This window comes from Laedolimicola ammoniilytica (assembly GCF_025567165.1).
Lineage (GTDB): Bacteria > Bacillota > Clostridia > Lachnospirales > Lachnospiraceae > Laedolimicola > Laedolimicola ammoniilytica.
The window spans coordinates 149,923-207,593 of record NZ_JAOQKC010000004.1; the positions used below are offsets into that span (position 1 = coordinate 149,923).

58 protein-coding genes and 3 pseudogenes (2 of these 61 only partly in view) are annotated in these 57,671 nt (G+C 49.3%); 57 read left to right on the forward strand and 4 right to left on the reverse strand.

The features are described from left to right. The 5 genes from mobQ to OCV63_RS04475 all read left to right on the forward strand — a co-directional run. Positions 1-33, forward strand: partial view of a MobQ family relaxase gene (mobQ, locus tag OCV63_RS04455; RefSeq protein ID WP_077727571.1) — the 3' portion only. It extends 1,440 nt beyond the left edge of the window; 33 of the gene's 1,473 nt are visible here — the last part of the coding sequence; the start codon falls outside the window, past its left edge; its stop codon occupies positions 31-33. A gap of 47 nt (positions 34-80) precedes the next feature. Then, positions 81-821: a CHC2 zinc finger domain-containing protein gene (locus tag OCV63_RS04460; protein ID WP_024730557.1), complete on the forward strand. Its 741-nt coding sequence runs from the start codon at positions 81-83 to the stop codon at positions 819-821. Then, on the forward strand, positions 706-2,046 hold the full coding sequence (locus tag OCV63_RS04465) for a virulence-associated E family protein (RefSeq protein WP_055270962.1): 1,341 nt from the start codon (positions 706-708) through the stop codon (positions 2,044-2,046). Before OCV63_RS04460 ends, OCV63_RS04465 begins: the two co-directional genes overlap by 116 nt. 270 nt (positions 2,047-2,316) lie before the next feature. Beyond that, positions 2,317-2,502: a hypothetical protein gene (locus OCV63_RS04470; RefSeq protein ID WP_004849804.1), complete on the forward strand. Its 186-nt coding sequence runs from the start codon at positions 2,317-2,319 to the stop codon at positions 2,500-2,502. A gap of 107 nt (positions 2,503-2,609) precedes the next feature. Continuing rightward, entirely contained in the window at positions 2,610-4,232 is a 1,623-nt protein-coding gene (locus tag OCV63_RS04475; protein WP_024730556.1) for a recombinase family protein, read from the forward strand. Between the two features lie 244 nt (positions 4,233-4,476). Here OCV63_RS04475 and OCV63_RS04480 read toward each other — a convergent pair whose 3' ends face one another. Further along, complete coding sequence (locus OCV63_RS04480; protein WP_158362331.1) at positions 4,477-4,713, reverse strand: HPr family phosphocarrier protein; 237 nt, start codon at positions 4,711-4,713, stop codon at positions 4,477-4,479. A gap of 100 nt (positions 4,714-4,813) precedes the next feature. Here OCV63_RS04480 and mtaB point away from each other — a divergent pair, with 100 nt between their 5' ends. The 10 genes from mtaB (at position 4,814) to OCV63_RS04530 (ending at position 12,067) form a co-directional block, all read left to right on the forward strand. Continuing rightward, the gene (mtaB, locus tag OCV63_RS04485) at positions 4,814-6,127 is read left to right on the forward strand and encodes a tRNA (N(6)-L-threonylcarbamoyladenosine(37)-C(2))-methylthiotransferase MtaB (protein WP_158362338.1); all 1,314 of its coding nucleotides are present in this window, start codon (positions 4,814-4,816) and stop codon (positions 6,125-6,127) included. A 64-nt stretch (positions 6,128-6,191) separates the two neighbouring features. Then, on the forward strand, positions 6,192-6,449 hold the full coding sequence (locus tag OCV63_RS04490) for an IreB family regulatory phosphoprotein (protein ID WP_158362340.1): 258 nt from the start codon (positions 6,192-6,194) through the stop codon (positions 6,447-6,449). 36 nt (positions 6,450-6,485) lie between these two features. Continuing rightward, complete coding sequence (gene ruvX, locus OCV63_RS04495) at positions 6,486-6,947, forward strand: Holliday junction resolvase RuvX (protein WP_158362342.1); 462 nt, start codon at positions 6,486-6,488, stop codon at positions 6,945-6,947. A gap of 5 nt (positions 6,948-6,952) precedes the next feature. After that, positions 6,953-7,213, forward strand: coding sequence for a DUF1292 domain-containing protein (locus tag OCV63_RS04500; RefSeq protein WP_158362344.1), 261 nt, complete (start codon positions 6,953-6,955; stop codon positions 7,211-7,213). A gap of 29 nt (positions 7,214-7,242) precedes the next feature. Beyond that, positions 7,243-7,722, forward strand: coding sequence for a Fur family transcriptional regulator (locus OCV63_RS04505; RefSeq protein WP_158362346.1), 480 nt, complete (start codon positions 7,243-7,245; stop codon positions 7,720-7,722). Next, positions 7,719-9,383 (forward strand): ribonuclease J, encoded by a 1,665-nt coding sequence (locus tag OCV63_RS04510; RefSeq protein WP_158362348.1) that lies wholly within the window; start codon positions 7,719-7,721, stop codon positions 9,381-9,383. Before OCV63_RS04505 ends, OCV63_RS04510 begins: the two co-directional genes overlap by 4 nt. Positions 9,384-9,404: 21 nt before the next feature. Beyond that, the gene (locus tag OCV63_RS04515; protein ID WP_158362350.1) at positions 9,405-9,803 is read left to right on the forward strand and encodes an endolytic transglycosylase MltG; all 399 of its coding nucleotides are present in this window, start codon (positions 9,405-9,407) and stop codon (positions 9,801-9,803) included. Then, positions 9,804-10,454 (forward strand): O-methyltransferase, encoded by a 651-nt coding sequence (locus OCV63_RS04520; RefSeq protein WP_331485509.1) that lies wholly within the window; start codon positions 9,804-9,806, stop codon positions 10,452-10,454. It begins immediately after the preceding gene. After that, the gene (locus tag OCV63_RS04525) at positions 10,451-11,689 is read left to right on the forward strand and encodes a peptidase U32 family protein (protein ID WP_158362352.1); all 1,239 of its coding nucleotides are present in this window, start codon (positions 10,451-10,453) and stop codon (positions 11,687-11,689) included. Before OCV63_RS04520 ends, OCV63_RS04525 begins: the two co-directional genes overlap by 4 nt. A gap of 129 nt (positions 11,690-11,818) precedes the next feature. Next, positions 11,819-12,067 carry a hypothetical protein gene (locus OCV63_RS04530; protein WP_262670637.1) on the forward strand — a complete coding sequence of 83 codons (249 nt, stop codon included), beginning with the start codon at positions 11,819-11,821 and terminating at the stop codon, positions 12,065-12,067. A 211-nt stretch (positions 12,068-12,278) separates the two neighbouring features. Here the strand turns inward: OCV63_RS04530 and OCV63_RS04535 are convergent, their stop codons facing one another. The 3 genes and pseudogenes from OCV63_RS04535 to OCV63_RS04545 all read right to left on the reverse strand — a co-directional run. Then, on the reverse strand, positions 12,279-13,439 hold the full coding sequence (locus tag OCV63_RS04535) for a M20 family metallopeptidase (RefSeq protein ID WP_158362354.1): 1,161 nt from the start codon (positions 13,437-13,439) through the stop codon (positions 12,279-12,281). A 15-nt stretch (positions 13,440-13,454) separates the two neighbouring features. Beyond that, positions 13,455-14,855: a YfcC family protein gene (locus tag OCV63_RS04540; RefSeq protein ID WP_158362356.1), complete on the reverse strand. Its 1,401-nt coding sequence runs from the start codon at positions 14,853-14,855 to the stop codon at positions 13,455-13,457. 18 nt (positions 14,856-14,873) lie between these two features. Continuing rightward, a pseudogene (locus OCV63_RS04545) lies at positions 14,874-15,561 on the reverse strand (DUF1177 family protein); the annotation flags it as partial. 516 nt (positions 15,562-16,077) lie between these two features. Between OCV63_RS04545 and OCV63_RS04550 the strand changes: the two are divergent. The 42 genes and pseudogenes from OCV63_RS04550 to OCV63_RS04755 all read left to right on the forward strand — a co-directional run. Beyond that, positions 16,078-17,373, forward strand: coding sequence for an ATP-binding protein (locus OCV63_RS04550; protein ID WP_158362358.1), 1,296 nt, complete (start codon positions 16,078-16,080; stop codon positions 17,371-17,373). Between the two features lie 100 nt (positions 17,374-17,473). After that, on the forward strand, positions 17,474-18,100 hold the full coding sequence (locus OCV63_RS04555) for a helix-turn-helix domain-containing protein (protein ID WP_158362360.1): 627 nt from the start codon (positions 17,474-17,476) through the stop codon (positions 18,098-18,100). Positions 18,101-18,183: 83 nt separating this feature from the next. After that, positions 18,184-18,459 (forward strand): annotated as a pseudogene (locus OCV63_RS04560) (sigma-70 family RNA polymerase sigma factor); the annotation flags it as partial. Positions 18,460-18,547: 88 nt separating this feature from the next. Next, positions 18,548-18,754, forward strand: a complete 207-nt coding sequence (locus OCV63_RS04565) for a helix-turn-helix domain-containing protein (protein WP_262670638.1) — start codon at positions 18,548-18,550, stop codon at positions 18,752-18,754. Positions 18,755-18,820: 66 nt separating this feature from the next. Further along, a complete protein-coding gene (locus tag OCV63_RS04570; RefSeq protein ID WP_158362366.1) occupies positions 18,821-19,417 on the forward strand; it encodes a nucleotidyltransferase family protein in 597 nt (198 codons plus the stop codon). After that, a complete protein-coding gene (locus OCV63_RS04575) occupies positions 19,407-19,649 on the forward strand; it encodes a DUF6718 family protein (protein ID WP_158362368.1) in 243 nt (80 codons plus the stop codon). The genes OCV63_RS04570 and OCV63_RS04575 overlap by 11 nt, the downstream gene beginning before the upstream one ends. 292 nt (positions 19,650-19,941) lie before the next feature. Continuing rightward, positions 19,942-20,316: a VOC family protein gene (locus OCV63_RS04580; protein ID WP_158362370.1), complete on the forward strand. Its 375-nt coding sequence runs from the start codon at positions 19,942-19,944 to the stop codon at positions 20,314-20,316. Positions 20,317-20,334: 18 nt separating this feature from the next. After that, entirely contained in the window at positions 20,335-20,787 is a 453-nt protein-coding gene (locus OCV63_RS04585; protein WP_158362372.1) for a YaiI/YqxD family protein, read from the forward strand. Positions 20,788-20,919: 132 nt separating this feature from the next. Beyond that, the gene (gene sigK, locus OCV63_RS04590) at positions 20,920-21,546 is read left to right on the forward strand and encodes an RNA polymerase sporulation sigma factor SigK (protein ID WP_158362374.1); all 627 of its coding nucleotides are present in this window, start codon (positions 20,920-20,922) and stop codon (positions 21,544-21,546) included. 77 nt (positions 21,547-21,623) lie between these two features. Continuing rightward, positions 21,624-22,358 (forward strand): LytR/AlgR family response regulator transcription factor, encoded by a 735-nt coding sequence (locus OCV63_RS04595; RefSeq protein WP_158362376.1) that lies wholly within the window; start codon positions 21,624-21,626, stop codon positions 22,356-22,358. A gap of 124 nt (positions 22,359-22,482) precedes the next feature. Further along, positions 22,483-23,046, forward strand: a complete 564-nt coding sequence (locus tag OCV63_RS04600) for an isomerase (RefSeq protein WP_262670639.1) — start codon at positions 22,483-22,485, stop codon at positions 23,044-23,046. A gap of 121 nt (positions 23,047-23,167) precedes the next feature. Next, positions 23,168-23,686: a LemA family protein gene (locus OCV63_RS04605; protein WP_262670640.1), complete on the forward strand. Its 519-nt coding sequence runs from the start codon at positions 23,168-23,170 to the stop codon at positions 23,684-23,686. Between the two features lie 13 nt (positions 23,687-23,699). Further along, complete coding sequence (locus OCV63_RS04610) at positions 23,700-24,518, forward strand: hypothetical protein (RefSeq protein WP_158362380.1); 819 nt, start codon at positions 23,700-23,702, stop codon at positions 24,516-24,518. Beyond that, positions 24,515-26,476 carry a clostripain-related cysteine peptidase gene (locus tag OCV63_RS04615; protein WP_262670641.1) on the forward strand — a complete coding sequence of 654 codons (1,962 nt, stop codon included), beginning with the start codon at positions 24,515-24,517 and terminating at the stop codon, positions 26,474-26,476. Before OCV63_RS04610 ends, OCV63_RS04615 begins: the two co-directional genes overlap by 4 nt. 234 nt (positions 26,477-26,710) lie before the next feature. Continuing rightward, a complete protein-coding gene (locus OCV63_RS04620; protein WP_262670642.1) occupies positions 26,711-28,258 on the forward strand; it encodes a YifB family Mg chelatase-like AAA ATPase in 1,548 nt (515 codons plus the stop codon). A 3-nt stretch (positions 28,259-28,261) separates the two neighbouring features. Next, positions 28,262-29,347 (forward strand): DNA-processing protein DprA, encoded by a 1,086-nt coding sequence (dprA, locus tag OCV63_RS04625; RefSeq protein ID WP_158362386.1) that lies wholly within the window; start codon positions 28,262-28,264, stop codon positions 29,345-29,347. A gap of 47 nt (positions 29,348-29,394) precedes the next feature. Next, a complete protein-coding gene (gene topA, locus OCV63_RS04630) occupies positions 29,395-31,467 on the forward strand; it encodes a type I DNA topoisomerase (protein WP_158362388.1) in 2,073 nt (690 codons plus the stop codon). Positions 31,468-31,648: 181 nt separating this feature from the next. After that, positions 31,649-32,425 carry a GTP-sensing pleiotropic transcriptional regulator CodY gene (gene codY / locus OCV63_RS04635; protein WP_158362390.1) on the forward strand — a complete coding sequence of 259 codons (777 nt, stop codon included), beginning with the start codon at positions 31,649-31,651 and terminating at the stop codon, positions 32,423-32,425. A 169-nt stretch (positions 32,426-32,594) separates the two neighbouring features. Then, on the forward strand, positions 32,595-33,638 hold the full coding sequence (locus OCV63_RS04640) for a BglG family transcription antiterminator (RefSeq protein ID WP_158362392.1): 1,044 nt from the start codon (positions 32,595-32,597) through the stop codon (positions 33,636-33,638). Beyond that, positions 33,617-34,684: a PTS sugar transporter subunit IIA gene (locus tag OCV63_RS04645; RefSeq protein WP_262670643.1), complete on the forward strand. Its 1,068-nt coding sequence runs from the start codon at positions 33,617-33,619 to the stop codon at positions 34,682-34,684. Before OCV63_RS04640 ends, OCV63_RS04645 begins: the two co-directional genes overlap by 22 nt. 21 nt (positions 34,685-34,705) lie before the next feature. Continuing rightward, on the forward strand, positions 34,706-34,996 hold the full coding sequence (locus tag OCV63_RS04650; protein WP_158362396.1) for a PTS sugar transporter subunit IIB: 291 nt from the start codon (positions 34,706-34,708) through the stop codon (positions 34,994-34,996). A 23-nt stretch (positions 34,997-35,019) separates the two neighbouring features. Further along, on the forward strand, positions 35,020-36,291 hold the full coding sequence (locus OCV63_RS04655; RefSeq protein WP_158362398.1) for a PTS ascorbate transporter subunit IIC: 1,272 nt from the start codon (positions 35,020-35,022) through the stop codon (positions 36,289-36,291). A gap of 24 nt (positions 36,292-36,315) precedes the next feature. Then, complete coding sequence (locus OCV63_RS04660; RefSeq protein WP_158362400.1) at positions 36,316-37,143, forward strand: transketolase; 828 nt, start codon at positions 36,316-36,318, stop codon at positions 37,141-37,143. Further along, complete coding sequence (locus OCV63_RS04665; protein WP_158362402.1) at positions 37,133-38,062, forward strand: transketolase family protein; 930 nt, start codon at positions 37,133-37,135, stop codon at positions 38,060-38,062. Before OCV63_RS04660 ends, OCV63_RS04665 begins: the two co-directional genes overlap by 11 nt. Before the next feature lie 184 nt (positions 38,063-38,246). Further along, on the forward strand, positions 38,247-38,531 hold the full coding sequence (locus OCV63_RS04670) for a co-chaperone GroES (protein WP_158362404.1): 285 nt from the start codon (positions 38,247-38,249) through the stop codon (positions 38,529-38,531). 115 nt (positions 38,532-38,646) lie between these two features. Beyond that, positions 38,647-40,269, forward strand: a complete 1,623-nt coding sequence (gene groL / locus OCV63_RS04675) for a chaperonin GroEL (protein ID WP_158362406.1) — start codon at positions 38,647-38,649, stop codon at positions 40,267-40,269. Between the two features lie 463 nt (positions 40,270-40,732). Further along, positions 40,733-41,344 (forward strand): ECF transporter S component, encoded by a 612-nt coding sequence (locus tag OCV63_RS04680; protein WP_158362408.1) that lies wholly within the window; start codon positions 40,733-40,735, stop codon positions 41,342-41,344. Position 41,345: 1 nt separating this feature from the next. Then, a complete protein-coding gene (locus OCV63_RS04685) occupies positions 41,346-42,227 on the forward strand; it encodes an ABC transporter substrate-binding protein (RefSeq protein ID WP_158362410.1) in 882 nt (293 codons plus the stop codon). Beyond that, positions 42,224-43,636 (forward strand): ABC transporter ATP-binding protein, encoded by a 1,413-nt coding sequence (locus OCV63_RS04690; RefSeq protein WP_158362412.1) that lies wholly within the window; start codon positions 42,224-42,226, stop codon positions 43,634-43,636. Before OCV63_RS04685 ends, OCV63_RS04690 begins: the two co-directional genes overlap by 4 nt. Next, complete coding sequence (locus OCV63_RS04695; protein WP_158362414.1) at positions 43,624-44,313, forward strand: energy-coupling factor transporter transmembrane component T family protein; 690 nt, start codon at positions 43,624-43,626, stop codon at positions 44,311-44,313. The genes OCV63_RS04690 and OCV63_RS04695 overlap by 13 nt, the downstream gene beginning before the upstream one ends. 251 nt (positions 44,314-44,564) lie before the next feature. Continuing rightward, positions 44,565-46,019 (forward strand): IMP dehydrogenase, encoded by a 1,455-nt coding sequence (gene guaB / locus OCV63_RS04700; RefSeq protein WP_158362416.1) that lies wholly within the window; start codon positions 44,565-44,567, stop codon positions 46,017-46,019. Between the two features lie 266 nt (positions 46,020-46,285). Continuing rightward, positions 46,286-46,840, forward strand: a complete 555-nt coding sequence (locus tag OCV63_RS04705) for an RNA polymerase sigma factor (RefSeq protein ID WP_158362418.1) — start codon at positions 46,286-46,288, stop codon at positions 46,838-46,840. Then, positions 46,827-47,717 (forward strand): immunoglobulin-like domain-containing protein, encoded by an 891-nt coding sequence (locus OCV63_RS04710; protein ID WP_158362420.1) that lies wholly within the window; start codon positions 46,827-46,829, stop codon positions 47,715-47,717. Before OCV63_RS04705 ends, OCV63_RS04710 begins: the two co-directional genes overlap by 14 nt. Then, positions 47,714-48,625, forward strand: a complete 912-nt coding sequence (locus tag OCV63_RS04715) for a DUF4349 domain-containing protein (RefSeq protein ID WP_158362422.1) — start codon at positions 47,714-47,716, stop codon at positions 48,623-48,625. The genes OCV63_RS04710 and OCV63_RS04715 overlap by 4 nt, the downstream gene beginning before the upstream one ends. 159 nt (positions 48,626-48,784) lie before the next feature. Beyond that, positions 48,785-50,746, forward strand: a complete 1,962-nt coding sequence (locus OCV63_RS04720) for an alpha-amylase family glycosyl hydrolase (protein WP_158362424.1) — start codon at positions 48,785-48,787, stop codon at positions 50,744-50,746. Continuing rightward, a pseudogene (locus OCV63_RS04725) lies at positions 50,743-51,273 on the forward strand (DUF5662 family protein); the annotation flags it as partial. The gene OCV63_RS04720 and the pseudogene OCV63_RS04725, both read left to right, overlap by 4 nt. 197 nt (positions 51,274-51,470) lie before the next feature. Beyond that, on the forward strand, positions 51,471-52,478 hold the full coding sequence (locus OCV63_RS04730; protein WP_158362426.1) for a deoxyguanosinetriphosphate triphosphohydrolase: 1,008 nt from the start codon (positions 51,471-51,473) through the stop codon (positions 52,476-52,478). 12 nt (positions 52,479-52,490) lie between these two features. Then, positions 52,491-54,260 (forward strand): DNA primase, encoded by a 1,770-nt coding sequence (dnaG, locus tag OCV63_RS04735; protein WP_158362428.1) that lies wholly within the window; start codon positions 52,491-52,493, stop codon positions 54,258-54,260. Between the two features lie 38 nt (positions 54,261-54,298). Next, positions 54,299-55,411 (forward strand): RNA polymerase sigma factor RpoD, encoded by a 1,113-nt coding sequence (rpoD, locus tag OCV63_RS04740; RefSeq protein WP_158362430.1) that lies wholly within the window; start codon positions 54,299-54,301, stop codon positions 55,409-55,411. 4 nt (positions 55,412-55,415) lie between these two features. Beyond that, on the forward strand, positions 55,416-56,114 hold the full coding sequence (locus OCV63_RS04745; protein WP_158362432.1) for a tRNA (adenine(22)-N(1))-methyltransferase: 699 nt from the start codon (positions 55,416-55,418) through the stop codon (positions 56,112-56,114). A gap of 118 nt (positions 56,115-56,232) precedes the next feature. Continuing rightward, positions 56,233-57,003: a Nif3-like dinuclear metal center hexameric protein gene (locus OCV63_RS04750; RefSeq protein WP_158362440.1), complete on the forward strand. Its 771-nt coding sequence runs from the start codon at positions 56,233-56,235 to the stop codon at positions 57,001-57,003. A gap of 86 nt (positions 57,004-57,089) precedes the next feature. Further along, positions 57,090-57,671 carry the 5' portion of a nucleoside kinase gene (locus OCV63_RS04755; RefSeq protein ID WP_262670644.1) on the forward strand. The gene runs 1,080 nt beyond the window's last position, so only the first 582 of its 1,662 coding nucleotides appear in the window; the start codon lies at positions 57,090-57,092; its stop codon lies off the right edge, out of view.

Consider the following 57,671-nt stretch of genomic DNA (forward strand, 5'->3'; position numbering starts at 1 on the left):
GTACAGAGAAAGAAACACGAGATGGAATTATGATATAATCGGCAGCTTTACCGCTGCCGGCATTTTTATGGAGGGAGCATTTGAATGTATTTGAAGCGGTGAAACAGTCTGTTACCACCCGGCAGGCTGCTTCATTCTATGGAATCCGGGTGGGGAGAAACGGCATGGTCTGCTGTCCATTCCACAATGACCGCACGCCCAGCATGAAAGTGGACAGCCGCTTTTACTGCTTCGGCTGCGGGGCTTCCGGGGATGTGATCGACTTTTCCGCTTTGCTGCATGGATTGGGGAAACGGGAAGCTGCGGTCAGGCTTGCGGAGGACTTCGGCGTTTCCTATGAGAAATCCGGCAATGCGCCGCCAGATAGGAAGCGTCACAACAGGTCACAGCCCCGACAAAAATCAGCGGAGCAGAGATTTCAGGAAACGGAACGGTATTGTTTCCGGGTGCTATGCGATTATCTGCGCCTGTTGGAGCATTGGAAAACAGCATACGCCCCACAGCCGCAGGATGCCATCTGGCATCCTCTTTTTGTGGAAGCGTTGCAGAGGATAAGCTACACAGAATACCTTTTGGATATTTTGTTATACGGAGAAATAGAAGAAAAAGCGGCGTTGATCGCCGCACAGGGAAAGGAGGTGCTGCGGCTTGAACAGCGAATTTCAGAGATTGCCGCTGGAAACGCAGGAAGCGGTCAAAAAGACGATGGACACAATGGAACCGGCGCAGACACCAGCAGAAATCCGGGAGACATTAGAGGGGACGCAGAAAGGCGGCGTGAAGAACAGCATCCGAAACTGCCTGACGGTGTTCCAGCGTGACCCGCTGTTTCGTGGGGCGCTGCGCCTGAACCTTTTGACGGAGCAGATTGACATTGTGAAGCCGCTGGGCTGGGAGCGCACCAGTACCACGCTGACCGACATGGACATGAACTACCTGCTTTTGTATCTGGAAGAAAATTACGGGCTTACCAGCGAGAAAAAGGTGCAGAGCGCCATCAAGATTGTTGCCAATGAAAACCGCTACCATCCGGTCAGGGATTACCTGAACAGCCTGCAATGGGACGGCACAGAGCGCATCCGTTACGCCCTGCATCACTTTCTGGGAGCCGATACGGACGAATACACCTATGAAGCCTTGAAACTGTTCCTGATAGGAGCCATCCGGCGGGTATTCAGACCGGGGAGCAAGTTTGAGGTCATGCTCTGTCTGGTTGGTGGTCAGGGAGCCGGGAAATCTACCTTTTTCCGGCTGCTGGCAGGTAGGGACGAATGGTTTTCAGACGATTTGAAGAAGCTGGACGATGAAAATGTGTACCGCAAGCTGCAAGGGCATTGGATTATCGAGATGTCGGAGATGATTGCCACAGCCAACGCCAAGAGTATTGAGGAAATCAAGTCATTCTTAAGCCGCCAGAAAGAAACCTACAAAGTGCCGTATGAGACACACCCGGCAGACCGGCTGCGGCAATGTGTATTCGGAGGGACGACCAACCGGCAGGACTTTTTACCCCGTGACCGCACCGGCAACCGGCGCTTTCTCCCCGTGACGGTGTACCCGGAACGGGCGGAGGTTCACATACTGGACGATGAAGCGGCGGCGAGGGCGTATATCGAACAGATGTGGGCGGAAGCCATGACGATTTATCGCAGTGGGAAGTATAAGCTGTCATTCAGCATAGAAATGAACCGATACCTGAACGCCCATCAGCAGGACTTCATGCAGGAGGACACACAGGCTGGCATGATCTACGCCTATTTGGAGGACTACACCGGTGACAGGGTATGCTCCAAGCAGCTTTATGAGGAAGCGCTGGGGAACTTAAATTCCCCGGCAGACTGGGAGACACGGGCAATCTGCGAGATTATGAATACCGGCATTGCGGGCGGCATTATACAGGGCTGGGCAGCCTACAAAAGCCCGAAGCGGTATAAGAAATACGGTTCTCAAAAAGGCTGGGAGCGTGTCAACCAAGACCCGCCGGAGGGGGACGGTTTTCAGGAAATCACGGAAGAAGAAGCCCGGCAAATGGAACTACCATTCTGAAAAGCCACCGGTTAACAGTTTGGTTGACGCTTCGGTTGACAGCCGGTTGACGGGGAAAAGCCTGATATTTGGGGCATTTCTCTCCTTTGTCAACCATGTCAACCAAGAAATCAAAGAAAAAGTAAAAAGTAATAATAGAGCGCCTGTGGATTGTTTTCAAAGTCTTTTCTGCCGGTTGACACGGTTTGGTTGACATGAAGACAGTCTGCGGCTGTAAACCTGCCTGACATTCCCTTGTCGGGCATATTTCATTTATGGAGGTAACTGCCTATGGCAAAAAGCAAAAACGAGAGCAATAACAAAAACAGCGGCACCCTGCTTACCGAAAAAGACGGCACCCAGTATTTTGTCATGGGGAAAGTCCGTATCAAGGTATCGGAGCATTTCGCACAGGATGGGAAGCCGCTTGACAGTCTGCTGGAAGATGTGATCCAGCACGCTGCCGCCGCTTCCTGAAAAAATACGGAATAACGACTGTCAATCAGCCCACGCTTATGATATACTTGTACCAGCGAGTATTGTATAAGCGTGGGTTGTTTCTTTTAGAAGGAGGATTTTTAACCGTGAAACAACCATACAATACAACGATTTATAACACTGCACTATATTTGAGATTGAGCCGTGACGATGAATTACAGGGGGAAAGCGGCAGTATCCAGACCCAGCGCATGATGCTTAGGCAGTATGCCGCAGAGCATGGGCTGACCGTTGTAGACGAGTACATTGACGACGGATGGAGCGGGACAAATTTCGAGCGTCCAAGCTTCCAAAGGATGATTGATGACATCGAGGACGGGAAAATCAACTGCGTTGTCACAAAGGACTTATCCCGTCTGGGAAGAAACTATATCCTGACCGGTCAGTACACGGAAATCTATTTCCCCAGCAAGGGAGTACGCTACATTGCCATCAATGATAATGTGGACACCATCAACGGAGAAAGCGAGCTTGCCCCGTTCTTAAACATCCTGAATGAAATGCACGCCCGACAGACCAGCAAAAAGGTCAAGGCTGCCATGCACACAAGATTTGCCAATGGCGCACACTATGGAGCCTATGCACCGCTGGGCTATGTAAAAGACCCGGACAAAAAAGGTCATCTTCTGATCGACCCGGAAACACGCTGGATTGTAGAGAAGATTTTTGATCTTGCCGTACACGGGAGGGGAGCCGCCAGCATTACACGGATTCTGGTGGAGGAGAAAGTACCTACCCCCGGCTGGCTGAACTATGAAAGATACGGGACTTTCGCCAATATCTACGCCGGTGCGCCTCCAGAAAAAGCCTATGCGTGGACGATTGCACAGGTCAAGAGCATTTTGAAAGAGGAAACCTACATCGGTCACAGCGTTCACAACAAGCAAAGCAACATTTCATTCAAGAACAAGAAAAAGGTGCGGAAGCCGCAGGAAGAATGGTATCGTGTGGAAAATACCCACGAAGCCATCATTTCCGAAGAAGTGTTCCAAAAAGTTCAGGAGCTGATTGCAAGCAGACGCAGACGACAGAAGAATGGCACAACGCAGATATTTTCCGGGCTGGTAAAATGTGCGGACTGCGGATGGTCATTGGCTTATGGTGTAAACAGCCAGAACAAAAATCCCTATGCACACTACCATTGCAGTAAGTACGGACAGGGATTACGCCAGTGTTCCATGCACTATATCCGCTATGATGTGCTGTATGCCTATGTGCTTGCAAGACTGCAATACTGGTCTATGCTGGCACAGAAAGACGAGGACAAGCTGCTGAAACGGCTGCTCAATGCCAGCGACAGAGAAAGAAACTCTGCGAAGAAAAAGCAGGCTGCGGAGCTGAAAAAGGCGGAAAAGCGTAAAGCCGAGGTTGACGGGCTGTTTGCTAAAATGTATGAGGACTGGTCTGCCGGACGCATAACCGAGTATAACTTCAATATGCTGTCCGAGAAGTACCAGAACGAGCAAAGGGAGCTTGAAACAAAAATAAGGCAGCTTCACGAAACGATGGAAGCCGCCGTACAGACCGCAGCGGACGCTGAAAAGTGGATTGCCCTGATGAAACAGTATGTCAACCCTGTGGAGCTGACCGCCGAACTTCTGAACACTCTAATTGAAAAAATAACCGTCCACGAAGCTGTCAAGGGCGAGGACGGAAGCCGTGAGCAGGAAGTAGAAATCTACTACCGCTTCATCGGCAAAATCGACTGACCTTTCTTTTTTACCAAACAATATCTTTAATTAAGGGAAACGGGCGCGTCCGATCCCAGCACCGCGAATCTCATCGCCATTGCGAAGCTTTACGGGGCGTCGGCGGAGGAAATACTGCGGAAAGTAAGGAAAGAAGAATAGACCTTGAAAAATCCTCCGCAACTCTGTATACTGAAAGAAGTTGCGAAAAGGGAAGTAAAAAGAATCAGCCCGGCGTCGCCGGGCTGATTTTTATGCAGTGAAATTATTCTTCGATGAGATACGGCTTCAGAATGTTCAGAATAGAATCCAGTTCCTCGTCCGCATGGATGCTCAGGTCGATCGGCTTGGACAAATCTAGGCTAAAGATACCCATGATGGATTTAGCGTCAATGACATAGCGTCCGGAAACCAGATCGAAATCTACGTCGAACTTTGTAATATCATTTACAAAGGATTTCACTTTCTCGATAGAATTCAGACAAATTTTGACTGTTTTCATGACAATACCCTCCTGATAATAACTTCTATAGTTTCGATCTTAATACCGGGGGTAATAAAAGTCAATGGGAAATCACATAATTTTGGAAAGAGGTTTGAAAATGGAAAAAGTAGCACTCCATAATTTGGGCTGTAAGGTAAACGCATATGAGACAGAAGGCATGCAGCAGCTTCTGGAACAGGCAGGGTACGAGATTGTGCCCTTCGAGGACAAGGCGGATATCTACATTGTCAATACCTGCTCGGTGACCAACATTGCGGATCGAAAATCCCGGCAGATGCTGCACCGGGCGAAAAAGCAGAATCCGGAGGCCCTGGTGGTAGCGGTGGGCTGCTATGTACAGACAGCAGAGGCTGAGCTGCGTGAGGATGCTGCGGTAGATTTACTGATTGGAAATAACAGGAAAAAAGATTTGCTGGCGATTCTGAAAGCTTACGAAGAGGGCGTGGACGAGGAAACGGTTATTGATATCAACCACACAAAGGAATATGAAAATATGACGGTCACGAAAACCGCAGAGCATACCAGAGCTTATGTGAAGGTACAGGATGGCTGTAATCAGTTCTGCAGCTACTGTGTAATTCCCTATGCCAGAGGACGGGTCCGCAGCCGGGAGAGCGCTGACGTCTGCGCGGAAATCCGGGAGCTGGCGGCTGCAGGCTACCGGGAGGTGGTTCTGACCGGCATTCACTTAAGCTCCTACGGCGTGGATCTGGAAGGAGAGAATCTTCTGACTTTGATTCAGGCGGTAAATGAGATAGACGGCATTGATCGCATCCGTCTGGGCTCCCTGGAGCCCCGGATTATCACAGAAGAATTCGCGGAAATGCTGGCAAAGATGCCGAAGTTCTGTCCTCATTTCCACCTGTCCCTGCAGAGCGGCTGCGACGCCACCCTGAAGCGGATGAATCGTCGCTATACCGCGGAAGAATATGCAAAGAGCTGCGATCTTCTCCGGGAAAAATTCGCCCATCCGGCCCTGACCACGGACGTCATCGTGGGATTCCCTGGCGAGACAGAAGAGGAATTTGCGGAAACGGTGGAATTCCTGAAGCGGATTCATTTATTTGAGACCCATATTTTCAAATATTCCAGAAGAAAAGGAACCCGTGCCGCTGTCATGGAAAACCAGATTCCCGAGCAGATGAAGACTGAGCGCAGCCATGTGCTGCTGGACCTGGACGCAGAGCATTCCAGGCAGTATATGGAGGAGCTGAAGGGCCAGCCGGTGGAGATCCTGATCGAGGAGAAAATCACCGTAAATGGCGTGGAATACCAGGTGGGCCACACCAAAGAATACATCCGCGCGGCTATCATTTCCGAGAAAGATCTGACGAACCAGATTATTCCGGCAGTGATTGGGGATACTATAGAAGAACGTCTGTGCGCTGCGAAGCCGTTAAATCGGATCTAGGACTTGTATTTTTACAAAAGATAGAGTACAATAGTTGGTAGTGGTGTCAGGAGCGTGAAAAAATATGAGTAAAATGGATAGCACACAGAATTTCAAAGTATTGCCGGAGTCTGAGAACCGGGTGGGAGATATTCTGAACCAGGTTTATCAGGCGATGACAGAAAAAGGATATAATCCGGTCAATCAGATCGTGGGTTATATTATGTCCGGAGATCCGACCTATATCACCAGTCATAACAACGCCCGCAGCCTTATTATGAAGGTGGAGCGCGACGAGCTGGTGGAAGAACTTCTGAAGGTATATATCGAAGCGAAGCTGTAGGAGCGGAAAGAAAATAACAAGACACAGGAGTCGTATATGAGAATTCTGGGACTGGACTTTGGTTCCAAGACGGTGGGCGTCGCAGTCAGCGATCCGCTGGGTATCACCGCCCAGCCGGTGGAGATTGTGCGGAGAAAATCCGAGAACAAGCTCCGGCAGACCCTGGCCCGCATAGAAGAACTGGCGAAGGAGTACCAGGCTGAGAGCTTCGTGCTGGGACTCCCCAAAAACATGAATAATACTCTGGGTGAGCGGGCCGAGAAGTCTCTTGCATTCAAAGAAATGCTGGAAAAGAGAACGGGCCTGCCCGTTGTGATGTGGGACGAACGTCTCACGACCGTGGCGGCCAACCGTGCCATGATGGAGGGCGGCGTGCGTCGGGAGAATCGCGGAGAATTCGTGGATTCCATGGCTGCAGCGCTGATTTTACAGGGCTATCTGGATAGCTTAAAGGTTTCTGAGACCGCTGCGGCTGCGCAGGCGGAAGATGAGGAGTAACTTACATGGAAAAGATTTCATTTACCCATAAAGAGACAGGAGAGACGGTGGACTTTTACGTGCTGGAGGAGACGCGGCTGAACGGCGTGGATTATATTCTGGTGACCGATTCGCAGGAGGACGACGGAGAGGCGCTGATTTTAAAGGATTTATCCGCTGACGGAGACAGCGAGGCTCTTTATGAAATCGTAGAGGACGATGGAGAGCTTGAAAGTGTCATGGGCATTTTCGAACAGCTTTTGGAGGATGTGGATCTCACCTTGTAAAGCAGGCTTCACAGGGAAAGGTGATTTCTATGGCAGTTGACAGAGACAGATTTAAGAGTTTATTAAAAGAAAAGGGATTTAAAATGACCAGACAGCGTCTGGTGGTGCTGGAGGTGCTGGCGGAGAATCCGGAGCAGCATCTGACGGCGGAAGAGATTTACGAACGAGTAAAAGTAGAAAATCCGGATATCGGATTGGCTACTGTTTATAGAACAGTTCAGTTATTGTTAGAGCTGGAACTGATTGATCGGATCAATCTGGATGACGGCTTTATTCGTTATGAGATTGGAAGCATCGAGGAGAAGGAACATCACAGGTACCATCATTTAATATGTATGAGATGCGGAAAGGTGTCCGCGTTTCAGGATGATATGCTGGAAGCGCTTGAGTCGGGGGTCAGAGAAGCGCTTGGATTTCAGGTGATCGATCATGAGGTGAAACTCTACGGATACTGTAAAGACTGTTTGGAAAAGGAAACAAATAACAGATTACAGGAGGAAAGAGTTTGAGAAATCTTAACAATTCAAAATTGCGGATCATTCCCCTCGGCGGACTGGAGCAGATCGGAATGAACATTACTGCCTTTGAGTTTGAAGACAGTATTATTGTTGTGGACTGCGGACTGTCATTTCCGGAGGATGACATGCTGGGGATCGACCTGGTCATCCCGGATGTGAGCTATCTGAAAGAGAACATCGACAAGGTAAAGGGCTTTGTGATCACCCATGGACATGAGGATCACATCGGCGCACTGCCCTATGTTCTGAAGGAAATCAATGTGCCGATCTATGCCACGAAGCTGACCATCGGTCTGATCGAGCATAAGCTCAAAGAGCACAACATGCTGAACCATGTGAAGCGCAAGGTGATTCAGCACGGCCAGTCCATCAATCTGGGAGCATTCCGGATCGAGTTTATCAAGACGAACCATAGTATCGTGGATGCGTCTGCTCTGGCGATCTATTCTCCGGCTGGTATCGTGGTGCATACCGGAGACTTCAAGGTGGATTATACGCCGGTATTCGGCGATGCTATTGATCTGCAGCGTTTCGGCGAGATCGGTAAAAAGGGCGTACTGGCCCTGATGTGCGACAGCACCAATGCGGAGCGGCCGGGCTTCACCATGTCTGAGCGTACCGTGGGTAAGGTGTTTGACGGGATTATGTCCGACCATAAAGATTCCCGTATCATTATCGCGACCTTTGCGTCCAACGTGGATCGTGTACAGCAGATTATCAATTCCGCTTACAAGTATGGCCGTAAGGTTGTTATCGAGGGCCGCAGTATGGTCAACGTCATTTCCACGGCGTCTGAGCTGGGCTACTTAAGCATCCCGGATAAGACCCTGATTGACATTGAGCAGATGAAGAATTATCCGGACGATCAGGTAGTTCTGATCACCACCGGAAGCCAGGGTGAGTCCATGGCGGCTCTGTCCCGTATCGCGGCCAATATTCATAAAAAAGTCCAGATTAAACCGGGCGATACTGTGGTATTCAGTTCCAAGGCGATCCCGGGCAATGAGAAGGCAGTTTCCCGTGTCATCAACGAGCTGTCCATGAAGGGAGCCAACGTCATTTTCCAGGATGCGCATGTATCCGGTCACGCCTGCCAGGAGGAGATTAAGCTGATTTATTCCCTGGTGCGTCCGAAATATGCGATTCCGGTCCATGGCGAATATCGTCACCTGAAGGCACAGGCGGATGTGGCACTGAGCCTGGGTATTCCGAAGGAAAATATCTTTATCATGACTTCCGGCGATGTGCTGGAGCTGGGTGGGGACAGCGCGAAGATCGTCGATCATGTCCATACCGGAGCCATTCTGGTAGATGGCCTGGGCGTCGGCGATGTGGGCAATATCGTGCTGCGTGACCGTCAGCATCTGGCGGAAGACGGCATTGTGATCGTAGTTATGACGCTGGAGAAACACAGCAATCAGATTCTGGCAGGTCCCGACATCGTATCCCGTGGCTTCGTCTATGTGCGTGAGTCCGAGGATCTGATGGAAGAGGCGAGAAACGTGGTAAATGACGCCGTGAACGACTGCCTGGACAGAGGAATCACCGACTGGGGCAAGCTGAAGAATGTGACAAAAGATGCCCTGAACGATCTGATCTGGAAGAAGACCAAGCGGAGTCCTATGATTCTGCCGATTATTATGGAAGTATAAATACGTAAAAGAGGAACCGGAATGAATACAAAAAAGGCAGCTTTGACAGTTTTATCGATCACGTTGAAAATTGTAGTCATTGCAGTGATTGCGCTGGGCATTTTCCGACTGGGCAGCATGGCGTTTTCCTACGGACATTCCGTATTTCAGGAAGAAGCTGTAGACCCGATGCCGGGAAGGACCATTCAGGTGACCGTGCCCGAAGGCACGTCCAAGACAGAGATTGCAAAGCTGCTGGAGAAAAAAGGACTGGTGGAGGATTGGAAGCTTTTCTACATCCAGGTCCTCTGCTCCAAATATTCCAAGACTATGAAACCCGGTACCTACACACTGTCCACGGCCATGCGACCACGTCAGCTGATGGCGGTGCTGTCCGGGGAGGATGTGGAATTTAACTGGGGACAAGAGGAAGAATCGTAAGTGATAGCAGGAGAGAGAACGACAGCCTATATCAATTCCCTTGATATGGGCAATACAGAGCTTTTAAATCAAATAGAGAAAGAAGCCTTGGAAACCTATGTGCCGATCATACGACGGGAGACGCAGAGCTTTTTGAAGACGCTGCTGGCGGCGGCGAAGCCAAAGTCTATCCTGGAAGTAGGAACGGCCATAGGCTTTTCTGCGCTTCTGATGGCAGAGTACAGTCCGGCGGATACACGGCTCACCACCATTGAAAAATACGAAAAACGGATTCCCATTGCAAAGGAGAATTTCCGCAGGGCGGGATGCCAGGATCAGATTACCCTGCTGGAGGGGGATGCTGCGGATATTTTGAAGGGGCTGACAGGAACCTATGATTTTATTTTCATGGATGCAGCCAAGGGCCAGTATATTCACTTCCTGCCGGAGGTATTCCGGCTTCTGGCACCGGGAGGAATCCTTCTGTCCGATAATGTACTGCAGGACGGCGATATCATCGAATCCCGGTTTGCCGTGGAACGCCGCGACCGAACCATTCACAGCCGTATGCGGGAGTATCTGTATACGCTGACCCATCACCCGGATCTGACCACATCGGTGCTGCCGCTGGGCGACGGCGTGACCTTAAGCGTAAAAAAGGAGCAGTTATGAGTGAAACAGTAAGAAAACCGGAGCTTCTGATTCCGGCCAGCAGTCTGGAGGTCTTAAAGACCGCGGTGGTCTTTGGCGCAGACGCGGTATACATCGGCGGCGAGGCCTTTGGTCTTCGCGCCAAGGCTAAAAATTTCTCCATGGAAGACATGAAAGAGGGGATTGCCTTCGCCCATGCCCATGGAGTAAAGGTTTATGTAACAGCGAATATTCTGGCTCATAACCGGGATCTGGAAGGCGTGCGGGCTTATTTTGAAGAATTAAAAGAGATTAAGCCGGATGCGCTGATCATCGCGGATCCGGGCGTCTTTATGCTGGCGAAGGAGATTTGTCCGGAGATAGAGCGTCATATCAGTACCCAGGCCAATAATACCAACTACCTGACCTATCAGTTCTGGTATCAGCAGGGGGCAAAACGGGTGGTTTCCGCCCGAGAGCTTTCCATGGAAGAGCTTCGGGAGCTGCGGGCGCATATCCCGGAGGATCTGGAAATTGAGACTTTTGTACACGGAGCCATGTGTATCTCTTATTCGGGGCGCTGCCTTCTGAGCAATTATTTTACCGGTCGCGACGCGAACCAGGGCGCCTGTACCCATCCCTGCCGCTGGAAGTACGCGGTTATGGAGGAGAGCCGTCCCGGCGAGTATCTGCCGGTGTATGAAAATGAGCGGGGCACCTATATCTTTAATTCCAAGGATCTCTGCATGATTGAGCATATTCCGGAGCTTCTGGAATCAGGCATTGACAGCTTTAAGATTGAGGGCCGCATGAAGACAGCGCTCTACGTGGCGACAGTGGCCAGAACCTACCGGAAGGCCATCGACGACTGTCTGAAGTCCCGGGAGCTTTACGAGGAACATATGCCCTGGTATAAGGAGCAGATTGCAGCCTGCACGTATCGGGAATTTACCACCGGATTTTTCTACGGAAAGCCAGACGAGAGTTCCCAGATTTATGATAACAATACGTATCAGAAGGGCTACACCTATCTGGGAATTGTTGGAGACGTGGATGCGGAAAATTATATCCATCTGGAGCAGCGGAATAAGTTTTCTGTAGGAGAAATGATTGAGATCATGAAGCCGGATGGAGAAAATCTGGCTGTCAGGGTAGAAGCTATCCTGAATGAAGAAGGCGAAGCCATGGAGAGCGCGCCCCATCCCCAGCAGAAGCTGCGCGTGAAGTTAAGCGGCAAAGCGGACGCCTGCGATATTCTGAGACGGAAAGAAGCATAGAAAAACGGTAGCAAGGTACCTATTGCCCTGTTTTTAAAACTGAATGTTGCATAAAAAGTAAGGGAACAAGTCTATCTGGCCTGTTCCCTTACTTTTTCCGAAGAAGATACCGAATCAAAAAGGGTTGTTATGATAAAAACCTTTGAAAGTGAGTGGAGAAAAGAATATACTAGTAGCAGGGGATTGAAGAAAAATAATGGAGAAAGAGATATGGGGAAAATTGATGAAGTACGATTAGGATTTGAAACAGCATATATCGACGGTTCTGTTGTTTCAAACAATATATATAGACCAGAATTTGTATCCAATAATCACAAAGCAGGAAAGAAAGTATTCTCGTCTATTGAGGATGAGCTTTTGGCATGTGATAGCTTCTAGATAATGAATTAACGCTAAAAGTATTCTAGTATAGGAACGGGGAGGTTTCCTTCCCCCAAAATATTTTTCTAAAACTTACACATTTTACTTGACAAACCCGACTCAGAAAAGAAAATAGAAGAGAGGATATCGCTCAAAATCATCTAATCTGGTGGTTTTGCGATACCCTCTTTTAGGTTTATATGGATTTTAATACAAAATCTCTTCTGTATCAGTCGTTTGCAACTGCTTCTGCAAATTCTCTTTTGATTTCTGCAAGAAGTTCCGGATCATCCAGGATTTCCTTTCCTGCCATAGCCATCGCACAGACATTTACCATCAGTGCGTCCTTTGCCGGCTGCCGCAGTGTCGCTTCTCTGAATTCCACCGTATGAGTAGAATACACTTCACCCGGCGCCATAATGTTCCAGGAAGGATGAATAGTCGGGCAGACATGGCTCACATTTCCTACATCGGTAGAACCATTGGCTTCTCCCGCCTCTTCGATATCTGTAATGCCTACTTTTGCAAGATTTCTGCACAGACACTCCTGTAGCGCCCGGTTTGTCAGCAGATTGTCATTTCCTGTTTCAAACTCAGTAATTTTAAGCTCTGCTCCGGAAGCTTCGGCACCGGACCTTGCGCAGGCGCAGACTCTCTCCGCCAGATTTTCCAGATAAGATTTACTTGTCGCGCGCACATAGAATTCTGCACATGCGTATTCCGGAATCGTATTTGCGGCAGTGCCTCCGTCCTTTATAATTCCGTGAATTCTTGCAGTCGGCACAATCTGCTGCCTCAGAAGACCTATATTCACAAAGGTTGAGATACACGCATCCAAAGCATTGATTCCCTTTTCCGGTGCAGCCGCCGCATGAGCAGCCCTTCCGAAAAACTCAAAACGGAGTGCTTTCAGTGCAAAAGAGATGCCGCTCTTTACATTTGCACAGAAAGGATGAGAAATCAGTGCTACGTCCACATCATCGAAAGCACCGTCTTTAGAATATTTCACTTTTGCACCGTCAGTTTCTTCCGCAGGTGTGCCGATTACAACAATCCGGCCATGGGAATCTCCCATATGCTCCTTCAGATGAATTGCCGCTCCTGTGGAAAGAGTTCCCATAATGTTATGACCGCAGCCGTGTCCTACCTGCGGAAGCGCATCATACTCCGACAGATACGCAACTGTAGCACCCTCGCCCTTTACATATTCTGCGCGAAAGCCTGTTTCAATACCCAAATAACCGCGCTGCACTTGAAATCCATGCTTTTCCAAAAGTGCCGCATGCGCCGCAGAAGCCTTGTACTCCTCATATCCAAGCTCCGGGTTGTCATAAATATATCGGCTCAGCTCCAAAAGCTCTTCTTTTAATTTGTCATCAACACAATTCATAACTTTTCTCCTTGTTTAGAACGGACCGTAGTTGATTGCTGTAGCAATCATAATAAATACAGTCTCCAACGCCAAAAGGATTCCGCCCAGCGGCAGTACAAATTTATACCATTTGTCCATCGGCAGTTTCATCATACCGCACCATGTTGCAACAGAAGTCGGCCAAATCATATTGGAGAAGCCGTCTCCGAACTGATAAGCAAGAACTGCAACCTGTCTCGGAAGCTCTACCATATCTGCAATCGGAACCATAATAGGCATACTGGTTACAGCCTGTCCGCTTCCGGACGGAATGAAGAAGTTCAGCAGATTTTGCGTAATCAGCATCATAAAGGCAGACAGATACTTGTTGTTGGTATCCGCAATGCCTACAATAGCATTGGTAAAGGTATCTATAATCATACCGTCCTGCATTACCAGAAGAATGGTTTTCGCAACACCGCATACCAGCGCACCGAACATGATATCACGGCAGGCTTCAATAAAAATCTGCGCAATTTCACTGAAATTATATCCCTGAATCAGTCCGACCAGTATCATCATACCGAGGAAAAGACCGGCAATTTCATTGATGTACCAGCCCAGCTTGATTGCACCGAACATAATTAAAATTACAGTGATCAAAAACAGCAGCATGCTGATTTTATGTTTAACTGTGAACTCGGTTTTCATCAGTTCTTCTTCGGATAAACCTTCTGCACTGAGTTCCACATCTTTTACAATACTCAGTCTCGGCTCTTTCTGCACCTTTTTCGCATAACGCATCACATACCACATGGATACACACATAAATACTGCAAATACGATACATCTGAACCAAAGTCCTGAAAACATCGGAAGTTCCGCAATGGTATGAGCTACGCCTATTGTAAATGGATTAACTGTCGCAGATGCAAAACCTGTAATAACACCGACATATACCATAGCCCCGCCAACCAGAGCATCATATCGTAATGCCACGGCAATTCCCATAAATACCGGGATAAATCCGAAAGTTTCTTCGGTCATACCGAAAGTGGAGCCGCAAAGCCCAAAAATCAACATAAACAGCGGAATAATAAACATTTTATGTTCGTGCAGTTTTCTCAGCATCGCACCGACAGCAGCATCAAACGCTCCGCATTTCATCTGCATATACACAAAAGCATATGCGAAGAAAATAAAGAAAATAATACCGGAGGAGTCAATCATTGCCTCCTGTACAAGGGTCAGAAGTCTGAACAGTCCCACCGGATTTCCCTCCACTTCGTGATAGGATCCCGGTACAACCAGTGTTCTTCCTGATGCCTCATCTACAACTCTGTCAAATTCACCTGCAGGAACAATCCAGGTCAGGACTGCCATAATTACAATAATAATACCCAGAATAACATAAGTATGCGGGATTTTAAAAGGTTTCTTTTGCTTCTCTTTCATTTCTTGTTCCTTCCTAAATTAATTTTTGCATCCTGTTGTCTGCAAATGTGCTAAGCTGCCATAACGGCGCAAAAGTTCTGCATAATCTTCCTTGTCATAAAAACTGCACACACCTCTTCCGAAGTCTTTTGCCGTTTCCACAAGAAATCTTGCGGCAGCCTCCACATCAGCAAACTGTGTGGTTCCTGTTGCACACCCTGCAACAGCGCGTTCTGTTACAATTTGAAACTGCGATACCGCGATGATTGATAATTCGATTTCCTTTTGTAGTATCCACCGATACAATCGCATCCAACTCGTCAGACACTTCTTCTGCATTCACTTGTGCCATTTCCACCGGCGAATCCATAAACGGAACCGGTTCATGAGGTCTTGTAGGCGCATCGGGACAGATATGAGTGGAAATAATCACATCTCCTTCCAGATAATCTCCGTTCTTCTGCATATCCAGAAGTTTTGCCGCCGCAGAAAGTGCAGCCAGTGCCCCGTCTCCGTCAGAAACAAAACCGGTTACTTCAGGGCGGGCACCGAGTCCTCCCAAGCGACCGAGAAGTCCGATTGTCGGCGCATCCATTCCTTTACTCTTTCCTCTTGTTCCCGGAATCTTAATCCGTATCATATCAGTTTTTCCTTTCGGAGCATGTAAAGGATACACTGTTACATCTGCCTGCGGATTAACAGACAGCAGATATGCCTTCACTTTTTCATCATCATTTTCCTCCCTGTTTTTTTGTTACTTAAATTTTAGATATTTCTTTCATTTAAGTCAATATACGAAAAATCCGAATAGCATCGTTACTTTTGTGCTTTTTGCACAAATTTATTTAAAAAGTTATCTCCCTGCTGCAACTTCACAGAGTCATTACAAGTTAAATCTTTCATTCTTGGTCCTTTCTCTGAGGTATTGGTTACACCTTCAGTGTACAGGATAGAAAGAATAATGTAATGACTTTTTGGTTGTTCTCAATAAGCCACCAGGGGTTGATTTGGATGACCCCATTGTGGCTGCTTTTCCTTTGTAAAAACAGAATAAAACAATGAGCGAATACAGGGATAATATCCTGATTGAAGCATATAATATGTTTTAGAACAGAAAAATGTATCAGGTTGCAAAAATCTTTCCTGAAACCGGCTATACATATTGATTTGAAGGCTATGATATGGTAATGTAGAACAGAAAAATGTATTAGGTTGCAAAAATCTTTCCCGAGGAGGTTATCGTATGGAGATTCGTAGAGATTTTTACTTAGATAAATTGATTAGAAGAAAGAATAATGGTTTGATTAAGGTGATTACAGGTATTCGCAGATGCGGAAAGTCCTATCTGCTGAATAATATATTCTATAATCACTTGTTAGAGTCAGGTGTCCCTGCTGACCATATTATTCGTTTTGCTTTTGACTCCGCAGATGACTTGTATTTGATTGGCGAAAGTCTTATCAAGATTGAAAAAGAAAAACGTGGAGTTGATCCGGAGAAATTTATGGCATATATCCGTTCCCAAGTTACCACGGATGGAATGTATTATCTGCTTTTGGATGAAGTTCAGCTGATGGATTGCTTTGAATCTGTATTGAATGGTTATCTGCGTAAAGATAATATGGATGTATTCGTAACCGGAAGTAATGCAAAATTCCTGTCCAAAGATATTGTTACGGAGTTTGCCGGACGTGGAGATGAAGTCCATATGTATCCACTGAGTTTTTCGGAATTTATGTCTGTTTACAAAGGTGACAAGTATATGGGATTGTCTGAATATATGCTTTACGGAGGAATCCCACTGGTTGTTCTTCGTGAAGGTACCGGCGATAAGGCGACAGCATTGCAAAACCTGTTTAGCGAAATTTATATTCGGGATATTTTCAAACGTAACCGTATTAAAAATATTGGAGAACTGGAAGACCTGCTGAATATCCTTTCCTCTGCCATTGGTTCTCTGACCAATCCTGAGAAGTTGAAAAATACCTTTAAGACTGTAAAAAAGTCCAAAATCACTTCGAAAACGATCAAGAAATATCTGGATTGTTTTGAGGATTCTTTCCTTATTGAATTAGCGCAGAGATATGACATCAAGGGTAAGGCATATATTGAAACTCCAAAGAAATACTATTTCTCTGATCTTGGGCTTCGCAATGCAAGGATTAACTTCCGTCAGTTTGAGCAGACACATTCCATGGAGAATGTGATTTATAATGAATTACGTATGCGTGGATACAGCGTGGATGTTGGCGTTGTTACCATTGCGGAGAAAGACCAGGAAGGAAAGGTAACTCGTAAACAGCTGGAAGTTGATTTTGTATGCAATCTCGGTTCTTCCAGATATTATATCCAATCAGCTTATTCATTACCTGATGAAGCGAAACGTACTCAGGAAATCAGACCGTTTAGAAAGATAGACGATTCTTTCAAGAAGATTGTTATTACAAAAGATATTGTACAGCCGTACTATGATAACTATGGTATTTTGACCGTGAATATCTATGATTTCCTTCTTGACCCGCAAATTCTTGAAAAATAATACAATGTAAACTCTTGTTGCGGATATGTAAAGCTGATGTGGTGGAGTTTCTTGGTAGTGTTATCTACAATGAAACCATAGAAGCAAAGGAGGTTTTTAAATGAAGCTATCAGATAAAATTATCGGATTAAAGAAATCTAATGGGATGTCGCAGGAAGATTTGGCTGAAAAGCTGGATGTTTCAAGGCAAGCTATTTCTCGTTGGGAGTCAGGGACTGCGATGCCTGATGCAAATAACATTCTTCAACTCAGCAAGCTGTTTGGTGTTACAACAGATTACTTACTGAACGAGGATTACCAAAGTGACAATGATTTGCCAAAAGTAAAAGAAGTTCAAAACGATAATCTTGGTCAGATTATGATCTATCTGGTGACACTTGAAGTGATGATACTTTTGATGCAGTTTATGACAACGTTCATTCTTCAAAATGTGTTTTTTGCATTTCTAAGTTTCCTGCCGTTTGTTGCAGCCATTGGCGGGTTTGAATATACGTATCAGAAGAAAGTATCCAGCGCAACAGAAAAAACGAAAAACTTTCGCAGAAAATTCTATAAAATTTCTGCATGGTTGGGTCTTTATTTCCTAATTAGATTTATCGTAAGCGTTGCGGTAAGCTTCTATCCTCGCCCATACAATACCTTGGTGTTAGAGGTTATTATTTTAGTAATCTATATTGCAGCGGCAACTTGTACTAATCTTTTAATAGACAAAAGCCAAAGGAAATAATTAGTGGTATAAGGAACTGGGAAAGGCACTTCACAGCCGGATTTATCATAAGATAAGATAAATCCGCCCGTGAGGTGCCTTTTTTGAAGACGTTTCCGCAACCATTAGAGGCAGAAGAGGAGCAGTATTACTTGCAGAGGCTGAAAGAGGGCGATGGGCAGGCGCGCGATATTCTGGTGGAGCGCAATCTCCGCCTGGTGGCGCATATTGTAAAAAAATACCAGGGAACAGGGGAGGAAACGGAGGATTTGATATCCATCGGGACCATTGGGCTTATCAAAGCTGTGACGACCTTCGACAGCGGGAAGGGGTCAAGGCTTGCAACCTACGCGGCACGGTGTGTGGAGAATGTTATCCTATCATAAACGCGTTTCAGGTGGCAAAAGATGTACCTGTGGGTAACGGGCAGCTATGCTGGCTGGGCTATATCAGATTCCGGTGGAGGATTTGCTGGACGAATATACTCAATTCCTGTATACGGGGCAGGGAAGGTTGATAAGAGAGTATCGGGAAAGGCTGGGACTTCAGAAGAAACCGTTTGCGAGACAGCTTGGAATTGATCCGAGAACGCTCAGAGGGTGGGAAAACGAAACGATACGGGTAAAGAGGGGATCATGGGAGAGGTATTTTAAAGAAAGCATTGAAATATCTTAAAAATGTTGTTAGGATTATAAATGAAAATGTAGTATAATAAAGTGAATGAAGTTTGGAGAGGTGAAAATGGAACAGGTTATTTCAAAAGAAATTTTGGACGAGTTATCCTATACGTCCACTTTGGGACAAAGCTTAAAACAGATTTCACTAAGCCAGACACCTCTGGAAAAAATAATTCAGGATATTGGAAAATATAGAGCAAACTATGTGGATATTCTGATTCAGGAAAATTTGATTGGATCTCGTTTTAAAAGCGACGATTCTATTTACAGAAAGTATGAAAAAACCTTAAGAAATCACGGTGGATTTAAACAGTGCTTCAATGATGTGTTAGGGTTTCGATTACGCATGGATGAATATCCGCTGAGCTTTCCAGAATATTTTAGAGTGGTAGATTTGAGAAAAGGGAAAAAGGTAGACGATGGATATCGGGCAATACATTTATATTATCAAAGAGATAATCTGGCCTATCCGATAGAGATACAGCTTTGGTGCGGTGATGATTTCAAGTTTAATGTATGGAGCCATCGGTACATCTATAAGTATGATACCGCTGAAATTGGAAGAATGATGTATCAGAGTTATAAGGCAGGTATGATACAGAATGAAGAGGAGTTTGTAGAACAGTTGAAAAAATTGAGAGGTGAGCAGAATGGGAGATAAAAAAATCTATGTAATTGCAAAGATTTTTGACAAGCAGGGTTGCATAGCCTACAGTTGCAAAACACCGAATGAGGCAAGATGTCTGCCGGGAACATTGGAAGCGATTCGGGCAGAAGGGGTGCAGATAGTAGTACTGGATTCACCGGATATTTATCCAGAGTATGCACCATATGAATATATAGAGGATATGAAAGAATATATCGATCGGGTTTCAAAACTGAATGTTGCATAAGAAAAAGTAAGGGGCTGTCGCAAAATCATCAAAAACAGATGATTGAGCGGCAGCCTCTTACTTTTTCCGGAGAAGATACCGAATCAAAAAGGTTTGTTATGATAAAAACATTTGAAAGTGAGCGGGGAAAAGAATATACTAGTAGCAGGGGATTGAAGAAAAATAATGGAGAAAGAGGCTTCCGGCAGATGTATTGTTGCTTGAAAAGGTTCGAATGAATCTATAGGTATGGTAGGAGTACTTCACAGCTGTCATTACGACGCAGCTTCAAAAAGTGGAAAGGGCATAATTCATGAGTTTGAAAAATGTTTTGATTATTGTGGACGATATCGAAGAGTCTATAAAATTTTATGAGGAACTGTTTGGACTGCGTGTGGTTACAAGACTGGAAGGCAATGTAATTATGTCAGAGGGACTGGTATTGCAGGATGCGGATGTATGGTACGACAGTACAAAAATACATACCGTACCATATAACAACAGGACAGAACTTTATTTTGTAGATCATGATATAGAGGGTATCATAAAGAAACTGGAGACTGGCCGAGAGGTTGTAACTTATGTTACAGAATTGATGGAGCTGGAGGGCGGACAGAAGCTTGTAAGATTTTATGATCCATCGGGAAACCTGATTGAGGTTCGAACACCTGTGAATTACAAAGAATGACAGAATTGAGGGCAAGGGATGCAGATATTTGTGGATGCAGATGCGTGTCCGGTAGTAGGTATTGTAGAGAAAATAGCAGAGAAATACAACATATCAACCACATTGCTGTGTGATACGAACCATGTGCTGACTTCTGATTATAGCGAAGTAATTGTTGTCGGAGCAGGAGCAGATGCCGTAGATTATAAGTTGATTAGCATTTGCCATAAAGGTGATGTTGTAGTATCGCAGGACTATGGGGTAGCTGCTATGGCTCTTGGAAAAGGTGCGTATGCTATTCACCAATCCGGTAAGTGGTATACGAACGAAAATATCGACCAGTTGCTTATGGAGCGGCACCTGAATAAGAAGGCAAGACGAAGTTCTCATAAGAATCATCTGAAAGGACCGAGAAAGCGTACAGAAGATGATGATATACGCTTTACCAAGTCTTTTGAAAAACTTTTACGGATGATACAGAATGGAAGATAGAAAAGTGGAATAACCTTGATGAGGCTAATTTATCAAAGAAAATAAATCGTACTGGCCCAAATCAACTGGGAAAGGCACTTCACGGTCGGATTTATCATAAGATAAGATAAATCCGCCCGCGAGGTGCCTTTTTTGAAGACGTTTCCGCAACCATTAGAGGCAGAAGAGGAGCAGTATTACTTGCAGAGGCTGAAAGAGGGCGATGGGCAGGCGCGCGATATTCTGGTGGAGCGCAATCTCCGTCTGGTGGCGCATATTGTAAAAAAATACCAGGGCACAGGGGAAGAGACGGAGGATTTGATATCCATCGGGACCATCGGGCTTATCAAGGCTGTGACGACCTTCGACAGCGGGAAGGGGTCAAGGCTTGCAACCTATGCAGCACGGTGTGTGGAGAATGAACTCCTGATGTACTTCCGCTCCAAAAAGAAAACCGCCCGGGAAACTTCCTATTATGATCCCATCGGCACGGACAAAGAGGGCAATGAAATTCATCTTTTAGACATCATGGAGAGCGGGGAACGGGACGCGTTTTCCAGGGTCTGTCTCAAGGAGGACAGCCGGAAGCTTTATGGGCTGCTTTCGGAGATCCTGACCGAGCGCGAACGGACTGTGCTGGTGATGCGCTACGGCCTCTATCATGGAAAGGAGTACACCCAGCGTGAGATCGCGGCGAAGCTTGGAATCTCACGGTCCTACATCAGCCGGATCGAGAAAAACGCCCTGCTGAAGCTGCGGGAATATTTTCCGCAGGAATAACTTGATCTGCCAGAGCAGTCCGCTTATAATAGAAGCGACAAATGCCGGATACACAAAAGAGGGGAGAAAAGCCGGATATGGTGAAAATAGGTTTTTGTGACGACGATCTGTCCGTGTTGAAGGAACTGCAGATTCTGGTAGATCAGTATCGCGTGGAGAATAACAGAGAGATAGAGTATGCGGCCTTTCAGAGTCCCCTGGAGCTTCTGGCGGAGCTGGAGAAAGGTATGCATTTCGACATCCTGTTTCTGGATGTTCTGATGCCCGGCCAGAGCGGCATGGACGCGGCCAGGGAAATCCGGGAGATTGATACGGCGGTGAAAATTATTTTTCTGACCTCTTCGGCGGAGTATGCGGTGGAATCCTATACGGTGGGCGCATACTTTTATCAACTGAAGCCCATCTGGAAGGAGAGTTTCTACCGTTTGATGGATTCGGTCATTTCCGAGTGTAAAAAAGCGGAGCAGAAGAGTCTGATTATGCGTTGTAAGACCGGAATTACAAGGATTGATCTGGAAAAACTGGTTTACTGCGAGGTCAGAGGCCGAACCCTTCTCTTCTATATGAAGGATGGTCAGACGCTGGAGAGCCAGGGGCGGCTGGATGAACTGGCCGGACAGCTGGGCGCCTATGGAAATTTTCTGCGTCCGCACCGTTCCTATCTCATCAATATGGATTATATTGGGAACCTTTCGTTCAAGAGTATTGTGATGCAGAATCAGGAAGAAATTCCCATTCCCCATGGTAAATATTCGGATATCAAGAACCACTATCTGGAATATCTGTTTGACCGTCAGCAGGTAGTGATTTAAAAAGGAAGATTGAAAGCAGATTCAGGGCGATTCATGTCGAATCGCTCTTTTTTTTGTCAAATCAGGTACACTGAAATCAGAAAGCGGCAGAGCCGCAGAAAAAACGGGAAAAGGAGAAATTGTTATGAAGAAGAGAGTATTAGCACTGATTTTAGGTACCATGTTAGTTCTGTCCCTGGCAGCCTGCGGAGGATCTGACGACGCAGCAGAGGCTGATACAACAGCTACCGAGGAGGCCGCAGACACCGAGGAAGATACTGAGGATGTCGAGGAAGCAACGGATGAGACAGCAGAGGATACAGAATTCGCGGAAGGCGACGACGGTCCTCTCTGGAGTATCGATATGATGACTGAGCCGGTCGATGTGGCAGATACTACCTGGAGCTTCACGGGCGGCTGCGTGGACGGCGAAGAGCTGACTGATGAGGAGATTGCGGCGTCACTGGAGCAGTATGGCGGAAAACTGGAATTTGTGTTTAATGCAGACGGCACAGCCAAGATGGTACAGGGTGGCGGAGAAATGGACGGCACCTACGAGGCTGACAGCACCGGATACGGCGTATACTTTGATAACAATGGCAGTGAACTTAGATATTATTGCGCATTTGCGCAGCAGGATGACGGCAGCGTCGTAATGATTGCTTTGTCTGATACAACCGGTTACAACGGACTGTATTTCATGCAGTAAATAAAAATCTGAATCCGGACAGCGGATGCGGCTTAGTCCGCATCCGCTGCTTTTAAATTCAGAAACACTGTATCTGTAAGGGCTGTCTGGAACAGGTTCGACAGGAAAGGTAATGAAATGTATGGAAATAGGAATTATTGTGGCATTGCTGGCCATTTTACTTGCTGTCTGGCTGATTTCCGTGCAGCGAAGACTAGTCGTGCTGGACGAGAATATAAAAAATGCCATGAGCCAGATTGGAGTACAGCTTTCGTCCTGGTATGACGCGACGTTAGCTCTTCTTGAACTGACGGAAGCCTATGATGCGGCTATGGGGGAAAAGGCTGACCGGCTTCGGGCAGAGCGTGGCATGGTTACGGCGGAGAGCGATCCGGCTCAGGCGGCCGGACAGGAACGACTGCTTTCGGAGATCCGGCAGGTACTGCAGGCGATCGCGGAGCAATATCCGAAGGTACAGGAAGAACCGGGTTATCGTAAATATCTGAATGCCGCGGAGAGCTACGAAAAAATGCTGCATACCAGCGGACTGATCTACAATGACACTGTATCGAAATATAACGGAACCATACGGCTGTTTTCGGTAAATGTGGCGGCCCGACTGCTGCATTTTCATAAAAAAGCCTATCTGGAAATGGGATAACAGGAGGAAATCTATGGGATTATTCAGCAATCATAAAAAAGTATGTCCAATCTGTGGCAATCCGACCCCGCGTCTGCTGCCCACAAAGATCGAGGACATGCCTATCTGCAAGGAATGTGACAGGAAAATCGATCTGCCGGACGGCGCAGTGAATGAGATGAACCTGGCACGGTTCCGGGAGTACCTGACCTTTTATGACAACAATCAGACCCTGCGGGACACCTTTACCGAGACCTGGCGTTACGATTTCGGTTTCGGCGGCGGAAGCCTGCTTCTCGATACCGATCACAGGCTGCTGCGCCTGAGAGATGACGAGCGGGCGCTGGTGTTCGAAGCGTCTGCGATTAAATCCTTTACCATTAAGGAAGACAGCACGACGATCTACGCCAGCGGAAAGGAAAATCTGAAATGTCATGAAAGCGACGCGCCGGAGAGAGCCCGTTCCATGTCGAAATTGATCGAGCAGTTCCTGCTGCAGCGGCAGGAATTCCAGTGGATGCTGCAGCGGCAGGATGCGGCGGAGCGTCAGCGTACCCGCAGCGGCAGTCCCATGCCCACGGTCATTGGCAATGAACCGCGGCGTCTGACCACACTGGACGCTCCCACTTTCGACGCCAAGGGCCCGGTCTCTAATTTTAAAATTACTATCAGCTTCCAGCATCCCTACTGGGGAAAAGTGAACTGGAAGGTGGATGGCCCGTCCTTTGACCGGGATCAGCCCAGCGTGGAAGAATATCTGGAAAAATATGAGAAGAAAGAGAAAAAGCTTCACACGCTGGCTAAAAAACTGATGAAAATGATGAATCCGGCCGCGAAGGAGGAATGGGTATGAGAAAAAAATGGATAGCGTTATTTTTATCCTGCGCTCTGACGTTGTCTCTGTGTGCCTGTGGAGATGATACCGGGGAGGAACAAACGCAAACGGCGAGCGCGGCTTCCGGGGAAGAGGGGACCTGGTCCGTCTACTGGTATTTGTGTGGAAGCGATCTGGAGTCGGGCGGCGGCTTTGCCACCGGTGATCTGGCGGAGCTTATGGAAGTAGAACTTCCGGAAAATGTAAATGTGGTCATTGAGACCGGCGGCGCGAACGAGTGGCAGAACGACGTGGTAGACGCGTCCAAGCTGCAGCGCTGGGTCTATAACAGCGAAGGCCTGAATCTGGTGGATGAGCAGCCTTCGGCCAGCATGGGAGAGGCAGAAACGCTGGCTGATTTCCTGAGCTTTGCGAGGAGCAATTATCCGGCGGAAAAGACCGCGGTGGTATTCTGGAATCACGGTGGCGGCTCTGTATCGGGAGCATCCTTTGATGAAATATACGGTTACGATTCGCTGACTCTGGATGAGATGTACGCGGCATTTTCCAGTATCTGGGATCCCTCCGAGGAAAATCCGCCCCTGGAGCTGATCGGCTTTGACACCTGCCTGATGGCGACCGTGGACGTGGCCAATGCTTTCTCAGACCTTGCTCATTATCTGGTGGCTTCCGAGGAGACAGAACCGGCCAATGGCTGGTATTATTCCCAGTGGGTGGGCGCTCTGGCAGAGAATCCTGATATGGATGGCGAGGAGCTGGGTAAGATTATCTGTGACGCCTACTATGCAGGCTGTGAAGAGGTTGGCACCCAGGATAACACGACATTGTCCCTGACTGATTTGACCAGGGTGGGACCGCTTCTGGATGCTTATGAGACCTTCGGCGCGGAGGCTCTGTCTGCAGCCTGCACCGATCCGGGCTTTTTCTCCCAGTTTGCCCGGGCAGCTGTACAGAGTGAGAACTATGGCGGGAATACGAAGGAGCAGGGATACACGAACATGGTGGATCTGGGCCATATGGCCCGTCAGAGCGCCGATATGCTGGGATCTGCTCAGAGTGTGCTGGACGCCCTGGATGATTGCGTGCTCTACCGGGTGGGCGGTCCGTACCGGAGTGAGGCGACCGGTCTGTCCTGCTATTATTCCTACAATGGCGACGTGGATGATTTCAACGGCTACGCGGGCATTGGCGCAGGCCTTGCCTTTAAGTATTTCTATGCCTATGAGCTGACTGGCGAGTTGGATGACTCTGGTATGGAATACATCGCGGATATGGATTTCACAGAGCTTCCGAAGGTGGAGAACCTGCTGAGCACAGACTGGGACGGCAAGGCTCTGGATGTGAACGGGGACGGCGTATCCTACCTGACCCTGGGGCCGGAGGCTGACGATATCCTGGCAGGTATCGGCTTCTCTCTCTACTATGTGGATGAGGAAAATGATGTGATGCTGCTTCTGGGTACCGACAACGACATGGAAGCAGACTGGGACAACGGTATCTTCTATGACAATTTCCGGGGCGTCTGGGGAAGCATCGACGGCAACCTGGCTTACATGGAACTGAGTTACGAGAGTGAGGATTACAACCTGTACGCAGTACCGGTTCTGTTAAATGGCGAAGCCTATAATTTGCAGGTAGCCTATGATTTTAACACAGAAGAGTGGAGTATCCTGGGCGCGCGCCAGGGCATCGATGACAATGGTATGGCGGACAAGGAGCTGCGCCTGTTGGAAGAAGGCGATGAGCTGACGACCATCTGGTATATGGCTACAGCCAGCGGCGACGATGAATTTGAGGCTTATACTGTCGATACCTTTACAGTGACAGCCGATACCTCCTTCGGGGAAATCGAACTGCCGGACGGCTCCTATTCGATGGTTTATGAAATGCGGGACGCCATGGACAATTACGCGTATTCCGATGCAGTTTTCTTTGACTGCGCCGGAGGCAAAATTGCCACGACCGTATACGAATAAAGACAGAGAAAGACGGCTGCGCTGTGGCGCGGCCGTACTTTTACGCGAGCAAAATTCGCGAAAGCGTATTTTACTCGTTGTATACTTTGCTGAAAAAACTAAAAAAAGTATAAAACAGCGGATTTTTCCGCGAAAATGCGGTATGCTTTAGGTCAGATCATTCCGGGTTTCTCCGGATTTTCCATTTTTACAGAAGAAAAAGAGAATAGAGAAAAAGATGGGAGAGGAAACGATTTGTTTTGTAAGGTATTATCGGCGGCCATCGGCGGCGTAGAAGGCTATCCGGTTCGGGTGGAGGCGGATGTGAGCGAAGGTATGCCGGTCTTTCTGATGGTGGGTTATCTGTCCTCCGAGGTGCGGGAGGCTGCAGACCGGGTACGGACAGCCCTCCGTAATACGGGATATCCGCTGCCACCCAAGCGCATTACTGTGAATCTTGCTCCGGCCAGCATCCGAAAAGAAGGATCCAGATTTGATTTGGCAGTGGCGGCAGCGGTTCTGGGTTCCATGGAGAAGATTCCGGCGAAAAATCTGGAAGGTCTGATGATTGTGGGTGAGCTGAGCCTGAGTGGTCAGGTGTTGGGCGTATCCGGCGTACTGGCATTGGTGGAAACGGCAAAGGCATTGGGGCTTCATCGCTGTATTGTACCGGCGGTAAATGCCAGGGAGGGCGCAGTGTTTCAGGATATCGAGGTCGTGGGTGTGTCGAAACTGGAAGAGCTGATAAAGATTCTACAGCATCCGGAGCAGGCGGAAAAGACCGTGGTAGATGTGGAGGCGTTATTTACCGGTCAGGGGGAACGGAACGTGAGTCAGGAGGATTTTGCCCAGATTCACGGCCAGGCCGGGGTGAAACGGGCGGCGGAGATTGCGGCCGCAGGCATGCACAATTTCCTCATGATCGGCCCGCCCGGCTCAGGTAAAACCATGATAGCCAGACGCATCCCGGGGATCCTGCCTCATTTATCTCTGGAAGAAAGTCTGGAGATTACAAAAATATACAGTATTGCGGGATTGCTGCCGGAGCGGGAGTCTCTGCTTTTACGGCGTCCTTTCCGATCGCCCCATCATACGACCACGGCGGAAGCTCTGGCCGGAGGCGGCCGGGTGCCGGGCCCCGGGGAAGTGTCCCTTAGTTCCAAAGGAATTTTGTTCTTAGATGAGTTACCGGAATTTCGCCGGACAGCCCTGGAGATATTGCGTCAGCCTCTGGAGGAGAAGCGGATCTGTATCAGTCGGACGGCGGGCACCTACACCTTTCCGGCGGATTTCATGCTGGTGGCGGCCATGAATCCCTGTTCCTGCGGTTATTATCCCGATCGGAACCGCTGTAAATGCGCCCAACAGGACGTGGTCCGGTATCTTGGCAAGCTGTCCCAGCCGTTGCTGGATCGCATAGATATTTGCGTCAATGTGTCGCCGGTGAGCTATGAGGATCTGCAGGAGCAAAAGGAAGGAGAATCCACGGCTGAGATCCGCGCGCGGGTGGAGCGGGCCCATGAGCTGCAAAAAGAGCGCTACCGGGGATTGAAGGTCCGGTTTAACGCCCAGCTTGGCGCAGGCGATACGGAAACATACTGCGGTCTGGGGAAAAAGGAAAAAGTGTTGCTGGGCGACGCTTTTGATGCATTAAATTTAAGCGCCCGGGCATATCATAGGATTGTCCGGGTGGCCAGAACCATTGCGGATCTGGAAGGAAAAGAGAAGATAGAAGAAGGGCACATTCTGGAGGCGCTGGGATATCGGCCGCCGGATCGGAACCTGTGGATGAAAGGGGCGTAACATATGACGGAAAGAGATTACTGGCAGTGGTTTTGCAGCAGCCTCTTCTACGATCCCAGGCTGGAGCACAAGCTGCTGGGAAAATATGGAACCCCAGAACAGGTCTTTCGGTGCAGTGAAAAGGAGCTGTCGGAGAGCTTCCCATCTAATCAGGAAAAGCTGACGATTCTTGCAAAAAATCGGAAAAATTGGAAGTTTGAGCGGGAGGCGGAGCGTCTGAAACGTCTGGAACTCACTTTTGTAAGCCTGGTGGATCCGGCCTATCCGAAACGACTTCTTGGGATTCCGGACGCGCCCTGCGGCCTCTTTGTCCGGGGAAGCCTCCCGGAGGAGGAGAAGCCTGCAGTGGCCATCGTGGGAGCCCGTGACTGCACCGCATATGGCCGCCATCTTTCCGAATGGTTTGGCGGAGAGCTTGCGGCGGCCGGAGTACAGATTATAAGCGGCATGGCCCGGGGAATTGACGCCTGCAGCCATAGAGGAGCCCTGAAAAAGGGCGGAGCCACCTTTGCGGTGCTGGCGGGCGGTGCGGACATGTGTTACCCGGAATCCAACCGGGATATCTATATGGAGCTGGAACGGCGGGGCGGGATTATCTCGGAGAGCCCACCGGGCGTGCGTCCTCTGAAACACTATTTCCCGTTGCGAAACCGGATCTTGAGCGGCATGTCGGATCTGGTACTTATTATAGAAGCAAGAGTGAAAAGCGGCTCCCTCATCACAGCGGATTACGGTCTGGAGCAGGGGCGCGAGGTGTACGCGGCACCCGGACCTCTGGGAGAAGCTTTAAGCGCGGGCTGCAATAACCTCATAAGACAGGGCGCGGGAATTGCCATTTCTCCAGAGCAGTTGTTAGAAGTTCTCCATATTTTACCGGAATTTAACTGGGAAAAAACGCAAAAAAATAAAATTATGCTTGAAAGGTCAGAAAATTTGGTGTATAGTTGTTTACGCTTGCAGGCCAAAAACCTGGCGGAGATCTGTGGAGAGACAGGAATGCCGCCGGGCGAAGTCTTAAGCATTATGGCAAAACTGCAAATGAAAGGCTATGCAAAAGAAGTATATAAAAATTATTATACGCTTTCTTAGGGGCATTTGCAGCAGACAGCGGATATCAAAGAAAGAGAGTAAGTATTATGGCAAAGAATCTGGTTATCGTAGAGTCTCCGGCAAAGGTGAAGACCATCAAAAAATTCCTGGGCTCCAATTATGAGGTGCTGGCGTCCCAGGGTCATGTGCGTGATTTGCCCAAGAGTCAGCTGGGCTTTGACGCGGAGCACGACTACGAACCCAAATACATTACCATTCGCGGCAAGGGTGATATTCTTGCTAAGCTGCGCAAAGAAGCGAAGAAAGCAGATAAAGTCTATCTGGCAACCGACCCTGACCGGGAGGGAGAAGCGATTTCCTGGCATCTGTCCCAGGCGCTGAAGCTGGACCCAAAGAAAATGTACCGGATTACCTTTAACGAGATCACTAAGAGCGCGGTGAAGGAATCCCTGAAAAATGCCCGGGAGATCGATATGGATCTGGTGAACGCCCAGCAGGCCCGCCGGATGCTCGATCGTATGGTGGGTTATCGAATCAGCCCGATTCTCTGGGCGAAGGTAAAGCGGGGCTTAAGCGCAGGCCGTGTTCAGTCTGTAGCGCTCCGGCTGATTGCGGATCGGGAAGAGGAGATTAACGCGTTTGTACCGGAGGAATACTGGACGCTGGACGCGGATTTTCTGACAGATGGCGGGAAAAAGCCGCTGCAGGCGCATTTCTATGGAACGAAGGAAGGAAAAATGACAATCCGCTCCAAAGAGGAGATGGATCAGATCCTGAAAGAACTGGACGGAGTTTCCTATGAGGTCAGCGAGGTAAAGATCGGGGAGCGCGTAAAGAAGGCGCCGCTTCCGTTTACCACCAGTACCCTGCAGCAGGAGGCTTCCAAGACGCTGAATTTCTCCACCCAGAAGACCATGAGCGTGGCGCAGCAGCTTTATGAAGGCGTGGATATCAAGGGCAGCGGTACCGTAGCCCTGATTTCCTATCTGCGTACCGATTCCACCCGAGTGTCCGAGGAGGCGGCAAAGGCAGCCCGCGATTATATCTCTTCCAATTATGGAGAAACGTATGTGTCTGCCGGACACAACACGAAAACCAGCGGCAAAAAGATTCAGGATGCCCATGAGGCCATCCGTCCCACGGACCTGTCCCGGACTCCGGCGACGGTCAAGGATTCCCTGACCCGGGAGCAGTTCCGTCTGTATCAGCTGATTTGGAAGCGTTTCGCGGCCAGCCAGATGGCAGACGCAGTCTATGAGACCTCTTCGGTAAAGGTGGACGGAGGAAAGTACCGTTTCACTATGTCTGCGTCCCGGGTTACCTTCGACGGCTTTATGTCCGTCTATGTACAGGACGAGGAAAAGGAAGGGGACAGCCGTCTGCTGAAGGGGCTGAGCAAGGAAACGAAGCTGTCCTTGAAGGAATTTGAGAGCAAACAGCATTTTACCCAGCCGCCGGCCCATTATACCGAGGCTGCGCTGGTGAAGACGCTGGAGGAGCTGGGTATCGGACGCCCCAGTACCTATGCGCCCACCATTACGACGATCATCGCCCGCCGCTATGTGTCCAAGGAGAATAAAAACCTGTATCTGACCGAGCTTGGCGAGGTAGTCAACAATATGATGAAGCAGGCCTTCCCCAGCATTGTGGAGACAGATTTTACCGCAAATATGGAAGGACTTCTGGACTGTGTAGAAGAGGGAACTGTCAACTGGAAGACGGTCGTGGAGAACTTCTACCCGGATCTGGAAAAAGCCGTGGAGGCTGCGGAAAAGGAACTGAAGGAAGTAAAGATTGAGGACGAGGTGACGGACGTGGTCTGCGAGGAATGCGGACGCCATATGGTGATCAAATATGGTCCCCATGGACGCTTCCTGGCCTGCCCGGGCTTTCCGGAATGCCGCAATACCAAGCCTTATCTGGAAAAAATCGGAGTACCCTGTCCCAAGTGCGGAAAGGATGTGGTGCTGCGCAGAACCAAAAAGGGAAGAAAATACTACGGTTGCGAGAACAATCCGGAGTGCGATTTCATGTCCTGGCAGAAGCCCTCGAAGGAGAAGTGCCCGGTCTGCGGCAGCTATATGGTAGAAAAGGGCAACAAGCTGGTCTGCGCCAATGAGACCTGCGGTCATGTGATGCCGAAGAAGAAAGACGAGTAATGATTGCCTGTACAAATAGTGCTGAGTAGTCAGAAAATTTAGAAAAAATAGCTTGAAAAACGGGTAGAATTGTGATAAAATTCATATAAATTCCGAGTTGTTATAAAAATAAAGTGAAAAAGAGAGAAATCACATTTTTGAAATCACGCTTTCAGAAAGAAAATACAATGGAGGGAACAGAGTGAGCGTACAATTATTGGATAAAACAAGAAAAATCAATAAGCTGCTGCATAACAACAATTCCAGCAAAGTGGTATTCAACGATATCTGTGAAGTACTGACAGAGATCCTGAATTCCAACATTCTGGTCATCAGTAAGAAGGGCAAGGTACTGGGTATCAGCCACTGCGAGGGCGTGGAGGAGATCAAAGAGCTTATCGTGGACGAGGTTGGTGCACATATTGACGAAGCGTTGAATGAGCGTCTCCTGGGCATCCTGTCCACCAAGGAAAATGTAAACCTGCAGACCCTGGGCTTTGAGTCTGAGAACGTCCGCGACTATCAGGCTATCATCACTCCGATTGACATCGCCGGCGAGCGTCTGGGAACCCTGTTCCTGTACAAATATAAAGAGCAGTATGATATCGACGATATTATCTTGAGCGAGTATGGCACTACCGTTGTGGGCCTGGAAATGATGCGTTCCGTCAATGAGGAGAATGAGGAAGAAAAGCGGAAGGTTCAGATCGTGAAATCCGCCATCAGCACACTGTCCTTCTCCGAGCTGGAAGCCATCACCCATATCTTCGACGAGCTGAAGGGAAACGAGGGCATCCTGGTAGCCAGCCGTATCGCCGACAGCGTAGGCATCACCCGCTCCGTCATCGTCAATGCCCTCCGCAAATTCGAGAGCGCAGGCGTCATCGAATCCCGTTCCTCCGGAATGAAGGGAACCTACATTAAGGTCGTGAACGACGTGGTGTTCGATGAATTGGCGAAGCTGAAGAAAGAGTCTTAGATGGTAAGTTAAAAGAGAAAGGATAAAAACCATTTTATTATGTGAAAGCATAGTAAAATGGTTTTTTGCTTTTGCGCAAAGATAGTATAATTACAGGCCAAATAGGAGTGAAAATTGTTGAACTTGATAAAAGACCAGGGAGAAGCGATAATAAGGACAGGGATGAGATATGAATATTAGACAAAAATACGAACTGAAAATGTTGTCAGAAGACGGCAACATGGATATGGAAAAAATAGCAGAATTGTTTTCAATTCATCTGCGTACGGTACGTTATGATATCCAGATACTGAACGAATACCTGCAGCAAAAAACGGGAAAAGCCTGCATTGAAGTGACAAATAAAGTAGCGTCTATGCCAATTGGCGAAAATCAAATTCCGACAGCGGATTTGAATATCCGGGATTTCTATACAGATCGGATAAGCGCAGAGGAACGTATGCTACTGATGCTGTTTGATTTGTGCTGGCAGGAGGGATATAACACCATTCAGGAGCTGGCAGATAAGTATTGTGTGAGCAGAGCTACAGTAAATAAGGATATTGTGGCCATAAAAGAGTACTGTGAAAAAAACGACATTTCTTTTGCGGGAGATAGAGGAAAAGGCCTTTGTATAAAAGCGGATGAGGCGGAGCGAAGAAGTAGCCTGGCTAAAATTATCCGGGATTTAAATCAGATAAAACATGGAAATGAATATCAGGCCACAGATGTTTACAGACAATGGTTCATGGAAGAGGATTTGGAGGAAATCCGTCAGATAGTGGCTGAGGCGGAAGAAGAATTTTCCACATATCTTGCAGATGTGGCTTACGAGGCACTGGTACTTCATATAGCACTGTCGATCGAACGTTTCCGCAGCGGAGGGTGCTATGAAGAAAGGTTTGAAAAATTTGGGGCAGATATGGAAAGCATTCAGTACCGGATGGCCTGGCGGATTATCGGAAGGCTCAATCAAAATTTTAAAATAGAGCTTCCTGATACAGAAGTCCATTATGTGGCGCTTCATATTGGAGCAAAGTCCAGTGCTGCCATAAAAGAAAGAAGCAGTGGCGATATTTCACTGGAGTACTATTGCATCCGTATGATTTCACTTGTGGGAAGGAGAATAGGCTGTGATTTTTCAGAGGATGAGAAGTTATACGAAAGTCTTCTTCAACATTTGAACGTATGTATATACAGAAAAAATCCGGTATGCTTCTGGAAAATCCACTGAAGGAGGAATTGATTTGCAGTTATCCACAGTTGTACAGGGAAATCTGCAGTGTAGTCCGAAATGATATGGACTCTGGTATGATCGTGGACAGTGATGATGAGATAGCGTATATCCTGCTTCATTTTGCCACAGCCATGTATCGGAAAGAACAGAACAGAAGCAGGCTGGCCGATGTGGTGGTAGTCTGTGCTACCGGGATAGGAACGTCAGAACTGGTTGCAACCGGGCTTCAAAAAAAATTTTGTCTGAATATCAAAGGTGCGGTTGCAGAACATCAATTAAAACAGTTTCTGAAAAAAACAGAGGTGGATTTGATTGTTACAACTATTCCATTGAGGGAGGAGTACAACAGTGTACAGGTAAGTCCTGTTCTTAAAAGAGAAGATATAGCCCGAATAGGCAAAAGACTTCTGGATTTGGGATTTGATATACAAAAGCCGCTGGAAAATTATGCCCAGTGGAGCGATACAGCGAAGTGGTTGGGGCATCTGCTTCAAAATTATGCAGGACGCGATCAGGAGGATGACCTGAAACAGATGCTGAAAAATTTTCCATTGGAAGAAAGAAAAAAGAAAGAGGGGAAGCAGTATATGTTAAGTGAATTATTGGAAGAACAAAGCATGCGATTGGATGCAGAGTGTCAGGACTGGCAGGCGTGTATTTGGGAATCTGGGAAACTCCTGGTAGAAAAAGGAGATATCACAGAAGAATACATAAAAGCAGTGATAGATAACGTCAATGAGGTAGGGCCTTATATCGTGATTACAAAGGGCGTAGCTCTTCCGCATGCAACAAACAAAATCGGGGTTATCAGAACATCCATGTCGTTTGTAAGATTGAAGACTCCGGTAAATTTTGGAAACAAATCAAATGATCCCGTAAAATACATTTTTATGCTGGCAACTACAGATGCGGAGTCGCATCTGGGAGCGCTTCAGGATTTGGCGGAATTTTTGGAACAAAAAGAATTTGTGGCTGTATTGGAGGAGGCGAAGAAGCCTGCCGACGTTATTTCATATATTGTAACTCATGAAAGCAGCAGATAAGGAAGAAGGGAGGGAACAACTATGACACGCAGAAAAAAATGCCTGATTATGTGCAGAACCGGAATGGGAAGTTCTATGATGCTGAAAATCAAGGTGGAAAAGCTGATTGATAAGAAAGGATATCCGATGGATGTGACCCATGACGCATTCAGCGGTTTTGCCGGACAGCAGAATGTAGACCTGATCATTACAATGGAGGATTTGATTGATGAATTTAAAAATTCTCCGGCTTATGTAATCGGTGTAAAAGACATTATGGATACGGAATATCTGCAGCAGGAACTTGACAAATATTTTGCACAGACTGAATAACAGAAGAAAAAGGGGGATTAAAAATGGCAGTATTACAGTTTGTAGTTTATGACATTTTAGGAGAAGCATCATTGCTGATAGGCCTTCTGGCTCTGGCAGGCCTTCTGATTCAGAGAAAACCAGCGGAAAAGGTTATCGCCGGAACCATTAAGACAATTGTAGGATTTTTAATTTTTGGTATCGGATCTTCTGCGGCGCAGGGGGCACTGAATGGATTCCAGTCACTGTTTGTAACGGCTTTCGGGCTGGAGGGTGTAACTCCGATTTCTGAGGCGATTACAGCGCAAGCCCAGACGCTGTTTCCAATGGTTATTGCTCTGATTATGGTTGGCGGATTTATATGTAACCTGATTATTGCAAGATTTACGAAGTTTAAGTATATCTTCCTGACCGGAGGTCACAGTCTGTTTCTGTCCGCATTGTTGGCTGTTCTTCTGAAAGCGCTTGGTTTATCCGACGTGGCTGCAATTCTGGTAGGTTCGGTTATCCATGGCTTTGCGGCGGCACTGTACCCGGCGATTGCGCAGAAATCTATGAACGCAGTAACGGGAAGCGACGAGATTGCAATTGGTCATTACTGCACCCTGGCGTATGCTTTTTCAGGCTGGCTGGGAAGTAAGGTAGGAGATCCGAAGGACAGCACAGAGAATATCAATCTTCCCGGCTGGCTTTCCATGTTTAAGGATTATATCGTATCCGTATCACTGTCTATTGGAATTATTTATTATATCGCTGCAATTGTAGCGGGAAAAGCGGCAGTTGAGACTCTGGCAGGCGGAACCCACTGGCTGGTATGGCCGCTGATGCAGACCCTGACCTTTACCGGTGGTTTGTATGTAATCATTACCGGTGTAAGATTGTTCCTGGGTGAAATTGTTCCGGCATTTGTAGGAATTACAGAGAAGTTTATCCCGGGTGCAAAACCGGCTCTGGACTGCCCGGTTGTATTCCCGTATGCACCGACTGCGACAGTACTCGGATTTATCTCTGCATATGTGGCAGGACTGATTTGTATGTTTGTAATGGCGGCTATGAAAACAACTGTTATGATTCCGGTGGCAATTCCGTTTTTCTTTATCGGCGCTACAGCCGGTGTATTCGGAAATGCGCGCGGCGGTTGGAAGGGTTGCGTTCTGGGAGCATTTATTACTGGTATTTTGATTTCTGTAGGACCAGCTATTATTTATCCGATTATGCAGAGCGTGGGACTTTCCGGAACAAGTTTCCCGGAGACTGACTTCAATCTGATTGGAATTATTTTCAATTTCATCGGAAAAGCATTAGGTAAATGGTAAAAGCTATCGGAGGGTATAAGAGACATGAAAGACGCAAAGCAGTTGGAAAAGCTTGCAAATCAGAATCGAAAACATATCGTGGAAATGGTATATCGCGCCGGAGTGGGACATGTTGGAGGAGCCCTTTCTGTAATTGATATTCTGACAGCCATCTATGAAAATGAGGTTGATTTCAGGGAAAAGGAAAGAACACGGGTAGTGCTTTCCAAAGGACATGCTGTACCGGCAATTTATGCAGAACTGTCAGAAAAGGGTATCATTGATCCAGCATGGTTTCCTACTTTCCGGCAGATTAATTCCAGACTGCAGGGTCATCCTTTCACAAGAGATATTCCGGAAACGGACGGTACTACAGGGCTTTTGGGACAGGGCTTTTCCATGGCGCTGGGTATGGCATTGATGAAAAAACAGACTGGTGATACGCACAGAGTGTATGCGATAGCTGGAGATGGAGAAATGCAGGAGGGGCAGATCTGGGAGGCGTTGATGGCTGCGGCTCATTATAAGCTGGACAACCTGGTCTATATTGTAGATTATAACAAACTGTCTTCCGGTCATCCCACCAATGAGATTCTCAATCTAGAGCCCTTGAAGGAAAAATTATCCAGCTTTGGATATCATGTGATTGAGATCGATGGACATAATATGGAGCAGATTCTGGGTGCGCTGTCAGAAGCAAAAGAGACAAAGGGAAAACCGACGTTTATCGTTGCGAACACAGTAAAGGGAAAGGGTGTCAGCTTTATGGAAAATGTACCCAAATGGCATTCCAGCGGCCTGAGTGACGAAGAGTACGAGGTTGCGATGAAGGATCTGACGAAAAAAGAGGAGGAACTGGCGCATGCAGTATGATATGATTACGCTGAGAGAACTCGTCGGAAAGGTTCTGGTGGAGTACGGAGAAAAAAATCCGGATATCTGTGTCATTGACAGTGATCTGGCCAAATCCACGACTACCAACCGATTTCAGGAGGCTTTTCCGGAACGGTTTTACGAACTTGGTATCGCGGAGCAGAACGCAATGTCGGCAGCGGCAGGAATGGCGGCGGAAGGCAAAATCCCGTTTTACGTAAATTTCGCAATTTTCGTATCAGGAACCTGCTGGACACAGTTGAGACAGATTTGCTATGCAAATGCCAATGTAAAACTGATTGCTACGCATCCGGGTATGGACGGCAGTTATGACGGAGCGACGCATCATGCGGACGAGGATTTGGCGTTGATGAGAGTTCTGCCGAATCTGAAGGTACTGGTTCCGTCAAATCCGGACGAACTCAGAGAAGCGGTAAAAATAGCTCTTGCATATAACGGGCCTGTGTATATCCGATGTGCCAGAGACAGCGTTCCCAACCTTCCGGTAAAACAGCAGATGAAAATGGGAAAGGCAGTTGTGCTGGAAGATGAGGGTAATGATTTTGCGATGATTTATGAGGGTTCCACTACGGATTTGGCAATGCGGAGTTTCGAAGCCTATAGGGAAAAAGGAAAAAAGGGAAAGCTGATTAACATTTTTTCTGTAAAGCCTGTTGACAGAGAATTGATTCGCGCAGTAGCTGAGAAAGTTGAAAAAATTGTAACCATCGAAAATCATTCCATTATAGGTGGCCTGGGAGGCTTGGTTGCAGAGACTATTTGCGACATGCCGAAACATGCGCCATTGGCGAGAGTAGGAGTAGAAGACGTATTTACAGAATCCGGATCGCTGAAGGCGGTAAAAGAAAAATACGGACTGACAGTTGAAAATGTATTAAAGAAACTGGAAGAAGTATAAATAGGAGAAAAGGAAAACCCTGTCGAATGGCGGGGTTTTTCCTTTTCTAAAAAAACCATAAAATCCAAAAAAGCGGTTGACAAATTTTGAGGAAAGCATTAATATAATAACCGTAAGTTAGCACTCGTAGTGAGTGAGTGCTAATAATAAAAAGGATAAGAACAAGATCCAAGGAGGAATAGAAATGAAATTAGTACCGTTGGGAGACAGAGTTGTACTGAAGCAGTTTGAAGCAGAGGAGACTACCGCATCCGGAATTATTCTGGCAAGCAAGTCCCAGGAGAAGCCGCAGCAGGCTGAGGTTGTAGCAGTAGGACCTGGCGGAATGGTAGACGGAAAAGAGATTACCATGCACGTAAAGGTTGGCGATAAAGTTATCTATTCCAAGTATGCCGGAAATGAAGTAAAGCTTGGCGATGAGGAATACATGATTGTAAAGCAGAATGACATCCTTGCAATTGTAGAATAATATCTTTCGATATTATTCTTTGCCGAATGGCATCCTGAGCGGAGCGTGCATATCCGTCAGGATATGGCCGAATAATGATATAAAAATCTGAAAAAAGAAACTGGAGGAATTAAAAATGGCTAAGGAAATCAAATATGGCGTAGACGCCAGAAAAGCACTGGAAGCCGGTGTAGATAAGCTTGCAAATACCGTAAGAGTAACCATCGGACCGAAGGGAAGAAACGTAGTATTGGATAAGCAGTATGGCGCGCCCCTGATTACCAACGATGGTGTTACCATTGCAAAAGAGATCGAGCTTGAGGATCCGTTTGAGAACATGGGTGCCCAGCTGGTAAGAGAAGTAGCGACCAAGACCAATGATGTAGCTGGTGACGGCACCACTACAGCAACTGTTCTGGCACAGGCTATGATTCATGAAGGTATGAAGAACCTGGCAGCAGGAGCGAACCCGATCGTTTTGAGAAAGGGTATGAAGAAGGCGACAGACGCCGCAGTAGAGGCTATTAAGGAGATGAGCAGCCCGGTAACCGGAAAGCATCAGATCGCAAGAGTAGCAGCTGTTTCTTCCGGAAATGAGGAAGTTGGCAACATGGTAGCAGACGCTATGGAGAAGGTTACCAACGACGGCGTTATCACTATTGAGGAGTCCAAGACCATGAAGACCGAGCTGGATCTGGTAGAAGGTATGCAGTTCGACAGAGGATATATTTCCGCTTACATGGCAACAGACATGGAGAAGATGGAAGCAAATCTGGATAATCCGTATATCCTGATTACAGATAAGAAGATTTCCACAACCCAGGAGATTCTTCCGCTGCTGGAGCAGATCGTACAGTGCGGCAGAAAGCTTCTGATTATCGCAGAGGATATCGAGGGCGAGGCTCTGACTACTCTGGTTATGAACAAGCTGCGTGGAACTTTCACGGTAGTTGGTGTAAAGGCACCGGGCTATGGCGACAGAAGAAAAGAGATGCTGCGTGATATCGCAATCCTGACAGGCGCAAACGTCATCTCCGAGGAGCTGGGACGCGAGCTGAAGGATGCGAAGCTTGAAGATTTGGGTACTGCAAAGTCTGTAAAGATTCAGAAAGAGAACACCATCATCGCAGAGGGCGCAGGCTCCAAGGAAGATATCCAGCAGCGTATCGCTCAGATTCGCGCGCAGATCGAAGAGACCAAGTCTGATTTCGACCGCGAGAAGCTGCAGGAGAGACTTGCAAAGCTGGCAGGCGGCGTAGCAGTTATCCGTGTAGGCGCTGCAACTGAGACAGAGATGAAGGAAGCAAAGCTTCGTATGGAGGATGCTCTGTCAGCTACCAAGGCGGCTGTAGAGGAAGGTATCATCGCAGGCGGCGGATCCGCGTATATCCACGCAACCAAGCAGGTAGCGAAGCTGCTTGATACTACAGAAGGCGATGAGAAGACCGGTGTAAAGGTTATCCTGAAGGCACTGGAGGCTCCCCTGTTCCATATCTCTGCAAATGCAGGGCTGGAAGGCGCAGTTATCATCAACAAGGTAAGAGAGAGCGATCCGGGAGTCGGTTTTGACGCACTGAATGAAGAGTATGTGAACATGGTAGACGCAGGTATTCTTGACCCCGCAAAGGTAACAAGAAGCGCTCTGCAGAACGCAACCAGCGTAGCATCTACGTTCCTTACCACAGAGAGCTGTGTAGCAAACATTAAGGAAGAAACACCCGCAATGCCCGCAGGCGGCGGCATGGGCGGAATGATGTAACACATCAGCAGGAAACCAAGCGACCGGCATAGCTGGGCATTTGGTTTCACCTGATGTGTTAATGAGAAAACCACGTAAGTGGTTTTCGAATATAAGTCCAAGGAAGAAAAACAGGCGCCCCGCGGCAGGATTTAACCTGCCGCGGGGTATTTGCTTTGAAGCGGAAGGTTCGAACCGGGACGCTGGATCCGGGCTAAGAACTCCTTGCAATTTTCCCTGGTCCATGCTATACTTTATGGGAAACTGAACAACAAGCAATGGGGTGCTGGCAGAAGCTGGCTGAGATTTGGACTGGAACTGTTCATGACCCGATGAACCTGTTGGATAATGCCATTGTAGGGAGTGTATTTGTAATAATTGAGCAAACGAGCGCCCGGAGAATCCTGCAGAGCAGGATTCTATTTTATTTGCCCAGACTTCTAAAGGTTCAGTGAAAAAACATACTTTCAGGAGGAAAAGTAACATGACAACAAAAAAATGGGAATTAAAGGACATCATTATGATGGCGATTCTTGGAGTCGTATTTTCGGCCGTATATCTGGCGGTTTTTGACGGAGGAGTCGTACTTTCCACCGTACTTGCGCCTACAGGATTTTCCAATTTTTCCTTTGAGATTATCTACGGTGTATGGTTTATGGCGGCTACGCTGGCAGCCTACATTATCCGGAAGCCCGGCGTAGCACTGGTAACAGAGGTGCTGGCTTCTGCGGTAGAGCTTCTGATGGGCAATTCCGGCGGTGTAACCGTAGTTCTGACCGGAATGATTCAGGGTGCGGGCGCAGAGCTTGCTTTCGCTTTATTCCGCTATAAGAAATGGGATCTGGCAAGCATGTCCCTGGCAAGCGTATTTTCCGCAAGCTTTATTTTCTGTTATGAGCTGTATTATCTGAACTATATTGCACTGGCTCCGGGACTTCTGATTGCCCAGCTGGCTGTACGCTTCGTGAGCGCCATTGTATTCTCCGGCGTGATCTGTAAGCTGGCAGGCGACGGACTGGCAAAGACCGGTGTAGTAAAGAGCTATGCCATCGGCGCGAAGGCTAAGATTGGCAAGGTATATGACGAGGAGGATTAAAATGGATAAGTTAAAGCTTGTTCTGGACTGGTTCCCGAATACGAACCATACGGGTTATCTGCTGGCTCAGAAGAGAGGCTGGTTTCAGGAGGCCAATCTGGATGTGGAGATCTTCGGTGAGGTACACGGAGAGATGGAGCTTCACGGAGGCGATTTCGTCTGCGGCCCGGAGATTGCCATGTTGGAATGCCGGGAGCGGGGAATCAATCTGACCGGTATCGCGGTTATGACCCAGAAGTGTGATTCTGGTATTGTGTCTCTGAAGGAAGCAGGGATTACCCGCCCCAGAGAGCTGGAGGGAAAACGTCTGACCCATTGGACTCCGGCCTGGTTCCATGCAACGATTCGCCGCGTGGTAGAGGCAGACGGTGGTGATTATGATAAGATTAACCTGGTAAATCTGGATGTGGGAGATATCGTAGCGACTCTGGGAGATGTAGCAGACGCCACCTGGGTTTATGAAAACTGGGAAAATCAGGTATTGCTGGAGGCTGGCAAGGAAATCAATTATTTCAATCTGGGAGATGTGGATCCTATCTTTGATTTCTGCGCACCGGCCATGGCAGCTTCCGAGGAAGTCCTGCGCGACAGACCGGATGCAGTCCGCCGCTTCCTGAAGGTTGTAGATCGGGCTTACCGTGAGGTAGCTGCGCATCCGGAAGAGACCGTGATGGAGGTACGCGATATGCTGCCGGCAGACGCAACAGAGTCTCTGCTGATCCGCAGTCAGAAGCATCTGGCACCGATTCTTCTGGACAAGGAAGGACGTTGGGGAAGAATTGACGCCCAGAGATGGAACCGGATGGCAGATTTCCTTGTAGAGTGCGGCGTAATTTCCGGAAGAACCGAGCGGGAATTCACCAATGAGTATTTTGAAGCATGAGTATCAGAATCGAGCATTTAAAATTTACCTATTTTGAAGATCGAAAGGATATCCTTTCGGATTTATCTGCGGAGTTTGACGCCGGTGAGATTACCATTCTCACCGGCGCTTCCGGGTGCGGAAAGTCTACCCTTTTGTATCTGGCGGCGGGAATCTACCCGCACAGCGCCGGAGTGCTGCGCTCCGGAACGCTGGAGGTGGAGGGCGTTCGACCGGACAGCCTGACGCCGAAGAAACGGTGTACCCTGGTGGGCATGATGTTCCAGAACCCGGAGCTGCAGTTCTGTATGGATACGGTGGAGCATGAGCTCCTGTTCTGCCTGGAAAATATCTGTACGCCGCGGGAAGCTATGATGGAGCAGGTGGAGAAGGCTCTGGCATTTTGTGAAATCTCCCATTTGAAAGAACGGACCCTGCACAGTCTGTCCGGCGGAGAGAGACAGAAGGTGATGCTGGCCTGCCTGACCCTGCTGGCGCCGAAATGGCTTTTGCTGGACGAGCCGTTTGCCAATATTGACGACGCTTCTGCCCGTATGATTGCGGGAAAATTAAAGGAACTGAACCGGACCCGGGGAATAGGAATTCTGGCGGTGGATCACCGGCTGGAGAACTGGCTGGGTATCGCAGATCAGGTACGGGTCATGGAAAATGGCGTTCTGCGTCCGGAAGTGATGGATGCAAATACACTGGATCCGGAGCTTTTGAAGGAGCTTGGCGTTATCGTGCCGGGAGAAGCCTATGAGCCAAAGCTTCCAAAGGCAGATCCGGGAGATGTGGTGCTGGAATTAAAGAATCTGACGCTTCGTCATCAGAACAACGTTATTTTCCGGAATGTGAACGGCTCATTCCGCTCCGGCTGTATTTACGCAGTCCTGGGAGAAAGCGGCTGCGGGAAGAGCAGCCTGTTCGGAGCTTTATCCGGTCTTTATTCCTATCAGGGGCAGGCGCTGCTTCAGGGCCGGGATCTCCGAAAGCTTCGAAAAAAAGATTTGGGAAAAATTGGATTTGTCACACAGAATCCCCAGGATCAGTTTGTGAGCGATACGGTAAGGGAAGAGATTCTGGTGGGACTGAAAAAGCGGGAGGACGCGGAAGAAAAAACCGAGGAAATCCTGCGGGGCATCCGGCTCTGGCGCTACCGGGATATTTCTCCCTATATGCTGAGCCAGGGACAGCAGCGACGCCTGGGCGTGGCAGCTCTGATGGCTTATCCCTGTAAGGTGCTGGTCTGCGATGAGCCGACCTATGCTCAGGATCGGAATAATACGGCGGCGATTATGGATTCTCTCTGCAGACAGGCAAGAGAGCATGGAGTGGCGCTGATTTTTTCCACTCATGATCGACAGTTGGCGCAGGATTACGCAGACGAGATCCTGGAACTGAAGGGAGGAAGCTTATGCGTACACTGAATCCGGCTATAAAATTTGTGACACTGCTGGGTGTGACCTTCGTACTGGCGTTCCGGTATGAGCCGGCGCTGAATCTGGCTGTCTTTTTCCTGTGTATGGCAGCTTTGCTGTGTTCCAGGGTAAAGTTAAAGACGCTGGGAATTCTGCTGGTTCCGATTCTGCTGGCTGCGGTTGGAATGTTTTTTACTGGCTACCGATTTTCTGCGGATGCTTCTATGCCGGTGGCAGCAGCGGATTTTATCGTCAGTGATTCCAAGGTATGGAATGGGATTGCCCAGGCCAGCCGGGTATTGGCCTATGCAGGCGTAGGGTTCCTGTTTACCCTGACGACAGACCGGATTTTGATGGTGAAATCCTTTGAGAAGCAGTTCCGCCTGCCGCAGGTCTGGGCCTACGGCCTTCTGGCAGCCTGGGGAATCTTTCCACAGGCGGTACAGGAGTACAAGCGAACCAGAGCGGCCTTCCGGGCCAGGGGAATCTCTGTGTTTCCCGTATCTCCGGCGCTTTTGAAGCCCTTGCTGGTAAAATCAGTCCGCTGGTCGGAGGAGTTGGCTATCGCTATGGAATCGAAAGGCTTTTCCGGCGAAGAAGAGCGGACGGAATATCTGGAAGTGCGGGTCCGGTTGCGGGACTGGATCTTCCTGGCCGGCTGTGTGGCATTGACCATTCTGTTCTGAGAAAATGATAGAATGACCGCGATAGAAAGACAAATGTTCGGAACGTGTGCAATTTATCGGAGACACAAAAGAACAGTAATTAAAAAATATTATGAATCAAAAAAAGCCGTTTTTGCGCGGCCTTTTTTGTGTTTTTTTTCGGCGAACATGTATTGACAATTCAGAATCTTTTCGTTAAGATAAGTTATTAATAACCGTCTTACACGGACACAAAAGAATATCAGAATAATGACTTGAGAGGAGAGAATAAAATGGGTAAGATTATTGGAGAGAGCATTACCTTTGACGACGTACTTTTGGTACCGTCCTATTCCGAGGTGATTCCGAATCAGGTGGATCTGACGACGCATCTGACAAAGACCATCAAGCTGAACATCCCGATGATGAGTGCCAGCATGGACACCGTTACCGAGCATCGCATGGCCATCGCCATGGCAAGACAGGGTGGTATCGGAATTATCCACAAGAATATGTCCATCGAAAAGCAGGCAGAGGAAGTCGACAAGGTAAAGCGTTCTGAGAACGGCGTTATCACCGACCCGTTTTATTTATCCCCGGAGCACACCCTGGCGGACGCCAATGAGCTGATGGCGAAGTTCCGCATCTCCGGCGTACCGATTACCGAGGGCCGGAAGCTGGTGGGTATTATCACCAACCGCGATCTGAAGTTCGAGACAGATTTTTCCAAGAAAATCAAAGAGTCCATGACCTCCGAGGGACTGGTTACCGCGAAGGAAGGCATTACGCTGGAGGAGGCAAAGGCGATCCTCGCCAAGGCAAGAAAAGAGAAGCTGCCTATCGTAGACGACGACTTCAATCTGAAGGGCTTAATCACTATCAAAGATATTGAAAAACAGATCAAGTACCCCAATTCTGCGAAGGACGCGAAGGGCAGACTGCTCTGCGGCGCAGGTGTCGGCATCACCAGCAATGCGCTGGAGCGTGTGGACGCCCTGGTAAAGGCGCAGGTAGATGTGATTGTGCTGGATTCTTCCCATGGACATTCTGCAAACGTTATCCGTTGTCTGAAGATGATCAAGGAAGCATATCCGGAACTGCCGCTGATCGCTGGCAATATCGCTACCGGCGAAGCAGCAAGAGACCTGATTGAGGCAGGCGCGGACGCAGTCAAGGTCGGCATCGGACCGGGTTCCATCTGTACCACCCGTGTGGTATCCGGTATCGGCGTACCGCAGATCAGTGCGATTATGGACTGCTATGAGGTAGCGAAGGAATACGGCATCCCGGTTATCGCTGACGGCGGTATCAAGTACTCCGGAGATATCACCAAGGCCATTGCCGCAGGTGCAAATGTCTGCATGATGGGAAGTATGTTCGCAGGCTGTGACGAAGCGCCGGGCGAGTTCGAGCTGTTCCAGGGAAGAAAATATAAAGTATACCGCGGCATGGGTTCTATCTCAGCGATGGAGAACGGCAGCAAGGATCGCTATTTCCAGGAGGGAGCAAAGAAGCTGGTTCCCGAAGGCGTAGAGGGCCGTGTGGCATACAAGGGAAGCGTAGAGGATACCATTTTCCAGATGCTGGGCGGACTTCGTTCCGGTATGGGACTCTGCGGAACACCGACCATCGAAGAGCTGAAGCAGAGAGGCCGCTTCATTAAGATTACCGCGGCGTCCCTGAAGGAGAGCCATCCCCATGATATCCATATCACCAAAGAGGCTCCGAACTACAGCACCGAGTCATAATAGAAGAGAAACGGATAGTATAGAAAGAAAAAGCCGGCATTCATATGTCGGTTTTTTCTTTTCTGTCAAAACCCGGCCTGAAATCCGTCCGCGGTTTCGAAAAAAGTTTTCATACGGTTCATAAAAAATTAAGTATTTTTTGTAGTAAATAGCAAACAAAATGCGTTATAGTAGATGTAACAACGTATTCAGTATACTTCATCGAATCTGCGAATCCCGTAATGATGAAGGGATGAAGGTGCTGAATCATTACGGGAGGAACGCGCATGCTGATGTATCTGTCCATACTGGACACCCAGGACGAGAAAGAAAAATTTACAGAGGTCTACGAGCAGTATCAGCATTTCTGCTGGTATGTGGCCAACCAGATGCTGGGCGACGATCATCTGGCGGAGGACGCCGTACAGGAGACCTTTCTGGCGCTGACCAGACATTTGGACAAGATTGAAGTTGTCGAGAGTTCCAAAACCCGAAAGTTTCTGATGACGATTGTGAAAAGCAAGGCCATCGACATTCTGCGAAAACAAAAGGGAGACCTGTCCGTGGAAGAGTTGGAGTACGACATTCCCGCCGGTCAGCCGGACGCCTTAAGCCAGTACATAACCAGAGAAAATTATAACGCCATCGTAGCCTGCGTATTGGAGCTGGAGGAGAACTACCGCGTGATTTTCGAATACAAATATGTACACGGGCTTTCGGACCGGGAAATCGGCGATTTACTGGGAATCTCTTCCAAAACCGTCAACGTGCGGTACTTCCGGGCGCGGAAAAAGCTTCAGAACATGCTGACAAAGGAGGTGGCAGGCAGTGCGGGACGATAAGAAACGGGAAGAACTGGAAAAGGAACTGCTTGCGGAGGCCGCCGACGAATGTATGGAGGAGCAGCTGAGCTTTATCCCCTCTGAGCGGGAAATCGCCCGGATGCATCGGTATTCTGAAGAATTTCAGGAGAGCATGCAGGAGCTTCTGGATGCGGGCGGCAGGCCGAAGCGGGAGAAAAGCACCATCACCAGCCGGGAATTTGTCTACAGCTTCAATAAGATTGCGGCTTGTATCCTGGCGGTGCTGGTGGTGGGCGGCGTCTGCACGGGCTTATTTCTGACGAGCGGAAAGAAGAGCGGGAGCGCTGACACAGCAGCTCCGGAGACGGCGTCGGCCGCGCAGGACAGCACGGAGGAGGCTGTGTTCGAAGACGTGGAAGACACGAGCGAAAGCGCCGAAGACACCACCGCTGCCGCATCTGCAGAAGAGAAAGAAGAAGCACCGGAGAAAATCACCTTCGCAGGCCGCGACATCTATCTGGCCCAGGAGCAGAGTGTAACCGGCGAGACCGAGAGCGTGAAGACCCTGGTGTCCAGCCCCGTGATTGCAAGAGAAGCGAAACTGGTAAAAATCACAATCGGTAACATCAGTGAGACGCCCATTTCCTATAACGCCAATATGGAATTACAGGTACAAAGCGGAGGAGCCTGGTATGTGATACCCAGAAAGACCGAGCCCGTCGGGCAGGATACCACGGTGGTGCTGGAGCCCGGCATGGCCCAGGATGAAGAGCTGGAACTCACAGCCTACGACCTGGACTATGACGCGGACGCCTACCGGATTATCACCTACGTGGACGGCGTACCCTTCAGTGCCGGATTCCGATTCGAGAGCGTAGAACAGGGATTGGAAGAAGAATTGGAGGTAAATAAATGAAAAAGAGAGCATGGATCATGGCTATCCTGATGGCAGGCGCACTGGCGGCAGGCTGCGGCGGAGCATCCAAAGATACCATGAGTGCTGCCAGCGTAACCGAAGAAGCCGGCGCATATGAAAATGAAGCCTGGGACGACGTGGCGGAAGACGGCGCAGTCACCGCCGAATCCGGCATCGAGATACCGACGAACACCAGCCAGAAGCTGATCAAAACCGTCACTCTGAACATGGAGACCAGAGAATTTGAGACAGTACTTTCCGGTATCCAGGCCAAAGTTACCGAGACCGGCGGATACACGGAAACCTCTGAGGTAAACGGAACCAGCTACTACGGAAGAGGAAACCGCTCTGCCTGGCTGACCTTACGCATCCCCGCCGATAAGCTGGACACCTTCATCACCACCGTCAGCGGCCTTGGCAACGTCACCAGCAAAAGCGAAAGCGTCGATGACATCACTCTGCAGTACGTAGACACCGAAAGCCACAAACAAGCCCTGGAGACCGAACAGGAGCGTCTGCTCACTCTCATGGAACAGGCCGAAAACATGGATGACATCATCAAAATTGAAACCCGTCTGTCCGAAATCCGCTACGAACTGCAGCGATACGAATCCACCCTACGCACCTACGACAACCAGGTCTCCTACAGCACTGTCAACATCAGCCTCTACGAAGTAGACCGCGAAAGCGCCCCGGAAAAACAAAGCTTCGCAAGCGAGTTAAAAACCCGCCTGGCCGACAACCTCTATCACATCGGACAGGGCTTACGCAGCTTCGCTATCTGGTTCCTGGCCTCCCTGCCCTACATTGCGATTCTCGCAGCGGCGGCCTTCGTCATTATAAAAATCGTGCGGAAAATAGTATGGAAGAAACCGATTTTCCACAAAAAAGAAGAACCCAAAGAGTAGAACCTGACGATACCCCGCCATCCTCCCGACCGGGAAAGGCGGGGTATTACTTTTCCTCTTCACTGTTTAAAAAAAATCTGGTATAATGATCATAATTGGCTAAGTTTCGTGATTTTTTCAAAAACCCCAAAATCAGACAAAAAGGGAGGCTCCACGCCCATGAAAACCCCGGATCCCTCATTCCGATATCCCATAAAAAAAGGAGCCTATCATCGCCCCGGCATCGAACGCCAGGGTGCGTGGATAAGCTTTACTGTCGCCGTTCCTGCCGAAAAGGACTGCGCGCTGCTCTTATATAAAAAAGGAAAAAAAGAAGCTGAAATCGAAATCCCCATGGAACACAGCACCCGCTACGGCGATCTGCGTTCCGTCGAGATCGAAAATCTTCCGAACGAAAAATACGAATACAACTACCGCATCGCAGGCGCCATTGTGACAGACCCTTACGCCCGCCGCATTGCCGGCCGGGAAACCTGGGGACAAGCATCTGCCGGAGAGGGCGTTTTGCGCGGTTGTATCATATCCGATGACTTTGACTGGGAGGGCGACGAACCCTTGCAGATCCCCTATACAGACGTGATTGCCTATGCGACCCATGTACGCGGTTTCACCAGGCACTCCACCTCCGGCGTCCGTGCAAAAGGCACCTTCGCCGGTGTACAGGAAAAGATCCCCTATCTGAAGGCACTGGGAATCAATCAGCTGGAGCTGATGCCTGTCTACGAATTCGCGGAAGTGGAAGCCTGGGATGAAAAGCGCCCGCCCATCCGGAGAGGTGGAAAAGCCGACGAACCCCTGATGAATTACTGGGGCTACGCCGACAGCTACTATTTTGCTCCGAAGGCCTCCTATGCGTCCTCCAAGGATCCGGTGCGCGAGTTGAAAACCCTGGTAAAGGAGCTTCATAAAAACGGCATCGAGCTGGTGCTGGAATTCTATTTCCCAAAAGGGATACAGACGGCCCGGGTGCTGGACTGCATCCGCTACTGGGTCCTGAACTATCACATCGACGGCGTTCACGTAAACCGGGATCACACGCCGGTGGAGGCTCTGGCCCAGGAACCGCTTTTCAGCCATACGAAAATCATGTCCGAGGGCTTTGGACTGGACGAAATCTACGATGGCCGCACCGTACCCGCCTTCCGCAATCTGGCGGAATATAACGATGGTTTTCTGATGGATATCCGTCGTTTCCTGAAGGGCGACGAGGGCATGATTCCGGCCTTTATCTGGAGAGAACGGAAGAACCCGGAGCGCCACGCAGTCATGAACTATCTGGCCGGGCACAACGGATTTACCCTGATGGACGCGGTGTCCTATGACGAGAAGCATAACGAGGCCAACGGCGAGGATAACCGGGACGGCACCGATTACAACTATAGCTGGAACTGCGGCGAGGAGGGCCAAAGCCGTAAGAAAAAGACCCTGGAGCTTCGTTCCAGACAGCTTCGCAACGCTTTGGTTATGCTGTATCTGGGCCAGGGCGTGCCGGTGCTGTACGGCGGCGACGAGCGCGGCAACAGCCAGTCCGGCAACAATAACGTTTACTGTCAGGATAATGAGCTTTCCTGGATCAAATGGAAGCCGGGCAAGACCTGGGAATATCTGGAAGAGTATGTGCGGCAGTTGATTGCTTTTCGGAAAAAGCATCCGGTCTTTCATCAGGCGGCGGAGCTTCGGCAGACGGATTACCTGTCCTGCGGCCATCCCGACGTGTCCTATCATGGGAAACGGGCCTGGCTGGGAGATTTTGAAAATTACAGCAGGAGCGTCGGCATCCTCTATGCGGGGGAATATGTGGCGGCTAATTCCGAAGGAAACGAGAGCGACGATTCCTTCTACGCAGCGTACAATATGCACTGGATTCCCCACGAATTCGCATTGCCGAAGCTGCCGGGCGGACAGGTCTGGACTGTTGCCCTGGATACCGGAGCAGAAGGTACGGATGGAATCTGCGCGGATGGCAGCGAAGAAGTGCTTCCGGATCAGCGCACCGTGACCGTCCCGGAGCGGACCATTCTGGTGCTGCGGGGACGGTCTAAGGGGAACCGGAAAATGGTGGCAAAGAGACCGGAAGAAGCGAAGGAGCAGACAAAACAGGCAGGAGCAGAGGCAGAATGAAGGCTTGGAAACATTTTTGCACTATCACGGAACATAAAATCATGGTCATGCGGCATTGCTTTAAGATTGGGCTGTACCGACAGGGACTGCTGCACGACATGTCCAAATATACGCCCACGGAATTTATTCCGGGCTGCAAATACTATCAGGGCTACCGGAGCCCCAACAACGCGGAGCGGGAGGAAAAGGGCTATTCGGCGGCCTGGCTGCACCACAAGGGCAGGAATAAGCACCATTATGAATACTGGATCGACTACAGCTTGGGTCCGGTGAAGGGCATGACCGGCATGAAGATGCCCAACCGCTACGTGGCCGAGATGATGATGGATCGGATGGCCGCGTCCAAGATCTACAATAAGGGTCATTATGACCAGCATGAGCCATTGGAGTATTACGAAAAGGGTAAGGATTCTTACATGATCCACGATGAGACCAGGGCGCTCCTGGAGCATCTCTTACATATCCTGGACGGGCAGGGTGAGGAAGCGCTGTTCGCCTACATGCGCGCGCATATAGTGGGCAAGAAGGAATACCCGAAGATCCCGCCCCGGCCCTGGCAGCTGGTGGGCGACGGGCATTATATTTCGGACGAAGAGGTTCTCCGGCTTCAAAAGCAGGAAAATACGTCTGGAAAATAAAAAAGGAAATCGGAAACCGGCGCAGAATATTATAAGTAGAGGAAAATTGATAACCATTCAGTATCGCATCATAAAGAGGTGGATATATGACCATACGGGAAAGTACGGAACAGTGGGAAAGCGATTATTTAAGTCCTTATGCTTCTCTGAGCAGAAATTCCAGGGGGCGGGATCGATATGAGTCGCCCTGCGATATCCGACCGGTCTATCAGAGGGATCGGGACCGGATTCTGCACTGCAAGTCTTTCCGGCGTCTGAAGCATAAGACGCAGGTCTTTCTGACGCCCCGGGGCGACCACTATCGCACCCGCCTGACCCACACCCTGGAGGTCTCCCAGATAGCCAGAACCATGGCAAAGGCCTTACGCCTCAACGAGGATCTGACCGAAGCCATCGCCCTTGGCCATGATCTGGGACATACGCCTTTCGGACATGCGGGCGAGCGGGTTTTAAACGACCTCTGCAGTACGGGCTTCACCCATTATGAACAAAGTGTCCGGGTGGTGGAGAAGCTGGAGAAGAGCGGCAAGGGCCTGAATCTGACCTGGGAGGTACGGGACGGCATCCGGAACCACCGGACCAGCGGGCACCCGTCTACGCTGGAGGGAAAGCTGGTGCGCTTCTCCGATAAAATCGCCTATATCAATCACGATATCGACGACGCCATCCGGGCCGGAATCCTGGAAGAGATGGATATTCCGAAGGAATATCGGGATATCCTGGGCAGTACGACGAGAGAACGGTTGAATACCCTGGTACACGACGTCATTTCCCAGAGTATGGGAAAGCCGGATATCTGTATGTCGGCGGAGGTGGAGGGAGCCATGCATGCGCTCCGCAGCTTCATGTTCAGCAATGTGTACACGAATCCCATCGCCAAGGGCGAGGAGGTTAAGGCCCGGAATATGCTGGAGGGTCTGTTTTCCTATTATATGGAGCATCCGGAAGAGCTTTCGGATGAGTTTAAAGCCATGCTGGCCAGCGGCCGGGATCCCCTGGAGATCGTGGTGTGTGATTACATATCCGGTATGACGGACCAGTATGCGATTTACAAGTTTGAAGAATACTTTGTTCCAAAGGCATGGAACGCATAGGTGGCAGAATAGATGTATTATGCAGAAGAATTGATCGAGGAGGTACGCTCGCGAAATGACATCGTGGATGTGATTTCCGGGTACGTGCGGCTTCAGCGGAAGGGTTCCAGCTATTTCGGGCTCTGTCCCTTCCACAGTGAGAAGTCTCCGTCCTTTTCGGTGTCGCCGGGCAAGCAGATGTATTATTGCTTCGGCTGTGGCGCGGGCGGCAATGTCTTTACCTTTTTAATGGAATATGAAAATTATACCTTCCCGGAGGCGGTGAAGGTACTGGCCGACCGAAGCGGCGTGGATTTGCCGGAGGTGGAATACTCCGAGGAGGCCAGACGCCAGGCGGACTTGAAGAGCCGGCTTCTGGAGATTCAGAAAAAAGCGGCGAAGTATTATTACTATCAGCTCCGGCAGCCCAAGGGCCGCGTGGGGTATGAATATCTGAAAAACCGAGCGCTCACCGATGAGACCATCCAGAAATTTGGACTGGGTTATTCGGGACAGCAGACGAAGGAGCTGTATCAGTACCTGAAGCATGAGGGCTATTCGGACGCCCTTCTGAAAGAGTCAGGTCTGTTCAGCATGGACGAGCGCAGCGGCGTCTACGATAAGTTCTGGAACCGGGTTATGTTCCCGATTATGGACGCCAATCACCGGGTCATCGGCTTCGGAGGCCGGGTCATGGGCGACGCGAAGCCCAAGTACCTGAACTCGCCGGAGACGAAGATTTTCGACAAGAGCCGGAACCTGTACGGGCTGAATTTCGCCCGCAGCTCCCGGAAAGGGAATTTGATTATCTGCGAGGGCTATATGGACGTGATTGCCCTCCATCAGGCAGGCTTCAGCCAGGCGGTGGCGTCTCTTGGCACGGCCCTGACAGCCCAGCAGGCGATTCTTATGAAGCGCTACGCCGACGAGGTGCTGGTGACCTACGATAGTGACGAGGCCGGGACCAAGGCGGCTCTCCGGGCGATCCCGATTCTGAAAGAAGCGGGGTTGACCATGCGGGTCATCAATATGAAGCCTTATAAGGACCCTGATGAGTTTATCAAAAATATGGGCCAGGAGGCCTTTCAGCAGCGTATCGACGAGGCTCAGAGCAGCTTCCTTTTCGAGGTGGAAGTGCTGGAGCGGCAGTATAACTTAAAGGATCCGGCTCAGAAGACGGCCTTTTTTGACGAGACATCGAAGAAGCTTTTGGGCTTTTCCGACGAAATCGAGCGCAATAATTATATTGAAGCCATCGCCGCCAGATATGGCATTGGCTATGAGGCTCTCAGGCGGAAGGTCAATCAGCTTGGCCTGACTTTGGGCGGACAGGCACCGGCTCCGCGTCCCCGGGACGTCTCTTCTCATAAGAAGGAGAAGGATGAGGGAACGGCGGCGTCCCAGAAGCTTTTGCTTACCTGGATGATTTCAGACGAAGCTTATTTCCGGGTGATCCGGCGCTATATCAGCCCGTCTGACTTCAACGTGCCGCTGTATGCCCAGATCGCACAGATGCTGTATGAGCAGCAGGAGCAGCAGGGAAAATTAAACCCGGCAGGGCTCTTGAGCCGTTTCGAAAACGCAGAAGAGCAGCGGGAGGCGGCAGCCGTATTTAACGCCCGGTTAAAACAGGTGGAGACCAAAGAGGAAACCGAGAAGGCCTTGCAGGAGACCATTTACAAAATCCGGCAGGAAGCGTTGAACCGCAAAGGAAAGGAGCTTGCGCCCACGGACATGGCGGGCCTGCAGAAGCTCATACAGGAGCGGCGGGAGCTTCAGAAACTGCATATTTCACTGGATTAAGGATAAAATACTAACAAGTTATGGAAGGATGGAACAACATGGAAGAGAACGCAGCAAAGTTTGAGGAGAAATTAAAAGAGCTTCTGGTAATGGCCAAGAAGAAAAAGAATATTCTGGAGTACCAGGAGATCAGCGACTTCTTTGCGGAGTTTGATCTGGATCCGGATCATATGGAGAAAATCCTGGAGTATCTGGAGGCCAATAATATCGACGTGCTTCGGATTACCGGCGACGGGGACGAGCCCGACGACGCTTTGCTTCTGGCAGAGGATGACGACGATGTGGATGTGGAGCAGTTAGACCTGTCTATCCCGGACGGCGTCAGCATCGAGGACCCGGTTCGGATGTATCTGAAGGAGATCGGTAAGGTTCCCCTTCTGAGCGCCGATGAGGAGATTGAACTGGCGAAACGCATGGAGGAAGGCGACGAGGACGCCAAGAAGCGTCTGGCTGAGGCAAACCTCCGACTGGTGGTCAGCATCGCGAAGCGTTATGTGGGCCGCGGCATGCTGTTCCTGGATCTGATTCAGGAAGGAAACTTAGGCCTTATCAAAGCGGTAGAGAAGTTCGATTACCGAAAAGGATATAAATTCAGTACCTATGCCACTTGGTGGATTCGTCAGGCCATCACGAGAGCCATCGCCGATCAGGCGCGGACCATCCGTATCCCGGTGCATATGGTAGAGACCATCAACAAGCTGATCCGCGTATCCCGTCAGCTGCTGCAGGAGCTGGGCCGCGAACCTACTCCGGAGGAGATTGCGGCAGAGATGAAGCTGCCGGTGGAGCGTGTGCGTGAGATCCTGAAGATTTCCCAGGAACCGGTTTCTCTGGAGACGCCTATCGGTGAGGAGGAGGACAGCCATCTGGGCGACTTCATTCAGGACGACAATGTGCCGGTTCCGGCGGACGCCGCGGCATTCACCCTGCTGAAGGAACAGCTGGTGGAGGTGTTAAGCACCCTGACAGACCGGGAGCAAAAGGTTCTGCGCCTGCGTTTCGGCCTGGATGATGGACGGGCCCGGACATTGGAAGAAGTTGGAAAGGAATTTAATGTAACCCGTGAGCGAATCCGTCAGATTGAGGCGAAGGCCCTTCGGAAGCTGCGTCACCCCAGCCGCAGCCGGAAGCTCAAGGATTACCTGGATTAGAAAAATGAATATTTCAAGACGACTGAACCGACTGGCAGAGCTGGTCACTGAGGGCAGCCGGCTGGCAGATGTGGGAACAGATCACGGATATGTTCCCCTTTGTCTTTGCAGGGAGAAAAAAATCCCTTCGGCGATAGCCATGGATATCAACAAAGGCCCCCTGGAGCGGGCAAAAAGCCATATTGCTGAGGCAGGACTGACGGCGTACATAGAGACAAGGCTTTCCGACGGACTTCACGAGCTGAAACGGGGAGAAGCAGATACGGTGCTGATTGCCGGCATGGGCGGGGCCCTGATGATGCGGATCTTAAGCGAAGGAGAGCCTGCGCTTACCGGCGTCCGGGAGCTGGTACTACAGCCCCAGTCAGAGATAGGAGACGTGCGGCGGTGGCTTGGCAGCCACGGCTGGCATATCATAAAAGAAGACATTTTGCTGGACGAGGGGAAATATTATCCCATGTTCAAGGCAGTGCCGGGAGAGGCGGAGGACTATACGGAAGCAGAGTACCGCTTCGGAAAGCTGGAAATGCAGGAATCGCCGGAGGTGCTGGCAGATTTTCTGCGAAAGAGACTGGAAGTGAACCGGCAGATCGCGGCGGGACTTCCGGAGAACGGAGAGGAACGGATCGCGGCCCGGCGGGCGGAAGTGGCGGCGGAAATCAGGTTGCTGACGGAAGTACTGCAAGGTATCGAAAATCTGTAAAAAGGAAAGACTTACAAAATTTGGAAATATAAGGTTCACATATAAGATTCAAAGCTTATAGATGCTTTTCTTCAAAGCGTAATAGAGTGAACAGTAAAAGAACAGGAGCATAAGAGTCATGAGATGTCAGGATATTCTGGAAAAAATCGAGGCGCGGTATCCGCGGAAATATGCCTGTGACTGGGACAATGTGGGTCTGTTGGCGGGCAGCCGGGAGCGGGAGGTGGACACAGTCTACATCGCCCTGGACGCCACGGACGAGGTGGTGGACGCGGCAGCGGAATGTGGCGCGCAGTTACTTCTGACCCATCATCCGATGATTTTTGGCGGCATCAAGTCGGTGACCACAGACACTTACATGGGCGAGCGGCTGATTCGCCTGATCCGAAACGATATATCCTATTATGCCATGCATACCAATTATGACGTGATGGGAATGGCGGATCTGGCGGCGGATATGCTGGATCTGAAAGATACAAAGGCGCTGGAGGAAGTGCTGGACGGCGAAGGCATCGGCCGTGTGGGCGGGCTGTCCCGGAGCATGACTGTGAAGGAGTGCGCGGAGCTGGTGAAGGAGCGCTTTGGCCTTCCCAATGTGAAGATTTTTGGCGAGCTGGAAAAGCGCGTACAGCGGGCGGCCATCTGTCCGGGTTCCGGAAAAAGTGACGCGAAGCAGGCACTGAAGCTTGGCGCAGAGGTGTATATTACCGGCGATATCGATCACCACACCGGCATTGATATGGCGGACTGCGGCATGGCGATCATTGACGCAGGCCATTATGGGATAGAACATATCTATATCGGGGACATGGAGCAGTTTTTGAAGAAGCACTGTCCGGAACTGACGGTATATACGGCGCCGATCAGGCAGCCGTTTCAGGTGCTGTAAGAGATAACAGATAGAATAGCGGATAGTTCAGGGCAGTTGCAGGTGAAAAGAACGACTGTCTGTGTAAAAATATGGAGGTGCGGCATATGAAAATGGTAAAAGTAAGTCTGAACGGAAATACATATGAATATCCGGAAGGAACCAGGTATCTGGAAATCGCGGCGGATATGCAGAAAAGTTATCTCCACGATATCGTGCTGGTATCTGCCAATAAGCGTCTGCGGGAGCTGAATAAGAAGCTGTATGAGGACGCGGAGCTTAGCTTTTACACCACGGCGGACACGGTGGGAGCGCAGTCCTACCGGCGCAGTCTGACCATGCTGCTGATGAAGGCTATCTACCGGGTGGCAGGCCATGAGCATGTGACCCGCGCCCAGGTTCATTATTCTTTGAGCAATGGCTATTACTGTACAGTGGAGGGCGACGTGAAGGTGGACGACGCTTTCCTTGCGGCGGTGAAGGCGCAGATGCAGGAGTATGTGGCACGAAAGACCCCCATTGAGAAGAAAAATGTAGCTACTGACAAGGCACTTCGCATCTTCCACAACCATCGGATGTACGATAAGGAGAAGCTGTTCCGGTACCGCCGGGCGTCCCGGGTCAATATCTACAGTATCGGAGAATTTGAAGACTATTATTACGGCTATATGGTGCCGGATACGAGTTAT

What these genes read in the sequence shown, in the direction of transcription:
- OCV63_RS04465 (WP_055270962.1), top strand. Translation starts at nt 706, where the DNA reads ATGGACACAATGGAACCGGCGCAGACACCAGCAGAAATCCGGGAGACA.
- OCV63_RS04470 (WP_004849804.1), top strand. Translation starts at nt 2,317, where the DNA reads ATGGCAAAAAGCAAAAACGAGAGCAATAACAAAAACAGCGGCACCCTG.
- OCV63_RS04480 (WP_158362331.1), bottom strand. Translation starts at nt 4,713, where the DNA reads ATGAAAACAGTCAAAATTTGTCTGAATTCTATCGAGAAAGTGAAATCC.
- mtaB (WP_158362338.1), top strand. Translation starts at nt 4,814, where the DNA reads ATGGAAAAAGTAGCACTCCATAATTTGGGCTGTAAGGTAAACGCATAT.
- OCV63_RS04490 (WP_158362340.1), top strand. Translation starts at nt 6,192, where the DNA reads ATGAGTAAAATGGATAGCACACAGAATTTCAAAGTATTGCCGGAGTCT.
- ruvX (WP_158362342.1), top strand. Translation starts at nt 6,486, where the DNA reads ATGAGAATTCTGGGACTGGACTTTGGTTCCAAGACGGTGGGCGTCGCA.
- OCV63_RS04500 (WP_158362344.1), top strand. Translation starts at nt 6,953, where the DNA reads ATGGAAAAGATTTCATTTACCCATAAAGAGACAGGAGAGACGGTGGAC.
- OCV63_RS04505 (WP_158362346.1), top strand. Translation starts at nt 7,243, where the DNA reads ATGGCAGTTGACAGAGACAGATTTAAGAGTTTATTAAAAGAAAAGGGA.
- OCV63_RS04515 (WP_158362350.1), top strand. Translation starts at nt 9,405, where the DNA reads ATGAATACAAAAAAGGCAGCTTTGACAGTTTTATCGATCACGTTGAAA.
- OCV63_RS04525 (WP_158362352.1), top strand. Translation starts at nt 10,451, where the DNA reads ATGAGTGAAACAGTAAGAAAACCGGAGCTTCTGATTCCGGCCAGCAGT.
- OCV63_RS04530 (WP_262670637.1), top strand. Translation starts at nt 11,819, where the DNA reads ATGATAAAAACCTTTGAAAGTGAGTGGAGAAAAGAATATACTAGTAGC.
- OCV63_RS04535 (WP_158362354.1), bottom strand. Translation starts at nt 13,439, where the DNA reads ATGAATTGTGTTGATGACAAATTAAAAGAAGAGCTTTTGGAGCTGAGC.
- OCV63_RS04540 (WP_158362356.1), bottom strand. Translation starts at nt 14,855, where the DNA reads ATGAAAGAGAAGCAAAAGAAACCTTTTAAAATCCCGCATACTTATGTT.
- OCV63_RS04550 (WP_158362358.1), top strand. Translation starts at nt 16,078, where the DNA reads ATGGAGATTCGTAGAGATTTTTACTTAGATAAATTGATTAGAAGAAAG.
- OCV63_RS04555 (WP_158362360.1), top strand. Translation starts at nt 17,474, where the DNA reads ATGAAGCTATCAGATAAAATTATCGGATTAAAGAAATCTAATGGGATG.
- OCV63_RS04570 (WP_158362366.1), top strand. Translation starts at nt 18,821, where the DNA reads ATGGAACAGGTTATTTCAAAAGAAATTTTGGACGAGTTATCCTATACG.
- OCV63_RS04575 (WP_158362368.1), top strand. Translation starts at nt 19,407, where the DNA reads ATGGGAGATAAAAAAATCTATGTAATTGCAAAGATTTTTGACAAGCAG.
- OCV63_RS04580 (WP_158362370.1), top strand. Translation starts at nt 19,942, where the DNA reads ATGAGTTTGAAAAATGTTTTGATTATTGTGGACGATATCGAAGAGTCT.
- OCV63_RS04585 (WP_158362372.1), top strand. Translation starts at nt 20,335, where the DNA reads ATGCAGATATTTGTGGATGCAGATGCGTGTCCGGTAGTAGGTATTGTA.
- OCV63_RS04595 (WP_158362376.1), top strand. Translation starts at nt 21,624, where the DNA reads ATGGTGAAAATAGGTTTTTGTGACGACGATCTGTCCGTGTTGAAGGAA.
- OCV63_RS04600 (WP_262670639.1), top strand. Translation starts at nt 22,483, where the DNA reads ATGAAGAAGAGAGTATTAGCACTGATTTTAGGTACCATGTTAGTTCTG.
- OCV63_RS04605 (WP_262670640.1), top strand. Translation starts at nt 23,168, where the DNA reads ATGGAAATAGGAATTATTGTGGCATTGCTGGCCATTTTACTTGCTGTC.
- OCV63_RS04610 (WP_158362380.1), top strand. Translation starts at nt 23,700, where the DNA reads ATGGGATTATTCAGCAATCATAAAAAAGTATGTCCAATCTGTGGCAAT.
- OCV63_RS04615 (WP_262670641.1), top strand. Translation starts at nt 24,515, where the DNA reads ATGAGAAAAAAATGGATAGCGTTATTTTTATCCTGCGCTCTGACGTTG.
- dprA (WP_158362386.1), top strand. Translation starts at nt 28,262, where the DNA reads ATGACGGAAAGAGATTACTGGCAGTGGTTTTGCAGCAGCCTCTTCTAC.
- topA (WP_158362388.1), top strand. Translation starts at nt 29,395, where the DNA reads ATGGCAAAGAATCTGGTTATCGTAGAGTCTCCGGCAAAGGTGAAGACC.
- OCV63_RS04640 (WP_158362392.1), top strand. Translation starts at nt 32,595, where the DNA reads ATGAATATTAGACAAAAATACGAACTGAAAATGTTGTCAGAAGACGGC.
- OCV63_RS04645 (WP_262670643.1), top strand. Translation starts at nt 33,617, where the DNA reads ATGCTTCTGGAAAATCCACTGAAGGAGGAATTGATTTGCAGTTATCCA.
- OCV63_RS04650 (WP_158362396.1), top strand. Translation starts at nt 34,706, where the DNA reads ATGACACGCAGAAAAAAATGCCTGATTATGTGCAGAACCGGAATGGGA.
- OCV63_RS04655 (WP_158362398.1), top strand. Translation starts at nt 35,020, where the DNA reads ATGGCAGTATTACAGTTTGTAGTTTATGACATTTTAGGAGAAGCATCA.
- OCV63_RS04660 (WP_158362400.1), top strand. Translation starts at nt 36,316, where the DNA reads ATGAAAGACGCAAAGCAGTTGGAAAAGCTTGCAAATCAGAATCGAAAA.
- OCV63_RS04665 (WP_158362402.1), top strand. Translation starts at nt 37,133, where the DNA reads ATGCAGTATGATATGATTACGCTGAGAGAACTCGTCGGAAAGGTTCTG.
- OCV63_RS04670 (WP_158362404.1), top strand. Translation starts at nt 38,247, where the DNA reads ATGAAATTAGTACCGTTGGGAGACAGAGTTGTACTGAAGCAGTTTGAA.
- groL (WP_158362406.1), top strand. Translation starts at nt 38,647, where the DNA reads ATGGCTAAGGAAATCAAATATGGCGTAGACGCCAGAAAAGCACTGGAA.
- OCV63_RS04680 (WP_158362408.1), top strand. Translation starts at nt 40,733, where the DNA reads ATGACAACAAAAAAATGGGAATTAAAGGACATCATTATGATGGCGATT.
- OCV63_RS04685 (WP_158362410.1), top strand. Translation starts at nt 41,346, where the DNA reads ATGGATAAGTTAAAGCTTGTTCTGGACTGGTTCCCGAATACGAACCAT.
- OCV63_RS04690 (WP_158362412.1), top strand. Translation starts at nt 42,224, where the DNA reads ATGAGTATCAGAATCGAGCATTTAAAATTTACCTATTTTGAAGATCGA.
- OCV63_RS04695 (WP_158362414.1), top strand. Translation starts at nt 43,624, where the DNA reads ATGCGTACACTGAATCCGGCTATAAAATTTGTGACACTGCTGGGTGTG.
- guaB (WP_158362416.1), top strand. Translation starts at nt 44,565, where the DNA reads ATGGGTAAGATTATTGGAGAGAGCATTACCTTTGACGACGTACTTTTG.
- OCV63_RS04705 (WP_158362418.1), top strand. Translation starts at nt 46,286, where the DNA reads ATGCTGATGTATCTGTCCATACTGGACACCCAGGACGAGAAAGAAAAA.
- OCV63_RS04715 (WP_158362422.1), top strand. Translation starts at nt 47,714, where the DNA reads ATGAAAAAGAGAGCATGGATCATGGCTATCCTGATGGCAGGCGCACTG.
- OCV63_RS04720 (WP_158362424.1), top strand. Translation starts at nt 48,785, where the DNA reads ATGAAAACCCCGGATCCCTCATTCCGATATCCCATAAAAAAAGGAGCC.
- OCV63_RS04730 (WP_158362426.1), top strand. Translation starts at nt 51,471, where the DNA reads ATGACCATACGGGAAAGTACGGAACAGTGGGAAAGCGATTATTTAAGT.
- dnaG (WP_158362428.1), top strand. Translation starts at nt 52,491, where the DNA reads ATGTATTATGCAGAAGAATTGATCGAGGAGGTACGCTCGCGAAATGAC.
- rpoD (WP_158362430.1), top strand. Translation starts at nt 54,299, where the DNA reads ATGGAAGAGAACGCAGCAAAGTTTGAGGAGAAATTAAAAGAGCTTCTG.
- OCV63_RS04745 (WP_158362432.1), top strand. Translation starts at nt 55,416, where the DNA reads ATGAATATTTCAAGACGACTGAACCGACTGGCAGAGCTGGTCACTGAG.
- OCV63_RS04750 (WP_158362440.1), top strand. Translation starts at nt 56,233, where the DNA reads ATGAGATGTCAGGATATTCTGGAAAAAATCGAGGCGCGGTATCCGCGG.